Source organism: Pseudomonas sp. BJa3 (genome assembly GCF_026343815.1).
Taxonomy (GTDB): Bacteria; Pseudomonadota; Gammaproteobacteria; order Pseudomonadales; family Pseudomonadaceae; genus Aquipseudomonas; species Aquipseudomonas soli.
On sequence record NZ_JAOXMC010000014.1, the window covers coordinates 57,672 to 115,342 of the forward strand.

Sequence of the window (57,671 nt, forward strand, 5' to 3'; positions counted from 1 at the left end):
CTGCGCCTGACGCCACCGGCCAAGGCCAAGACTGCACAGGCCGAAGCCTCGCCGCGGGTGCCTGAAGCCTGAGTCATACCTCTTACAGCTTTTGTAATAGTTTTGCGCTATCGGAAAATTCTGCTTCGATTGTAGGATCGTCGTCCCTAATTGTTATCAAGGTCCCTATGAGCACCTTCGCGGAGCCCCCCAGTCCCTGGCCGTCCCGGCCATCCTTCCCCCGCCCTCGTGACGCATCCCCTGTGAGTACCTGCTAATGGAATGGCTAGCCGACCCCACGGCCTGGCTGGGCCTGTTGACGCTTATTGTCCTCGAGCTGGTGCTAGGTATCGACAACCTGGTGTTCATCGCCATCCTTGCCGACAAGCTGCCGCCACACCAGCGCGACCGTGCGCGGGTGATCGGCCTGTCGCTGGCGCTGATCATGCGCCTTGGCCTGCTGGCCAGCATCTCGTGGATGGTGACCCTTACCGCGCCGCTGATCGAGGTGTTTGGCAAGACCTTCTCCGGCCGTGACCTGATCATGCTGTTCGGTGGTGTGTTCCTGTTGTTCAAGGCCACCATGGAGCTGCACGAACGCCTCGAGGGCCATGTTGCCCAGAGCGGCGGCGTGACCCGCCATGCCGCGTTCTGGCCGATCGTGGCGCAGATCGTCGTGCTGGATGCGGTGTTCTCTCTGGATGCGGTGATCACGGCCGTGGGCATGGTCGAGCATCTGTCGGTGATGATGATCGCGGTGATCTTCTCCATCGGCATCATGATCGTTGCCAGCAAGCCGTTGACCCGTTTCGTCAACGCCCACCCGACAGTGATCATGCTGTGCCTGGGCTTCCTGATGATGATCGGCTTCAGCCTCACCGCCGAAGGCCTGGGCTTCCATATCCCCAAAGGCTACCTGTACGCGGCCATCGGCTTCTCGTTGCTGATCGAGCTGTTCAACCAGCTGGCCCGTGCCCGCCGCAAGCGCAGCGTGCAGCAGCACCGGCCGCTGCGTGAGCGTACCGCCCATGCCGTGCTGCGCCTGATGGGCGGGCGCCGGGTGGAGGCTGACGAGGTGGGCGAGGAAATCGCCGACCTGGTCGAGGGTGGCGAAGAACAGGTGGTGTTCGACCGTCGTGAGCGGGTGATGATCAGCGGTGTGCTGAACCTGGCCGAGCGGCCGATCCGCACGGTGATGACGGCACGCGCCAAGGTCGATGCCATCGACCTGTCACAGCCGGCCGAGGCGATTACCCAGGCACTGGTCAATTCGCCATACTCGCGCCTGCCACTGATCCGTGACGGCCATATCGAGGAACCGCTGGGCTTCGTGCACAAGAAAGAGCTCCTCAAGGAACTGCTGTCCGGTAGCCAGCCCGACCTGCAAGCCCTGGCTCGCGCGCCACTGAACCTGTTGGAAAGCTTCAGCATTCTCAACGCCCTGGAGCAGATGCGCGGGCAGTCGACGCACATTGCCTTCGTGGTCAACGAGTTCGGTGACTTCACCGGGGTGTTGACCATGACCGACATTCTCGAGTCGATTGCCGGCGAGCTGCCGGACGCGAGCGAGGTGGAAGGACCGGGGGTGATCGAGGAGGCAGGCAGCTTTGTTGTCAGCGGCGCCTTGAACCTGGCCCAGGTCCAGGCGCGCACCGGTTTTGCCGCCCGTGCCACCGAGGATTACCAGACCCTGGCGGGCCTGGTCATGAGCCTGCTGGACCGCTTGCCGGTGGTGGGTGATCACCTGGCCTGGAATGGCTGGACCATGACCGTGGTGGCGGTGGAGGAGCGCCGGGTCCGGCAGGTTCGCCTTACACCGAACGGCGACGCTGGCGCAGCAGGTGCTTGAAGCCTTCGAGCACCAGCACCAGCACGGCGGCCCAGATTGGCAGGTAGGTCAGCCACTGGTCGGGGCCGATGGTCTCGCCCAGTAACAAGGCCACGCCGACCAGCAACACCGGCTCGACGTAGCTGAGCAGGCCGAACAGGCTGAACGGCAGCAGGCGGCTAGCCAGTACGTAGGCGATCAGGGCGCAGGCGCTGATCGCCCCGAGCAACGGGATCAGGCCGTACAGCCCTGGATGTTCGGCCAGATCGGTTGTCGATAGCGGGCCCTGGACGACGAAATACAAGGCCCAGGGAAGTAGAAGGCACATGTCGCACCACAGGCCGCCCAGGTGGTCGGTGCGGCAACGCCGCCGCAGGACGAAATAGATCGGGTAGCCGATCATCACCAGCAGGGTTTCCCAGGCGAAGCTGCCGTGCTGGTAAAGTTCGTGGCCAACTCCCAGCGCGGCAAAGCTCACTGCGACCTTCTGCAGGCGCGACAGGCGTTCGCCATAGACCACCCGCCCGGTCAGCACCATGGCCAGCGGCAGCAGGAAGTAGCCCATCGATACCTCCAGGCTGCGCCCGTGCAGCGGGGCCCAGAGGAACAGCCACAACTGCACGCCCATCAACCACGATGTGCCGACCATGCCGAGCAACAGCAATGGTGTGCGGCGCACCCGCCCGAACAGCTCACCGACCCGCTGCCAGTCCCTGGATGCCAGCATGAACAGCGTCAGGCAGGGCAGAGTCAGTAGGGTCCGCCAGCCGAAGATTTCCTCGCCATCCAGGGGCTTCAGGAAGGAGGTATAGAAGTACATCACGGCGAACAGACAGGACGCCATGACCGACGAAACAATGCCTTTTGACACGAATGCCTCGAAAACGGGTAAGTGAGCGGGTAGATCAGCCGCGCATGATCTCAGGGGGACCGCGTTGCGGCAACAGGAGCGGCCAGGGCCAGCAGCAGCTCGCTGGCGGGCATGGGCCGGGCGAACAGGTAACCTTGCTGGAAGTCCACGCCATGGCGCGCCAGATAGTCGCGCTGCACCTCGGTTTCGACACCTTCGGCGACGATGCCCAGGGCCAGCTTGGCGGACAGCTCGATGATGGTGTCGAGAATGTGCTGCGACAGGGCGTCACCTCCGATCATGGCGACGAAGCTCTGGTCGATCTTCAGGTAGTCGACATTGAACTGGCGCAAGTAGTTGAGGCTTGACTGACCAGTACCGAAATCGTCCAGGGCGATCATCACCCCCATTGCGTGCAGTTTTTCGAACAGGTCGAGGGTGACCGGGGTGGGCTCGATCAGCTTGCGCTCGGTCAGTTCCAGGGTCAGTACCACCCGCCCGGGCGGGAAGTGCTGGAGGAAGGTCTGGCAGTCATCGAGCAGGCCCAGGTCGCGGCAGTGGTCGGCAGTGATGTTGATGCCAACGTGAAAACCGTCCTCGAGCAACGCCGCGTGCGGCGCCAGGACCTGGGCGGTGCGCAGCATCAAGCCGCGGGTCATGGCGACGATCTGGCCGCTGTGCTCGGCGTAGGGGATGAACAGGTCGGGGCGCACCAGGCCTTCGCGGGGGTGCTGCCAGCGCATCAGCACCTCGACCCCGGCCCAGCGGTAATCGCCCTTGCGCACCACCGGCTGGAAGTAGGGAAGGAACTCGTCGGCCTCCAAGGCCCGATCCAGTTCGCTGCGCGATGAGCTGGCGCGGCGTATCTGCCAACGACAGACCGCGCCTGCCGCCACGCCCAGTATCAGCAACAGGCTCAGCAGAGCGGGGTAGCGCGAGCGCATCAATGCGGCTCGCTTGCCCACGTCATATCCAGCGTGCACGTCGAATGGATAGCGAGTGGACGCATACTGGGTAGCGGCGATGGCCGCGACCGGCGGCTTGCCGTCGTGAACCTGGCCATCACTGCCAATCCAGTGATTGCCAACATGCACCTTGACCTGGTTGTCCGCGCCGATCAGGTGTAGCGCGGTCAGCAGGTGCCGGCCATCGACTGTGGTAATCGCTCCCCGATCGCCGTGTTCCTGCTGGCTGGTCCGATAGACCAGCAGTGCATGCCCCGGGGTGACCGAGTTGCCATTCATCAGCCATAGCTGCCCGTTGGTGTAGTCCCTGGCATTCACTGGTTCGTCGAAATCACCGTATAGCGAGGTGCAATACAACCGGTTGTGATCGAACAGGTTGGTCGAACGCACGAAAGCATTGCGGGTAAGCTCGATGCGCAGTTCCAGTTGCACCTCGTCGCAAGGTTGTCCGGCCTTGGGGAGCAACCGATGTGCGGTTGTGGCCAGGCTGTCAAGGATCTCTTCAATATGGCTGGCTACTTCCTTGGCCGTGGCCAGGCTATCGGCCTGCAGTTCCTGGTCGGTCTGCCAGCGCATCACGGCCAGCCCACAGAGGAGCGGCACCACACCCACCCCCCAGGGCAGCAGGGCGCGCCAGCTCCAGCGGGCAGGGCGTTTGGCGGTCAAGGGCATGGCGCGTGGGGACCTTCTATGCAACGGTATGGTGAGGCAAAGGATAGCCGTTTGTCGGAACAACCTGCGAACTAAAGCGCGACAAACAAATTTACGCACTGTAGAATTGAGTTACGAATACAACAATAAGGTTCTCCGCCTCCCGGGGAATCAAGCCCGCCGAGAATGGGTCCATATGACATACCATGGGTTCAAGCTGATCATTGGTGACTTCCTGGCCCGCAGCGTGCGCGGGATCCCATGCTCACCACCACGCCATCTCCACATCGCAAGCCTGTAATCAACCGTTTTTCGCTGCAGATGAGGACACCAAAATGGCAGATATCTTCGAAAACCCGATGGGCCTGGAAGGCTTTGAATTCATTGAGCTCGCCTCGCCGACCCCCGGCGTGCTGGAGCCAGTATTCCAGATCCTCGGTTTCACCAAGGTGGCTACCCACCGTTCAAAGGATGTGCACCTGTATCGTCAGGGCGGTATCAACCTGATACTGAACAACGAACCGAAGAGCGTAGCCTCGTATTTCGCCGCCGAGCATGGTCCCTCGGTGTGCGGCATGGCCTTCCGCGTTCGCAACGCCCATGAAGCCTATGCTCGCGCGCTGGAGCTGGGTGCCCAACCAGTGGAAATCGAGACCGGCCCGATGGAGCTGCGCCTGCCGGCGATCAAAGGTATCGGTGGCGCGCCGCTGTACCTGATCGACCGTTATGAAGAGGGCAGTTCGATTTATGACATCGACTTCAAGTTCATCGAAGGTGTAGACCGCAATCCGGTCGGCGCGGGCCTGAAGATCATCGATCACCTCACCCATAACGTCTATCGCGGGCGCATGGCTTACTGGGCTGGCTTCTACGAGAAGCTGTTCAACTTCCGCGAGATCCGTTACTTCGATATCAAGGGCGAGTACACCGGCCTGACCTCCAAGGCGATGACCGCCCCAGACGGCATGATCCGCATCCCGCTCAACGAGGAATCGTCCAAAGGGGCGGGGCAGATCGAAGAGTTCCTGATGCAATTCAACGGTGAGGGTATCCAGCACGTTGCCTTCCTCACCGACGACCTGCTCAAGACCTGGGACGCGCTAAAAGGTTTCGGCATGCGCTTCATGACGGCGCCGCCGCAGACCTACTACGAGATGCTCGAGGAGCGCCTGCCAGGGCATGGCGAGCCGGTCGATCAGTTGCAGGCCCGTGGCATCCTGCTGGACGGTGCTTCCGAGGCTGGCGACAAGCGGCTGTTGCTGCAGATCTTCTCCGAGACCCTGCTGGGCCCGGTGTTCTTTGAGTTCATCCAGCGCAAGGGTGACGACGGCTTCGGTGAAGGCAACTTCAAGGCGCTGTTCGAGTCGATCGAGCGTGACCAGGTGCGTCGCGGCGTGTTGAGCACCGAGTAATCGGCCGAGCACACCATCGCGGGGCAAGCCCGCTTCCACACCGGAAGGTGGCGGGAGCGGGCTTGCCCCGCGCTAAGTTGTGGCGAACGTTCATTGTTGCCTGTTCAGGTAGCGGATCACCGCTTCGGCTACCTTGGTGCTTGATGCCGGATTCTGCCCGGTGATCAAGCTACCGTCCTCCACCACATAGGGCGCCCACGGGTCATCCGCCTTGCTGTACTCGCCACCGCGAGCACCCAGTTCGTTCTCGGTGAGAAACGGCACCACCTTGTCCAGCTCAACCAGTTTTTCTTCGGTATTGGAAAAGCCGGTGACCCTGCGCCCTTTGAGCAGCAAGCTGTTGTCGCCGAGCTTGATGTTGAGCAGGCCCACCACCCCATGGCACACCGCGGCGACCGCGCCGCCGCGCTCATGGATCCGCCGTGCCAGCTCCTGCAATGGCTGGTTGTCGGGGAAGTCCCACATCACGCCGTGGCCACCGGTGTAGTAGATCGCGCTGTACTGGTCGGCCTTGACCTGGCCGGGGCTCAAGGTGGCGCCAAGGCGGTTCATGAACGCCTTGTCGTTGTACCATTGCCAGTCCAGGTCCGGCGCCATCTGCAGGCTGTGGGGGTCGATCGGTACATAGCCGCCCGCCGGGCTGACATAGTCGACGGTAAAACCCGCTTTTTGCACTGCGTCGACAAAGTGCACGGCCTCGCCCAGCCACAATCCTGTGGCGCGCTTGATATCGGGATACTTGGCGGTATTGGTCAGCACGACCAGGAGCTTCTTGTTCATGTGCGCATGCCCGTCGAATCCATGGGAAAACGTTTGGCCAGCAAGATCAAAAGCCATTTGAGCATAGCCCTCGCCACGCAATGCGCCATGGGCACGGGCGCTGTGCTAGGCTGCTGCAAAAGTCGACGTACTACCGGGAGACGCCATGGACCAGGACACTTCCATATTTATGCAGGCCGCCATCGACGAGGCCCGCAAGGGACTCGAGGAGGGCGGCATTCCGATCGGCTCGGTACTGGTGCACGAGGGCAGGATCATCGGCCGTGGCCACAATCGCCGCGTACAGCAGGGCAGTGCCATCCTGCATGGCGAGATGGATGCCCTGGAGAATGCCGGTCGGCAGCCAGCCCGGGTTTACCAGCAGGCCACCCTCTATACCACCTTGTCGCCCTGTGCCATGTGCAGTGGCGCAATCCTGCTGTATGGCATCAAGCATGTGATCATCGGCGAGAACGTCACCTTCATGGGCGAAGAGCAGTTGCTCGGCGACCGTGGCGTGCGCCTCGAGGTGCATGACGATGAAACCTGCAAGGCGCTGATGCGCCGGTTCATCGAAGCCAACCCAGAGCTGTGGAACGAAGATATTGGCCGCTGACCTGCACACCCAAGGCGCAGATATCCAGGTAATCCACCTGGCACCACCGTCGTCTTCTCTGGCCGAGGTGGGCAGGCCCATCGCCGGCTTCGATTGGAGCGCGACGCCGTTGGGGGCGTTGACCTCCTGGCCGCCTACCCTGCGCATCGCTGTAGACATGGTACTGATGTCTCCCTTTCCCTGTGCGCTGGCATGGGGCTCTGCCCTGACGGTCATCCACAATGACGCCTATCGGGTCTTGCTGGGCGGCGCAGCCGACCACCAGGGGCGTGCCTTCGACGCGCTCTGGGAGCAGTCATGGGAGAGTATGGGGGCAAGCGTATTCAAGGTGTTGCAGGGCCAGGGCAGCCTGATCGAGGATGCCCCGTTGGCAGTGTATCGAGAGGGTATCACTGGCAAGGCCTGGGTCTCTGGCTGCTTCTCGCCTATTCGTGACGACGGTGGTGCGGTTGCCGGGTTTCTCCACGCGCTGTTCGAGACCACTGCCAGTGTCGGGGCCTGCCACGAATGGCGCGAGCTGGCGCAATCCTTCGATGCGCGCCTGGCGCAGTACCTGGCCGATCCTGAACATACCTGGCAGCTGTCGCCCGATGTAATGCTGATGCTCGACGCCGACCTGCGCGTGCGCACGGCCAACCCTGCTTGGCATCGGCTGCTGGGTTGGGATGAGGCTGCGCCGATGCAAATGGCGCTCCCCGACCTGTTCCATCCCGCGGACCGTACCGAAGCGCAGTTGACGCTGATGGCGCTTGTGCAGGGACACGCCGCGCCGCCCTTCGAGGGTCGGGTTCGCCATAGCGACGGTCATTACTGCTGGTTCCGTTGGACTGGCAGTGCCCACCAGCTGTTGCCGACGCTGGTGGGGAGGAACATCACCGCTGACCGCCATGAGGTCCAGCGTCTGGCTGAGGCGGCGGTGCGTGATAGTCAGCGCATGGAAGGGGTTGTGAAGGTGGCGGGTGGGCTGGCACACGAAATGAATAACGTACTGTCGGGAGTCGGCAGTAGCCTGGAGCTGCTCGAACGACGCCTCGCCCAGGGACGAATGGAACGGGTGGATGAATATGTGCGAATGGCACGGGAGTGTGCCCAGCGCGCTATTGGCCTGACCCAGAACTTGCTGGCGTTTGCCCGGAGCCAGCCATTGGCCCCCAATCCGCTGAGCATCAACCGGCTGTTGGAGGAAGCGGAGCCCATACTACGCCAGACCTTGGGCGCCGAGATGACCTTGAATATGCAACTGGATGTGGCGCCTTGGCCCTTGCAGGTCGATCCGGATACCTTGCGTAACGCGCTTCTGCACTTGTGCAGTAATGCACGCGATGCCTGCCTGGGTGAAGGCAACCTGACGATCCATACCGCCAACGAGCGGCTGGAGATGCCCAGCGAAGGGCCGGAAGCCCTGCCGCCGGGGGACTACGTCACGCTGCAGGTCGAGGACGATGGGCATGGCATGAGTCGTCAGGACCTGGCAAGGGTGTTTGAGCCGTTCTACACCACCAAGCCCTTGGGGCAGGGAGCCGGCCTGGGGCTACCTATGGTGCATGGTTTCGTACAGCAGTCCGGCGGCCAGATGTGGATTGAGTCGGCGATCGACCAGGGTACCAGGGTCGTCATGATGTTCCCCCGCTATCAGGGGACGTTGCCGGACAGCATCGCTCATGATGCAACGCCGCGACAGATGCAGAGTGAACGATTGTTGCTGGTCGATGATGAAGGCAACCTGCGTGGCCTGATGAAGGAGGCGCTGGTTGATTACGGTTTCGAGGTGTGCGACGTGCCTGATGCCAACAGCGCGTTAGGGCAATTCAGGCATGGCGGCCCGTTCGACCTGGTGATAACCGATATCGGCCTGCCGGGTGGGTTCAGCGGTCGTCAGGTAGCCAGGGCACTGCGCATGATGAAGCCAGAACAGAAGATCCTGTTCATCACCGGGTATACCGCCGAGCCGGTGGAACAGTCCCTGCTTGACGAACCGGGCACGGCATTGATGTTCAAGCCGTTTTCGTTGCAGATGCTGGTAGAGCAGATACAGAGGATGTTGCAGGCCTGAAGCCGGCGATCACAGCCCCTGCTGCAAGTAGGGGTCGTCCGGGTTCTGCCGCTCAAGTTCGGCCAGCAGCACCTGGACATTCTGCAACTGTCCGGTTTCCTTCCAGTACTCGATCAGTAGTACCCGGGCCTGGCGGTTGGCGGGTTGACGATTGAGCACGGTCTCCAGCTGTTTCTGCGCGGCATCGAGCTGGTCCAACTGATGCAGAGTGATGGCCAGCGTATAACGATACTCGGTGTTTTCCGGTTCCAGTTCGACCGCCCGGGAAAGTGCCAGCAGGGCATATTCCTGTTGTTCGTGGCGGGTCAGCCACAGCCCCAGTTCATACTGCAAGAAGGCGGAGTCAGGGCGTAGCGCCAGCGCCTTGGCGAGTACCTCGCGGGAGGCGTCATGCTGGCCCTGCTGCTCCAGCAAGCGGACTTGCGTGGCCAGGGCGTCCAGGCCTTCTGGGGCCACAGCCAGGCTGCGCCGCAGGGCCTGTATGGCGGCGTCATAGGCTTGTTCGTGCATGTAGAGCCGGGCTAGGTGCAGCTGTGCGGCGGCGTCGTCAGGCTGTTGTTCCAGGGCCTGTTCGTACTGTTCCAGAGCCGTCTGCAAGGGCCCGAAGTACAGGCCGATGGCGTCCGGGTCCAGGCCCAGCAGCGCATCCACCGCGGCGAAGCGCACACTCTGCTCGTCATCCTCCAATAACGGCCCCAGAACCAGGCTGCGCTGGGCGGCCGGCAACAGGCGACGGATGCTGCCGATGGCAGCCCGGCGTACCAACGGATCGGCGTGCTCGAGGCCCATGCTGGCCAGCTTCAAGGCCTGTGGCGAAGGGTAGTTGGGCAATTCGGCATACAACGCGGCGCGGCGGATGGGGGGCAGGTCGTCGCGTTGCAACTGCTGGTACAACACCCGCGCGGCGCCCGGCAGGCCATCATGTGCCTGGCGCAGGGCCTTGGCGTAACTGTGGGGTGGCAGGCTGGGCGGTGCGGGTTGCCGGTCACGCCACAGATAGCCGATCGCAACGGGCAGTACAAGCAGAAGTAACAGGGCGATCAGGAGGAGGCGGTGTCTGGGCATCTCGCGGTCCGTGGTGGCGGTATCGCAGAGCTTGGGGCAGACAGGTAGCAAATGCAATGATCAGGGTACGATCCCGGGGCAGCGCCGAGTTGCAGGTTCAGCGGCACGTGGACAAGCTGTGTGCTGTCGGCGTGCTTTGCAAGCGTGCAGGGACTGCTTGCATATCGGTGATGTTCCTCGTGGCGCTCTGCGGGTATCCTCGCCTGAGCCTTTCCTGAACTGTCCTGATTTCCAAGGAGCTGCACGCTGTGTTCAAACATGTCGATGCCTATGCCGGCGACCCGATCCTCTCGTTGATGGAAACCTTCAAGGCCGACCCGCGGGCCGCCAAGGTCAACCTGAGTATCGGCCTGTACTACGACGAAGCCGGCGTGGTGCCGCAGCTGGCGGCGGTGGCCGAGGTGGAGAAACGCCTGGCCGGCCAGCCCCATGAAGCCTCGCTGTACCTGCCGATGGAAGGCCTGGCCGCCTACCGCCAGGCGATCCAGGCGCTGCTGTTCGGCGCCGAGCACCCGGCCGTCGTCGCTGGCCGCGTGGCCACCGTGCAGACCGTCGGCGGCTCGGGCGCGCTGAAAGTCGGTGCCGACTTCCTCAAGCGTTACTTCCCAGGCTCCGAGGTATGGGTGAGCAACCCGACCTGGGACAACCACCGGGCAATCTTCGAAGGCGCGGGTTTCAAGGTGCACACCTACCCGTACTTCGACCCTGACACCCGCGGCGTCGACTTCGCCGGCATGCTGGCCAGCCTGCAGGCCTTGCCGCAGAACAGCGTGGTCCTGCTGCACCCGTGCTGCCACAACCCCACCGGCGTCGACCTGGACCAGCAGCAGTGGCAACAGGTGGTAGAGGTGGTCAAGGCGCGCCAGTTGATCCCGTTCCTCGATATCGCCTACCAGGGCTTCGGCGAAGGCCTGGTCGAAGACGCCTATGCGATCCGCGAAATGGCCGGTGCCGGCGTGCCTTGCCTGGTCAGCAACTCGTTCTCGAAGATCTTCTCGCTGTACGGCGAGCGGGTAGGGGGCTTGTCGGTGGTCTGTGATGATGCTGCCACCGCTTCCAGCGTGCTGGGTCAGCTCAAGGCGACTGTGCGTCGCAACTACTCCAGCCCGCCTGCGTTCGGCGCCCAGCTGGTGGCCGGGGTGCTCGGCGACGCTGAGCTGAGTGCCAAGTGGGCCGCAGAAGTGGAAGTGATGCGCAAGCGCATCCTCGACATGCGCCAGGGGCTGGTCGACCTGCTCGGCGAGCTGCTGCCAGGCCAGGACTTCCAGTTCTTCCTGCGCCAGCGGGGCATGTTCAGCTATACCGGTTTCAGCGTGGAACAAGTGCGTCGGCTGCGTGATGAGTTTGGCGTGTACCTGATCGACAGCGGCCGGGTATGCATGTCCGGGCTGCGCCCGGCCAACCTGCGTCAAGTGGCCGAGGCATTTGCCGCCGTGCACAAGGGCTGACATCGGCGCTGGCCGAACTGGCTTTATCGCGGGGCAAGTCGCATCGGCGCACCGATGCGCCTTGCCCCGCAGTAGTTTTTGCAACCCGAAATCCTGCTTTCTTGTACAGACAAGTGCAACCGTCCCTCGGGCGGGGCTTCCCCAAGTGCAACCTTTGCATGCACAATCGCGCCCCTCTTCCCCGGTTGAGTTGGGCGAATCGTCTATTTCGCCATTCTCAGCCTGTTGCAGTCTTGCGAGTGGAGCTTCACCCGGAATGAATGAGCAGGCCCCAAGCGTTGAACAACGCTTTGCAGAATCGACCCCCGCCACCCTCGGCAGCTGGTCGCGTCAAGACACCACCTGGATGCTGGGCCTGTTCGGCACGGCCATCGGCGCCGGAACCCTGTTCCTGCCCATCAACGCCGGCCTTGGCGGTTTCTGGCCGCTGCTGGTCCTGGCTTTGCTGGCTTTCCCCATGACCTACTTCGCTCATCGCGGGCTGACCCGTTTCGTGCTGTCGGGCAGCAAGGGCGGTGATATCACCGACGTGGTCGAGGAACATTTCGGCATCACCGCCGGTGCGCTGATCACCGTCTTGTACTTCTTCGCCATCTTCCCGATCCTGCTGATCTACAGCGTGGCGCTGACCAACACCGTCAGCAGCTTCATGGAGCACCAGCTGCATATCGCGCCGCCGCCGCGGGCAATCCTGTCGTTCGTGCTGATCCTCGGCCTGCTGGCCATCGTGCGCTGCGGCGAACAGGCCACGGTCAAGGTCATGAGCCTGCTGGTGTATCCGTTCATCGTCGCCCTGGCTTTGCTGGCCCTCTACCTGGTGCCGCACTGGACCGGCGGCATCCTTGACACCGCTACCCAGGTGCCGTCCGGCTCGGCCTTCCTGCACACCGTGTGGCTGGCCATTCCGGTGATGGTGTTCTCGTTCAACCACTCGCCGATCATCTCGGCCTTTGCCGTTGATCAGAAGCGCCGCTACGCCGAGCACGCCGACGAGCGCAGCGGCCAGATCCTGCGCCGCGCCCACCTGCTGATGGTGCTGATGGTGCTGTTCTTCGTGTTCAGCTGCGTGCTGACCCTGAGCAGCGCCCAGCTGGCTGAAGCCAAGGCGCAGAACCTGTCGATCCTGTCCTACCTGGCCAACCACTTCGAGCAGCCGGCCATCGCTTTCGCCGCGCCACTGATCGCCTTCATCGCCATCGCCAAGTCGTTCCTGGGCCACTACATCGGTGCCAGCGAAGGCCTCAAGGGCATGATCGTCAAGACCGGCATGCGCCCGGGCGCCAAGGCCCTGGACCGCATCGTCGCCGCACTGATGTTGGTGGTGTGCTGGATCGTCGCCACCCTCAACCCGAGCATCCTGGGCATGATTGAATCGCTCGGCGGTCCGATCATCGCCGTGCTGCTGTTCCTGATGCCGATGTATGCCATCCGCCGCGTGCCGTCGATGCGCAAGTACAGCGGTGCGCTGTCCAACGTGTTCGTGGTGGTGGTCGGCCTGGTGGCCTTGACCTCGGTGGTTTACGGCCTGCTGGCTTGATGCATTTCTGAATGCGGTGTGCCCGGGTGGCTTGTTGCGATCCGGGCATTTTTTTGTCCACAAGAATTGTCTGGCAATGCAACAATTTCATGTTTGGTTATAGGCACTTGCGCGTCTTCATGCTTAACTCGAGGTCTTTTTCCAAACCCGCAAAGGATTTCCGTCATGGCTCAAGTGACTCTCAAAGGCAACCCGGTTCAAGTCAAAGGCGAGCTGCCGAAAGCTGGCGCCCAGGCACCTGCCTTCTCCCTGGTGGCTGGCAACCTGGCCGATACGTCGCTGAAAGACTTTGCCGGCAAGCGCAAGGTGCTGAACATCTTCCCAAGCGTCGATACCCCGACCTGCGCCACCTCGGTGCGCAAGTTCAACGCTCAGGCCAACGACGTGGCCAACACCGTGGTGCTGTGCATCTCCGCCGACCTGCCGTTCGCCCAGGCGCGCTTCTGCGGCGCTGAAGGCCTGGAGAACGTGAAGAACCTGTCGACCCTGCGTGGCCGCGAGTTCCTGGAAAACTACGGCGTGGCCATCGTCGATGGCCCGCTGGCCGGCCTGGCCGCTCGCGCCGTGGTGGTGCTGGACGAAAACGACAAGGTGCTGCACAGCGAGCTGGTGGGCGAAATCGCCGACGAGCCGAACTACGATGCGGCACTGGCTGTCTTGAAGTAACGCCACGCGCCCGTTTGGGCGGCGTGGGAGCGGGCTTGACCCGCGATTGCACGTTGAAGGCAGACGTCATAGCCTGATACGACGCCATTGCGATGCTAGCCCGCTCTCACTGGCGGGTTACACCCTGTTACGGCCTGGACCCTGTTCCAGGCCGTTTTCATTTAAAGTTCACCCCTTTGCCAACGTCAGCCGAAGGTAAAGCACTGGTAAAGCCCCTTTGCTAAAACGATGCCAGTGCTTATCGTTCACGCTCGCCACACCGTCATTCTCTGAACAAGGTTCGTTCAACCCATGCAAGCCTCCAATTCCCGTTCCCCTCGTCGCTGGCTGTTCGGCCTGCTGATCCTGCTGCTGGTGGCCCTGTTGGCCTGGTGGCTGTGGCCCGCAACGACTGCCCATCCAGAGGGTAGCGGACAACGCCCGGGCAAAGGCATGGGCGGCCGGCCGGGTTTTGGCGCCTCCACCGAAGCGGTGCCGGTGCGCGTCGAGCCTGCGCGGGTGGGTGACTTCCCGCTGTACTACAAGGCCCTTGGCACCGTGACCGCGACCAACACGGTCAACGTGCGCAGCCGGGTGGCCGGCGAGCTGGTCAAGATCCACTTCAAGGAAGGCCAGCAGGTCAAGGCCGGTGACCTGCTCGCCGAGATCGACCCGCGCAGCTACCGCATCGCCCTGCAGCAGGCCGAAGGCACCCTGGCGCAAAACCAGGCGCAACTGAAGAATGCCCAGGTCGACCTGGCCCGTTATAAGGGCCTGTATGCCGAAGACAGCATCGCCAAGCAGACCCTGGACACCGCCGAGGCACAGGTCGGGCAATTCCAGGGGCTGGTCAAGACCAACCAGGCGCAGGTCAACGATGCCCGCCTGAACCTGGCGTTCACCCAGATCCGTGCGCCGATCAGCGGTCGCCTTGGCCTGCGCCAGCTGGACCTGGGCAACCTGGTCGCCGCCAACGACACCACGGCGCTGGTGGTCATTACCCAGACCGAACCGATCAGCGTCGCCTTCACCTTGCCGGAAACCCAGCTCGACACCGTGCTCGCCCGCTACCGCAGCGGTGCCAGCCTGCCGGTCGAAGCCTGGGACCGTGGCGATCAGAAGCTGCAGTCCACCGGCGTGCTGGGCAGCCTCGACAACCAGATCGACACCGCCACCGGCACCCTGAAGTTCAAGGGCACCTTCCAGAACACCGACCACGCCCTGTTTCCCAACCAGTTCGTCAATGTGCGCCTGTTGGCCGACACCCTGAAACAGGTGGTACTGGCGCCGACCGCGGCCATCCAGTTCGGCAATGACGGCACCTTCGCCTACGTGGTCAACGCCGAGAACACCATCAACATCCGCCCCCTCAAGGTCGGTGCGAGCGATGGTGAGAACAGTGTGATCGTCGAGGGCCTGGCCGCCGGTGACCGCCTGGTCCTGGAAGGCACCGACCGCCTGCGCGAAGGCTCCAAGGTCGAGGTGGTCGAAGACAGCTCGCAAGTGCCGACCACCCCGGGCCAGCATCTGCAGGGGCAGGGCGCCAAGGGCTCGGCGCAGACTGGTGAACCAGGCTCCAAGGCGGGCGCATGAACCTCTCGCGCCTGTTCATCCTGCGGCCGGTGGCCACCACGCTGAGCATGCTGGCCATCGTCCTGGCCGGCCTGATCGCCTACAAGCTGCTACCGGTGGCGGCCTTGCCCCAGGTCGACTACCCGACCATCCGCGTCATGACCCTGTACCCCGGCGCCAGCCCCCAGGTGATGACCAGCGCCGTCACCGCGCCACTGGAGCGTCAGTTCGGCCAGATGCCGGGCCTCGAGCAGATGGCCTCGACCAGCTCCGGCGGCGCTTCGGTGCTGACCCTGCGTTTCAACCTCGACATGAACATGGATGTCGCCGAGCAGCAGGTACAGGCCGCGATCAACGCCGCCAGCAACCTGCTGCCCAGCGACCTGCCGGCACCGCCGGTGTACAACAAGGTCAACCCGGCCGACACGCCGGTGCTGACCTTGGCCATCTCGTCCAAGACCATGCCGCTGCCCAAGCTCAACGACCTGGTCGACACCCGCGTAGCGCAGAAAATCGCCCAGATCAGTGGCGTCGGCATGGTCAGCATCGCCGGCGGCCAGCGCCAGGCGGTGCGGATCAAGGTCAACGTCGACGCCCTGGCGGCCAACGGCCTGAACCTGGACGACGTGCGCACCCTGATCGGTGCCTCCAACGTCAACCAGCCCAAGGGCAACTTCGATGGCCCGACCCGGGTGTCGATGCTCGACGCCAATGACCAGCTGCGCTCGCCGGCCGAGTACGCCAATCTCATCCTCAAGTACAACAATGGCGCACCGCTGCGCCTGAAGGACGTCGCCGAGATCGTCGACGGCGCCGAGAACGAGCGCCTTGCCGCCTGGGCCAACCAGAACGAGGCGGTCCTGCTGAACATCCAGCGCCAACCCGGCGCCAACGTCATCGAGGTGGTCGACCGGATCAAGGAACTGCTGCCGTCGATCACCGATAACCTGCCGGCGGGTCTGGACGTGAGCGTGCTCACCGACCGTACCCAGACCATCCGTGCCGCCGTGCGCGACGTGCAGCACGAGTTGCTGTTCGCCATTGCCCTGGTGGTGATGGTGACCTTCCTGTTCCTGCGCCGGGCGTCGGCCACGATCATCCCGTCGATCGCCGTGCCGCTGTCGCTGATCGGCACCTTCGGGGTGATGTACCTGGCCGGTTTCTCGGTCAACAACCTCACGCTGATGGCCCTGACCATCGCCACCGGTTTCGTGGTGGACGATGCCATCGTCATGCTGGAGAACATCTCCCGGCATATAGAAGAGGGCGAGACACCGCTGCAGGCCGCGCTCAAGGGCGCTAAACAGATCGGTTTCACCCTGATCTCGCTGACCTTCTCGCTGATCGCGGTATTGATCCCGCTGCTGTTCATGGCCGACGTGGTCGGGCGGCTATTCCGCGAGTTCGCCATCACCCTGGCGGTGGCCATCCTGATTTCCCTGGTGGTGTCACTGACGCTGACGCCGATGATGTGCGCCCGGCTGCTCAAGCGCGAGCCCAAGGAAGAGGAGCAAGGCCGCTTCTACCGTGCTAGCGGCGCCTGGATCGACTGGCTGATCAAGCACTACGCCAGTGCCCTGACCTGGGTGCTCAAGCGCCAGCCATTGACCTTGCTGGTGGCCGTGGCCACCTTGGCGTTGACCGTGGTGCTTTACCTGATGGTGCCCAAGGGCTTCTTCCCGGCCCAGGACACCGGGGTGATCCAGGGTATTTCCGAGGCACCGCAGTCGACTTCGTTCGCCGCCATGAGTCAACGCCAGCAGGCACTGACCGAGGTGATCCTGCAGGACCCGGCGGTGCAGAGCCTGTCTTCCTACATCGGTGTGGACGGCGACAACGCCACCCTGAACAGCGGCCGCCTGCTGATCAACCTCAAGCCCCATGGCGAGCGCGACGTGACGGCAGCCGAGGTGATCAGCCGCTTGCAGCCGCAGCTCGACAAGCTGGTCGGCATCCGCCTGTTCATGCAGCCGGTGCAGGACCTGAGCATCGAGGACCGGGTCAGCCGCACCCAGTACCAGTTCAGCCTCAGCTCGCCGGATGCCGACATGCTTGCCGAGTGGAGCGGCAAGCTGGTGCAGGCACTGAAGGACCGCCCGGAACTCCAGGACGTGGCCAGCGATCTGCAGGACAAGGGCCTGCAGGTGTACCTGGTGATCGACCGCGACATGGCCAGCCGTCTCGGCATCACCGTGGCGCAGATCACCAACGCCCTGTACGACGCCTTCGGTCAGCGGCAGATCTCGACCATCTACACCCAGGCCAGCCAGTACCGCGTTGTACTGCAGTCGCAGACTGCGGCCAGCCTCGGTCCGCAGGCGCTTGAGGCGGTCCACGTCAAGGCCGCCGACGGCGGCCAGGTGCGCCTGTCGGCCCTGGCGCGCATCGAGCAGCGCCAGGCCCAGTTGGCCATCTCGCACATCGGCCAGTTCCCGGCGGTGATGATGTCGTTCAACCTGGCCCATGGCGCGTCCCTGGGCGAGGCGGTCAAGGTGATCGAGCAGGTGCAGCAGGACATCGGCATGCCGATCGGCGTGCAGACCCGCTTCCAGGGCGCTGCCGAGGCGTTCCAGGCCTCGCTGTCGAGTACCTTGCTACTGATCCTCGCCGCCGTGGTGACCATGTACATCGTGCTTGGCGTGCTCTACGAGAGCTACATCCACCCGGTGACCATCCTCTCGACGTTGCCTTCGGCGGCGGTGGGGGCCTTGCTGGCGCTGTTGCTGAGCGGCAACGACCTGGGCATGATCGCCATTATCGGCATCATCCTGCTGATCGGCATCGTCAAGAAGAACGCGATCATGATGATCGACTTCGCCCTGGAAGCCGAGCGCCATCAGGGCATGAGCCCGAGTGATGCGATCTATCAGGCTGCGCTGCTGCGCTTCCGGCCGATCCTGATGACCACCCTGGCCGCGCTGTTCGGTGCCGTGCCGCTGATGCTCGCCACCGGTTCCGGCGCCGAGCTGCGTCAGCCGCTGGGCCTGGTGATGGTTGGCGGCCTGCTGGTGAGTCAGGTGCTGACCCTGTTCACCACACCGGTCATCTACCTGTACTTCGATCGCCTGGCTCGTCGCTGGCGCCCGCTTGACGATGCGCGGCAGGCCGAAGCATGAACCTCTCCGCACCTTTCATCCGCCGGCCCGTGGCCACCATGCTGCTCAGCCTGGCGATCATGTTGCTGGGCGGGGTGAGTTTCGGCCTGCTGCCGGTGTCGCCGTTGCCGCAGATGGATTTCCCGGTGATCGTGGTACAGGCCAGCCTGCCTGGAGCCAGCCCCGAGGTCATGGCGTCCACCGTCGCCACGCCGCTGGAGCGCAAGCTTGGCGCCATTGCCGGCGTCACCACCCTGACCAGCAGTTCCAACCAGGGCTCGACCCGGGTGATCATCGGCTTTGAACTGGGCCGCGACATTGATGGTGCGGCACGCGAGGTGCAGGCCGCGATCAACGCTACCCGCAACCTGCTGCCCAGCGGCATGCGCAGCATGCCCACCTACAAGAAGATCAACCCTTCCCAGGCGCCGATCATGGTGCTGTCGCTGACCTCGCAGGTGCTGTCCAAGGGCAAGCTCTACGACCTGGCCGACACCATCCTGTCCCAGAGCCTGTCACAGGTCAGCGGGGTAGGGGAAGTACAGATCGGCGGCAGTTCGCTGCCGGCGGTGCGCATCGAGCTCGAGCCGCAACTGCTCAACCAGTACGGCCTGTCCCTGGACGATGTGCGCGCCGCGGTGGCCAACGCCAACCAGCGCCGGCCCATGGGCTTTGTCGAGGACAGCGAGCGCAACTGGCAAGTGCGCGCCAACGACCAGTTGGAGCAGGCCGAAGACTACAAGCCTATCATCATCCGCCAGCAGAATGGTTCGATCCTGCGGCTGTCGGATGTGGCCAAGGTCAGTGATGGCGTGGAAAACCGCTACAACAGTGGCTTCTTCAACGACGAGAGCGCTGTGCTGCTGGTGGTCAACCGCCAGGCCAACGCCAACATCATCCAGACCGTCGACCAGATCAAGGCCGAGCTGCCGGCACTGCAGTCGCTGTTGCCGGCCAGCGTCAAGCTCAACGTAGCCATGGACCGCTCGCCGGTGATCAAGGCCACCTTGAAGGAGGCCGAGCACACCTTGCTGATCGCGGTGGTGCTGGTGATCCTGGTGGTGTACCTGTTCCTCGGCAACTTCCGCGCCTCGCTGATCCCGAGCCTGGCGGTACCGGTGTCGCTGGTGGGGACCTTCGCCGTGATGTACCTGTGTGGGTTCTCGCTGAACAATCTGTCGCTGATGGCGCTGATCCTTGCCACCGGCCTGGTGGTGGACGATGCCATCGTGGTGCTGGAGAACATCTCCCGACACATCGAGAAGGGCGAGAGCCCGATGCGGGCGGCCTACAAAGGCGCGCAGGAGGTCGGTTTCACCCTGCTGTCGATGAACGTCTCGCTGGTGGCGGTGTTCGTCTCCATCCTGTTCATGGGGGGGATCGTTCGCGGGCTGTTCAAGGAATTCTCGATCACCCTGGCGGCGGCAATCATCGTCTCGCTGGTGGTGTCGCTGACCCTCACGCCGATGCTCTGCTCGCGCTGGCTCAAGATCCATGGCCCGCAGCAGCAGACCCGCCTGCAACGCTGGAGCGACCGTATTCACCAGCGCATGGTCGCCGGCTACGACAAGAGCCTGGGCTGGGCGCTGCGCCACAGGCGCCTGACCCTGCTCAGCCTGCTGGCCACCATCGTACTCAACATCGCGCTGTACGTGGTGGTGCCCAAGACCCTGATGCCGCAGCAGGACACCGGCCAATTGCAAGGTTTCATCCGCGGCGATGACGGGCTGTCGTTCACGGTCATGCAACCAAAGATGGAAATCTACCGCCGCGCCCTGCTCGCGGACCCGGCCGTGGAGAGTGTCGCCGGCTTCATTGGCGGCAACAGTGGTACCAATAATGCGTTCGTGCTAGTACGGCTGAAACCGATCGCCGAGCGCAAGGAGAATGCGCAGAAAGTCATCGACCGCTTGCGCAAGGACCTGCCGAAGATACCCGGCGGGCGCCTGTACCTGATGGCCGACCAGGACCTGCAACTCGGTGGCGGCGGGCGCGACCAGACCACCTCCCAGTACCTGTACACCTTGCAGAGCGGCGATCTGGCCGCTTTGCGCGAATGGTTCCCCAAGGTCGCCGCCGAGCTGCGCAAACTGCCCGAGCTGACCGCCATCGACGCCCGCGATGGCGCCGGTACCCAGCAGGTGACCCTGGTGGTCGACCGTGACCAGGCCAAGCGCCTGGGTATCGACATGGACATGGTCACCGCGGTGCTCAACAACGCCTACAGCCAGCGGCAGATATCGACCATCTACGACAGCCTCAACCAGTACCAGGTGGTACTGGAGATCAACCCGAAATACGCCTGGGACCCAAGTACCCTGGAACAAGTGCAGGTGATCACCGCCGACGGCGCCCGGGTGCCGCTGTCCACCTTCGCCCGCTATGAGAACAGCCTGGCCAACGACCGCGTCAGCCACGAAGGCCAGTTCGCCTCCGAAGACATCTCGTTCGATGTTGCCGAAGGCTACAGCCCCGACCAGGCCCTGGCCGCGCTGGAGCGGGCGGTGGCCAGGCTTGGCCTGCCCGAATCGGTGATCGCCAAGCTCGGTGGCGACGCGGACGCGTTCACCAAGACCGCCCAAGGCCAGCCGTTCATGATCCTCGGCGCCCTGGTGCTGGTGTACCTGGTGCTGGGCATTCTGTATGAAAGCTACATCCACCCATTGACGATCCTCTCCACGCTGCCTTCGGCAGGGGTCGGCGCCTTGCTGGCACTGTACCTGACCGGTGGCGAGTTCAGCCTGATCTCGCTGCTCGGGCTGTTCCTGCTGATCGGCGTGGTGAAGAAGAACGCCATTCTGATGATCGACTTGGCCCTGCAACTCGAGCGCCATGAAGGCTTGTCACCGGAGGCGTCGATCCGCCGTGCCTGCCTGCTGCGCCTGCGGCCGATCCTGATGACCACCCTGGCCGCGATCCTCGGCGCGCTGCCGCTGCTGCTCAGCCGCGCCGAGGGCGCCGAGATGCGCCAGCCGTTGGGCCTGACCATCATCGGCGGCCTGGTGTTCAGCCAGATCCTCACCCTCTACACCACCCCCGTGGTCTATCTGTACCTCGATCGCCTGCGCCACCGGTTCAACCGTTGGCGCGGCGTGCGCACCGATGCTGCCCTGGATACCCCGCTATGAACTTTGCCCACTCCCGAATCCATCGTGCCCTCAGGCTGCTCACCCATGGGCGCGGCTCGCGGCTGGTCAGCGCCGGGCTGTGCGTGGCCATGCTCAGCGCCTGTACCTTGAGCCCGGATTATCATCGCCCGGAACTCAGCACCCCGCTGCAGTTCAAGCAGGCCCAGGGCTGGACCCAGGCCAACCCATCCGATGCCATCGCCCGCGGGGCATGGTGGGAGCTGTATGGCGACAAGCAGCTCGACGCCCTGGTGGAAGAGCTCAACCGCAGCAACCAGACGGTGGCGCAGTACGAAGCGCAGTATCGTCAGGCCCAGGCGCTGGTGCGCAGCAGCCGCGCCGCGCTGTTCCCCTCATTGAACCTCTCCGTTGGGAAGAACCGTTCGGCCCAGGGCACCGGGAGCTCCAGCTCGAGCCTGTCGAACAACAGCAGTGGCATCCGCGATACCTACAACGCGCAACTCGGCGTGAGCTGGGAAATCGACCTGTGGGGCAAGCTGCGGGAGGCCATGAACGCCAACGAGGCCAGTGCCGAGGCCAGTTTGGCTGATATGGCGGCCATTCGCCTGAGCCAGCAGTCGGAACTGGTGCAGAACTACTTGCAACTGCGGGTCATCGACGCGCAGAAACGCTTGCTCGAGGCCACGGTAGCGGCCTATGAACGGTCGTTGAAGATGAACGAGAACCAGTATCGCGCCGGGGTTGCCGGGCCGGATGCCGTAGCCCAGGCACGTACCCAGCTCAAGAGCACCCAGGCCGACCTTATTGACCTGGCCTGGCAACGCGCGCAGTACGAAAACGCCATTGCCGTGCTGATGGGCAAGGCGCCGGCCGACTTCGCCCTGGCTGCGAGCCGCGACATTCCGGCGTTGCCGCCGGTGCCGGTGTCGCTCCCTTCGCAGTTGCTCGAGCGCAGGCCCGACATCGCTTCAGCCGAACGCAAGGTCATGGCGGCCAACGCCAACATCGGCGTCTCCCGGGCGGCGTACTTCCCCGACCTGTCCCTGAGCATGAATGGCGGGTACTCCAGCAGCAGTTTCAACAACTGGATCGAGCTTCCCAACCGTTACTGGTCCGTCGGCCCGCAGTTGGCGTTGACGTTGTTCGATGCCGGCAAGCGTAGCGCCGAGGTGGACCGCAGCGTGGCGGTGTACGACCAGACCGTGGCGCAGTACCGGCAGGCCGTGCTGGATGGGTTCAAGGAGGTCGAGAACTACCTGGTGCAGCTCAAGGTGTATGGGGACGAAGCCGTTGTCCGGCAGGAAGCGCTCGAGGCGGCGCGGGAGTCGTTACGCTTGACCGAGAACCAGTACAGGGCCGGGCTGATCGGTTACCTGGACGTGGTGAACGTGCAGACCACGGCGCTCAGTAGCGAGCGTAGTGTATTGACGCTGTTGCAGGGGCGGCTGGTGGCGAGCGTGCAGTTGATCGCGGCGCTTGGCGGTGGCTGGGATGCTCGAGCGCAGTTGGCCGAGCAGTGACCTGCTGTTTGCGCCTTACCCCGTGACGCTGTACCGCATCACAGATAGCCAGATGGCACGTGGCGTTTGGCCATTTCTCGTGCAAACTGGGTAAAGCCACCTCGTCGGTGGCACAATCCATTGCACGAGGAACGCCATGAGCGGACGTTGTCTGGGCTTGTCTGTGTGGTTGTCGTGCCTGCTGGCAGTTATTCCACTGCACGGCCTGGCCACAGACAGCTGCAAGCACCTCACCGCCACCGGCAACCCGGAGTACCCACCTTATCTCTGGCGCGACCCGCATAACCCCGAGCAACTTATCGGGGCCAATGCCGACCTGCTGAAGGAGGTGGCCAAGGACCTCGGCCTGGTGGTGGATGTGGTGTATGTCGGGCCGTGGTCCAGGGCGCAGGAGGAAGTGAGCAGCGGGCGCATCGACATGCTTGCCGGCTACTTTCGTACCCAGGCGCGTGAACTGTTGACCGACTTCATCAGCCCGCCATTTCTGTTCAATTCCAGCGTGGTCTGGGTGCGCAAGGGCGAGGGCTTCGCCTACAGCGACTGGTCCGACCTCAAGGGGCGACGCGGCGGAACGCTGGTCAACAATAGCCATGGCCAGGCGTTCGACGACTACGCCCGGGCGCAGCTCCACCTCGAAGCAGTGCCCAGCGCCACCCAGGCCTTCCAGAAGTTGCTGTTCAGGCGCAGCGACTACGTGATCTTCGAGCAGTATCCCGGCATGGCCTTGGCGCGCACGTTGGGCAAGGAAAAGGAGCTGGAGGTACTTGAGCCGCCGGTGTCCAGCGAAGGGCTGTACCTGGCGCTATCGCACAAGTCGGGTTGCAACCAGCCGGCACTGCGCGAACAGCTGGCGCGCAAGATGCGGGAGCTGGTGGCAGGGCCCTTGCCCGAACAACTGGTGGCCGAAAACCTGGAGCGCTGGCAGCGTCAACAGGCCGGAAAGTGAATCGGGCTGACGCGGCGCTGTCACGCTAGCTCAGCTCTTGCACTTGGCCACGACGACCTGGCAGGTCCGCGGCGTGCCCCCGGATCTGCCGGCGTAGCGCATGCAACTGTCCAGCGACTTCCTGCTCGCCATGGCCAGTGTCGGACCGAATGCCAGGCCACCCTCGCCGCTGCTGGGCAGCGCCTTGGCATAGCAGTTGGAGCCTTGGGCGGCGTAGCGGGTGCTGGCGTGCTTGTTCGAACAACCGGTCGAGATGAACAAGGTGATGGCGAGCAGGGCGAGGCGCACTGCATGCCGGGGCAGGGTGGCCATTGCAGGCTCCGGGAACGGCGTGGTGGTGTGTTGAGCTTAGCCGGAGTCGCTTCGCTTGGCTTGGTGTTTCTCGTGGTCAGGGATGCCAGATCGATGGGTTTGCCCGCGGTCGACGCCATGAGCACAAGCAAACGACAAGTGGCATTATGCCTCCAGTTACTCGCGAAAACGCTCTAACCCCTTCACTGCAGGGCTTGCGAGCGGATTTTGGATCCATCGAGAAGCACGAAAACCCCGTGCGTTTCAGCAAAGCTTGAGTACAATCATCGGCTTTTCCCGGGCCTGCCGGGTTCGTTCCTGGAAGTGCGAATGCTGATCGGTAGCTACTCCTCCTCGCTGGTGTTGATCTCGCTGTGCGTGGCCATCCTTGCCTCCTACACGGCCCTGGACCTGACCGGGCGCATCGCCACGGCCAAGGGCCGGGCGGTGTACCTGTGGATGGGCGGCGGAGCGCTGGCCATGGGAATCGGCATCTGGTCGATGCACTTCATCGGCATGCTGGCGTTCAGCCTGCCCATCGAGTTGGGTTACGACACCGCACTGACAGGGCTGTCACTGCTGATCGCGGTGGCTTCGTCGGGTTTCGCCCTGTGGCTGGTGAGCCAGCCGAAGCTACCTTTGCTGCAATTGGCCTTCGGTGCCTTGATCATGGGCACCGGCATCGCCTGCATGCACTACATGGGCATGGCCGCTCTGCGCATGCAACCGGGCATCGACTACGATCCGACGTTGTTCGGCGCCTCCCTGGCCATCGCGGTGGGGGCTTCGGCGGCGGCGCTTTGGATAGCCTTCCGCTTGCGCCAGCACACGCCCTACGTACGGCAGATCCGTGGCGTTGCGGCGGTGGTGATGGGGGGCGCCATCGTCGGCATGCACTACACCGGCATGGCGGCGGCCAACTTCCCTGCGGGCAGTTTCTGCGGGGCATTGACCACGGGATTGGCGGGGGACGGCCTGGATTACCTGGTGCTGATCACTACCTTGGCAGTGCTGGCGGTGGCCTTGCTGACTTCGGTGCTCGACGCCCGGCTGGAAGCGCGTACGGCGGAACTGGCACGCTCGCTGACCCTGGCCAACCAGGAACTGACCCAGTTGGCCTTGCACGACACCCTGACCGGGCTGCCCAACCGCACGCTGCTGGCCGACCGGATCGACCAAGCCATCGGCCGCGTTGCAGAGCAGGGGGGCTGTTTCGCGCTGATGTTCATCGACCTGGACGGGTTCAAACCCGTCAACGACGCCTTCGGCCACCATGTCGGCGACTTGCTGCTCAAGGCGGTGGCGGCGCGGTTGCGCGGCCACCTGCATAGCCAGGACACCCTGGCGCGCATCGGCGGTGACGAATTCGTGCTGCTGGTGGAGTTGGACGAGCCGGATGACGCCATGAATGTCGCGGCCAAGCAAGTCAACCTGATGTCCAAGCCGTTCCGTGTAGCCGAGCATGACCTGCAGTTGTCGGCGAGCCTGGGCATCGTGATGTATCCCGGCAACGGCCTGGACCAGCACGAACTGCTGCGCAACGCCGACGCCGCCATGTACCACGCCAAGAGCGCCGGCAAGAACGGTTACAGCTTTTTCGATGGTTCGATGAACAGCAATGCGCGCCAGCAACTGCAGCTGCTGCAGGATCTGCGCACGGCCCTGGACCATGGCCAGTTCCGCCTGCACTATCAGCCCAAGTTCGATGCCGCGCAGCGTCTGCCCATCGGTGCCGAGGCCCTGCTGCGCTGGGAACATCCGCAACATGGGCTGATGCTGCCGGACCGTTTCATCGGCCTGGCGGAAAAGACCGGGCTGATCATACCGATCGGCGAATGGGTGCTGGGTGAAGCCTGTCGGCAGATGCGCCAGTGGCTGGGCCAAGGCAATGAGCAATGGCGAATTGCGGTGAACCTGTCGGCCATCCAGTTCTGCCATGTCGGGTTGGTCGACAGCGTGGCGCGGGCGCTGGAGGAAAACGACCTGCCGGCCAATCGACTGACCCTGGAAATCACCGAAACCACTGCCATGCGCGATGCCGACGCCAGTCTCCAGGTGCTTCAGCGCCTCTCGGACATGGGCGTGGACCTGTCCATCGATGATTTCGGTACCGGCTATTCCAGCCTGATGTACCTCAAGCGCCTGCCGGCTAACGAACTCAAAATCGACCGCGGTTTCGTGCGCGACCTGGAGCAGGATAGCGATGACGCAGCGATCGTCTCGGCCATCGTCGCCCTGGGCCAGGCACTTGGCTTGCGCATTGTCGCCGAAGGCGTCGAAACCGACGGCCAGCAGGAATTCCTCACCCGCCTGGGTTGCGATTCGCTGCAAGGTTATCTGCTTGGCCAGCCGGTACCGCCCGACCAGTTCATGAAAGGATTGCAGGCGCTCAATGCGCGTCAGGCTCAGGTAGGCTAGACAGCGCTGCGCAGTGGGCTGGCGAGCAGGTCGAAGGTCTCCATCTCGGCCTCCACGGCCTCGATGATCCGCTCGACATCGGTGGCGTGCATGATGGTTGCGCAGGGAATGCCGGCAATGGCCAGCAGCGTCTCGCCGGTGGCACGGTCGAACAGCCGGGCGACCATGCTGCGCGGAGCGTCCATGCTGGCCTCGAAACCAAGCGGATGAAAATGCCAACGCATCACCTGGCAGGCGTTGGGGAACGTCATCTTGTTCATGCCAGCCTCCTTGTTCGTGAACGTGGTGATTGCAAAGCCGTATCAGGGTACACCGTCCTGGCCGTCAGGACTCTAACCTTAGCACCTGCCATGTCAGTATTCGCAGGAAAATATGGCAGATGTACTAATGCATGACGGCCTTCACAGTCCTGTCACGATGAACGGTGGTTTCGCAGGGGCCAGGCAAACGTTTTCCCCGTGGGTGGCGCCCGGCAGCCAGCAGCGCTCTGCTATGTTTACCCTCAGCGCTTTTCGGACCAGCGGTGCCGGCCGGCAGACAGGGAGACAGTCATGCGGTATTCCACGCTCACCCAACGCATCGCCGGTCACGCAGCTGCGGCTTGGGACATCCACTATCAGGCCCTTGAGCAGCGCCGTCAGGGGCGCGAGATCTTCCTGCTGTCGGTGGGCGATCCAGACTTCGACACGCCAGCCCCGGTGGTCGAGGCGGCTGTTGCCAGCCTGCGTCGAGGCGAAACCCATTACAGCGATGTGCGCGGCAGCCTCGCCCTGCGCCAGGCTGTGGCGCGCCACTGTCAGCTGGCCGACCCCGAGCGTGTGGTGGTGACCGCCGGGGCCCAGTGCGGGCTGTTCGCGACCTGCCAGTGCCTGTTCGAGGCGGATGACGAGGTGATCGTCGCCGAGCCCATGTACGTCACCTATCAGACGGTTTTCGGTGCCTGCGGCGCGCGCGCCGTGCAGGTGCCGGTGCGGCCGGAGCAGGGGTTCCGCCTGGACCCAGCGGAAGTGGCCCGGGCGATCACGCCGCGCACTCGCGGGCTTCTGCTCAACAGCCCGCACAACCCCACGGGGACGGTAATCGGCCTGGCTGATCTGAAGTGCCTGGCGCGGTTGTGCCAGGAATACGACTTGTGGCTGATCTGCGACGATGTCTACCAGTCACTGCTTTACGACGGCGAGGCAGCGAATCCGCTGGGCCTGCCGGGCATGACCGAGCGCTGTGTGTCGATCGGCAGCCTGTCCAAGTCCCACGCCATGAGTGGCTGGCGCGTCGGCTGGGTGATCGGGCCGCCGGAATTCGCCCGACACCTCGGCAACCTGGTGATGAGCATGCTGTTCGGCCTACCAGAGTTCGTCATGCAGGCGGCCTGTGTGGCCCTGGAGGAGGGGCGGGACGACCTGCTGCGGATGCGCGATGCATATCGTGAACGATGCGACCGAGTGTGCGCGGTGCTGGAAGAGTGCCCAGGCATTCATGTTCACCGGCCGGCCGGCGGCATGTTCGTGATGTTGGATATACGAGGTACTGGGCTCGACGCCCAAGCATTCGCCCAGCGTCTTTTGGACGAGGAGGGCATGGCAGTGTTGCCGGGTGACGGCTTCGGTCCCAGTGCGGCAGGACATGTGCGAATGGGGTTGGTGCTCGATGCGCAGCTACTCGAGCATCTATGTCGGCGAATCATCGCGTGTGTCCGGCGTTTGGCGGATGGATTCAATGTTGCCGGAGACCTGGAATACGGTCCCGGGTTGGACGGCACCATGAGGCAGGGCCTGATTGACTTGACTGCCAGGTGACGTAGGGGGCTGCAATGTGCTTGTAGGGCGTAGGTGGTCAAGTAGATCTGTGGGGAATACGAGGAAACGATCTTCCCCCTGCAGATAGAGTTTGATCGAGATCATTACAGCGGGAACGGATGCCACAACGAGAGCAGAACTGTGGAGCCCTATGCTGTCTAGCGAAACGGCTCCTTTTTGAAACATGAGGTTGGCATGCTGGGCCATCTTCAAAGCAAACTCGGCAGTGTGCAGCACCTCTCTCTGGTTCCCAGGATTAGCCTCATGCAAGAAACACATGAGGGAGATGTTTGACTGGTTGCTTGATGGTAATGGTTGCTGCGTTGTTGGCCTCCACTGGCGGCCATTTGTGTCCGATCTGTTTACCGGGTCGCCCTGACAATAGCCATAGCTATTGATCCCTCCTTTGTTGAAAGGCGACAACCCATCTGCTTGCACAAAGCGCATCAGCGAAGGAACGTACAAGCGATACCCATTGCCCAGCAGATAGCCATGTGCAGACCGTTCGAAAGGTTGCCCGGTATAGGCAAGCAATGTTCTTGTCTTGACAGTCTTGCAGTGCCCGTAAGGCGAGTAGGCCCGATTTGAGGGGATAGCGGTCGTGCCCATCACGCTACCTGCCCGATCGCACTGCATTGCAGCCATCCGCGTCATGATCCGAAACTCCGAACAAACAAGGCATGACGGAGATTGGCCTCGACAATGTCCGGCTGTCCACTGACAGTTCTGTCAGTTGCTTTATCCGAGCAGTCCGGCGGCGATATTGATGGTGAACCCCAGGATCGCCGTATTGAACACGAAGCCTACCAGTGAGTGGGCCAGCACCACCCGACGCATGGCCCGCCCGCCGACGCCGATGTCCGAGGTTTGCACGGCGACATTGATGGTGAACGAGAAGTAGTGAAAGTCCCAGTAGTCCGGGTTGCGCTCGCCATCGGCAAAGCGCAGCGGGGGCTCATGGCGGTCACCGGTGTAGAACAGTCGGGCGTAGTGCAGGCTGAAGATGCAGCCGATCAGCAACCAGGAACCCGCCACCGTCAGCCCGGTGTACAGGTAGTGCAAGGCCAGGGCACTGCCTTCCAGGCCGCGGCTGGACACCAGTTGCAGGGTGACCGCCGCTAGGCTGGCGATGGCCGAGACGCACACGGTGATCAGCACCAGGCCGGCGTTTTCATCTTCGATGCGGGCGACCTTGCGCACCCGCTCGGCATTGGCCCGCAGGCTCAGCCACAGGACCATGGCCAGGTAAAGCCAGACGCCGAGGTTCCAGCCGACGAGGATATGCTGCACGGTATCGCCGGCGGGGATCAGCCAGCCGCCGAGCAGGCCGGCCAGGGTGGCAATGCTCAGGCGCGGGTGGGTGCGAGTGAGGTGGTGGAAGGCCATGCGGTCCCTTGGCGGTTGAACGTGACTTCAACTGTAGACCAGATGCGGCCCTGTCGCGGGGCCAGCCCGCTAGCCCGGCATGCCGTCCACCCGCGCACGCAGCAGGATCGGCAGGTAGTGCCAGAGGAACAGCAGCAGCGCCGCGCTGGCGAACAATACCGACAACCCCAGCCCCAGCGGCGTGAACGGCGCTACGATCACGCGCGCCAGTGCCGCCAGCTGGATCAGTGCGAATGCCCAGCTCATGCTGCGGGGTACCTGAAGAGGGCGTCCGGTATGCCCCAGGCTGACCCGCGCCATCATCGCCACGATCAGCCCGGTCATGGCGCCGACCGTCAGCGCATGGGCGGCCAGGCTAGGGTTGATCGGCACCCCGGCATGCCACAGCGCCAACCCCAGGCAGGCGGGAATCAGCCAGGCGTAGGCCAGGTGCAGCGACCACAGCAGCGGCATATGCCACAGGCCACGGTCGTGCCACAGCACCAGGCGCACACCATGCAGCACGCCCAGGGCGGCAAACAGCACGGCCATCAGGGGGTGTGATGCGTCGTTGAGTCCAAGCACATAGGTCAGCGGCAGCGCCACGCTGCCCAGCAGGCAGGCGCGGTCCAGCCATGGCCGGGCCGGCGTCGGGCTCATGATGCCCAAGCCACGGCGGGTGAAGAACGGGATGACCCTGCCACCTATCACACTCATCATCGCCGCCACCAGCCACAGCCCGGCGAGTACGCCTCGCCGGTGCCACAGCGGGTCGTCGCGCAGCCAGCCTATGAGGGTCAGCCACTGGCAAGCCGCGATGAGCAATACCAGGCCGATGATGGGGTAGTTGTTGCGCAGCCGTCGCTGGATGATCGGTCGCGCCAGGGCCAGCGCCACCAGGGGCAGGAACGCGCCCTCTATCAGCACCAGGAGCCAGGCGGGCAAGGGCAGGAACCAACTTGCCCGGCCCAGCAGCCAGAGCAGGAACAGTCCCTGCAGCGGTCGGCCACTGAGACCCGGGATGCCACTCCAGTTCTGCACCGCCGTGAGCAGGAATCCGGCGACTATGGCCACAGCGAAGCCAAACAGCATTTCGTGACGGTGCCAGGCAAGCATTCCGCCGGCCGGTTCGAGCTCGTATACGCCGACGAGCACGCCGGTCCACAACATCAGGGCAACCAGGGCGAACAGGCTGCCGCCGAGGAAGAAGGGTCGAAAACCCAGGGCCCAGAGAGCCTGGCGGGGGCGGGCGGTGATCGGCTGGACGAGCATGGCGAGGACCTTGGTTCGATCGAAATGGTTGAATGGGGTACCATCACGAACCATGCCAGCGTTCAAAAGCCTTGAATATCAAGGTGATGGCACTATTTGTAGTTATTATGACTTCTTTATGATGTAGTCTTTTTGACCTTTGTCATGGTTTAAATGACTCGCTTTGCTTCACCTTGCCTCGATAACCAGGGCGGCTTTGCTACAGGATCCCCGTTGTGACCGACCTCCTGCGCAATCCACTGCTGCAGTACCTCGCCCGTCTGGCCCCGTCCAGCCAGCTGACCATGCGCTACATCCTTCAGGACGCCGCCGACCGCCTCGGGTTTGCCGACTGCGATATCGCCGAGGTGCCCTGGCACCGCCTCGAGCCTGGCCATGTGATCGCCCTGGTCGCTGCGCTGCGTGCCGATGGTTACGCGCCCAACACATCGTCGTTGTACGTCAATGCCATGCGTGGAGTGATGAACGAAGCCTGGCGCCAGGGTTTGATCGAGCACGAGCAGTTGTTGATGATCCGCGAGGTCAAGCCAGCAGCTGGTAGCCGCCTGCCACCGGGGCGCAACTTGCGGCGCAGCCTGATCCGCGAGCTGATGGACGTGTGCGCCGCCGACCCGCGCCCACAGGGTGTGCGAGACGCAGCCATCCTGGCGTTGCTCTACGGCACCGGGATGCGCAAATCGGAATCGGTCGATGTGAACCTTGACCAGGTGGATTTCCAGGAGCGCAGCGTGCAAGTGCTGGCCAAGGGCAACCGTCAGTTGGTCAAGTATGCCCCGGCCTGGGCCTTCGACAAGTTGCAGGCCTGGCTCGACCTGCGTCGCCAGCACCTGCCGGCCGGCGAGCGTGACGACAGCTTCCTGTTCAACCGCATCCGCCGTGGCAGCCACATCACCCGCGCGCGCATCACCAAGCACGCCATCTACTACATCGCCCGCCAGCGCGGGGCACAGGTGGGCGCCAAGATCATGCCCCATGATTTTCGCCGGGCATTTATCACCCGGGTGATCGAGGAACACGACCTGTCGATCGCGCAGAAGCTTGCGCACCACGCCAATATCCAGACCACCGCCGGGTATGACCGACGCGACGACAACGAGCGACGCAGGGCGGTGGAGCGCTTCGACTACTGATCACTGCATTTGCCTGCAAGCATTAGTGAATGCTTGATGCCAGTTCGAAGATCGGCATGTACATCAGGATCACGATCAGCCCGATCAGCAGGCCGATAAAGGTCATCAACAGCGGCTCGAACAATTTCACGAACCACTCTACCCAGCGGCCGATTTCCTGGTCGTGGAAGTCGGCGCAACGCTCGAGCATCTCACCCAGGTTGCCCGATTGTTCGCCGGCACGCAGCAGGCGCAACGAGACGGGGGTCACCAGTTGGCCGGCCTGCAGCGCATCGGACAACGGCAGGCCCTCGGCAACCCGTTGGCTGGCCTGCTCCAGACCCTCGGCCGCAGTGCTGCCCAGCAGGCCGCGGGCCATGCCCAGCGCGGTGAGGATGGGAATGCCCCCTTGCAGCAAGATCCCCAGCGACCGGTAGAAGCGCGCCAGCTCATACATCATCAGGCGCTGGTGCAGCGCGGGCAGTCGGAGCAGCAGGCGGCCGGCGCCACGGCGCACGGCCGGGTGGCGGCGCAGGGCGACGAGGGTGCCGACGCCGACAAGCGTACCCAGCCCCAGCGGCAACTGCTGGGCATGCAGGAACAGACCGATCTGCATCAGCACTCGCGACAGCCACGGCAGTTCGGTCCCCATGCCCTCGAACACCAGGCTGAAGCGGGGCACCACGTACCCCAGCAGGAACAGCACCACGCCGCCGCCCACCAGCAACAGCAGTAGCGGGTAGACCGAGGCACCGACCAGCTTCTGGCGGACCAGATCCAGCCGCTGGCGATAGCTGATGTAGCGGGTGAGGGCGTCGCCCAATGCGCCGGTGCGCTCGCTGGACTGCACCAGGGCCATGTACAGGGTGGGGAACACCCGCGGCTGCAGGGCCAGGGCCTGGGACAGCGAGCGCCCCTCATAGAGTTGGCGCACCAGTTGCTCCAGGGTCTTGCGCGTCGCGCCGCCCGGGGCTTTCTCGGCCAGGCTCTCGAGGGCGTCGATCAGCGGCAGGCCGGAGCCGAGCAAGGTTGTCAGCTCCTGGCTGAACAGCATCAGGTCGAACGCCGCCACGCGTCGTCGCAGGGCCAGCCCCTGGCTGCGCACGCTGAGCACGCGCAGCCCCTGGTCCTCGGCCTGGCGCCGGGCCTGGTCGCTGTCCTCGGCCTCCACCTGCAATTGCACCACGCCCTGGCTGCCCAGGGCCTTGAGCTGATAGCGCATGGCCGGGTTCCTCATTGCCAGCTGGTGATTTCGGCGTTTTCGCCGTCACCACCGGGTTGGCCGTCCTTGCCCATCGACAGCAGGTCGTACTCGCTGCCGTTCTCGCCGGGCTGCTTGTAGATGTAGGGGCGGCCCCAAGGGTCCTGTGGCACGGCCTTCTGCAGGTAGGGGCCCGACCAGCGCGCTTCGCCACCTGGCGCGACCACCAGGGCCTGCAGGCCCTGCTCGCTGCTGGGGTAGTGGCCGACCTCCAGGCGATAGAGGTCCAGGGCCTTGCCCAGCCCCTCGATCTGCGCCCGGGCCACCTTGGCCTCGGAGCGGCCCAGCTGGCTGAAGTACTTGGGCGCGACGATGCCGGCCAACAGGCCCAGCACCACCAGCACCACCAACAGTTCAAGCAGGGTGAAGCCGCGTTGGGTACGGATGCTGCGTTGCATGGTGAAACCCTCCGGTGCATTTACCCCAGCCATGCAACAGCCGTGCACGTCTGCCCCGGGCCCTTGCGCCATGGGCCGCAGAGGCGGCACGCGGCTTGCGTCGTAGTCGCAAAGCCCGGGTTAACGGGGCATCTCCCCCACTTCGGGGGTCACGCTTGGGTTATTTGCGGCGGGAGGCGAACGACATGCGAGGACTGATCCTGGGGCTGGTGGCGGGGCTGATGGCATTCGCCGCCCAGGCCGACATCTATGTCTCGAGCGATGGCAAGGGCGGCTTCGTGCTGTCCAACGTGCACCGGCCTGGCCGGCACTACGACCGGGTCATCAGCGAACGCCCGACAGCGGGCGGGCCGGTCAATGCGCAACTGATCACCGGGCGACCCTACGCCGACCTGGTGGCGGCCGCCGCGCTGGCCCACGGTGTACCCCAGGCGTTGCTGCATGCGCTGATCAAGGCCGAGTCCGGCTATAACCCCAAGGCTCGCTCGGCCAAAGGTGCGGCGGGGCTGATGCAACTGATGCCGGACACGGCGAAGGAGATGGGTGTCAAGGATGTACTCGATCCACAGGCCAACGTGCAGGGTGGGGCGCGCTACCTCAAGCGCATGCTCACGTTGTTCGACAACGACATCACCTTGGCCGTGGCGGCCTATAACGCGGGGCCTGAGGCGGTTCTCAGCCGTGGGCGGGTGGTACCGCCGTTCGCCGAGACCCAGCGCTACGTGCCGAATGTGTTGCGTGACTATCGCCTGCTGCGCGGGCTGGCTGGGGATGCGCCGCTTTGAGGGGGGGCTCCGTGATCCTTGCAACGTCTGCAAGGGACGCGGTGAGCACCTGCCGGCCCTCACGCGCTCAATAGCCTCACCTGAGCCATGCTTTCCCCAACTTTGGGCTATAACCTGTAAAGGTGCCCAGTCGTGGAGCCCGCCATGGACCTCGCCCCCCGTCACGACACGCTGCAGCCGAGTGAAGCCGGCCCGGCGCGCAAGCCATTCCACATGCTGCGTTGGTACGCCTGGGTCAGCCTGGCGATCATCCTGTCGGTGGGGGGCGGCCTGGGCGTGATCTCCAGCCGCTTCATCATTGACGAGAGCGTGGAGCGCGATGCCTTGCTCACCGCCCAGTTCATTACCTCCATCGCTGACGCCGAAGTGCGCCATGTCGCGATCCCCAATGTGCGCACCATGGGCGAATTGCTCGACCCACGTACCGACCATGCCTTGCCCGATGTCGATCCCGAGGCCCGGCGCCGAGCCCGTGGCGAGTTCCTCGACCATATTGCGCACTTGCCGGACATGCTCCTGGCCAATATCTACGCACCCGACCGCACGGTGATCTGGTCGAGCAACCCGGCGCTGATCGGCAAGCTGATCGCATCGGATGACGACCTCGACCGGGCCTTCGAGTACAAGATGCGCGTGTCGGCCAGCTACCATGACTTCGAGCAGGCGCGCAGCGAGCAGAAGTTCGTCACCCCGCCCGAGCAACTGTTCATCGAGAACTACATCCCCTTGTTCGACGCCGACGGCGAAAACGTCATGGCGATGGTCGAAATCTACAAGGAACCCCACGACCTGATCGTGCGCATCGAGCACGGCCTGCTGCTGATCTGGCTGGCCATCGCCGTGGGTGCGGGTCTGGTGTATGTCGGCCTGTACGGCATCATGCGCCGCGCCGCGCGGCTGATGGCGGTGCAGCAGCAGCGGCTGATCGGCAACGAAACCTTCGTGGCCCTGGGCGAGGTGTCGTCGGCGGTTGCCCACAGCCTGCGCAACCCGCTGGCCAGCATTCGCTCCAGCGCCGAACTGGCCCAGGCTTTCGACGATGGCCCGGCGCAGAAGAACATCAGCGACATCATCAGCCAGGTCGACCGAATGTCGCAGTGGGTGCGTGAGCTGTTGCAGTCGTTGCGACCGCTCGGTGACGAGGCCGTGCCGGTGGATGTGGCGCAGAGCCTGCGCGACAGCCTGCAGGCGTTCACCCAGGCGCTTGAGCGCGGCGGCGTGCGCTTGCTTGTGCCTGAGCTGCCGAGCGTCAAGGTGCTGGGCCAACCGGTGCTGCTTGGGCAGATCTTCAGTTGCCTGATCGTCAACGCTCTGGAGTCCATGGAGGCCGGTGGCGAGCTACGGGTCGAAGTGGTACGCCACGACCGCCGCAGCCTGAGCCTGCGGCTTTCGGACACTGGCAAGGGCATGAATGAACAACAGCAGCGCCTGGCGTTCCGGCCATTTTTCACCACCAAGCAAGGCGGCGTTGGGGTGGGGCTGATGCTGGTCAAGAGGATCATGGAGCGCTTCGGCGGCTCGGTTCGGTTGAGCAGTCGTGAGGGGGCGGGGACCCGGGTAATATTGAATTTCAAGGTGACAGGTATTTAATCTCTAACATTAAATTCTTTTCATAAGATGTTGATTTATAGGTAATTGTTATCAATTGGGTAACCTATACCCAACAGTGGGGGTTTACCCAAAGAGTGAAATCAAGAAAACGTTACAAGCCAATGATCTAAAAAGAAAAAACCAGTACACCGTTATTGGCCAGGTTTTTGCTGTCACTCTTTCAGCCCGCGCTGAAACTTTCGGCAGGGGCTCGGTGGATTCACTTTGCTACTGCCAGTAGCAGAGCAGCATGCCGGTGAGCCTCATCGGCCTCCAGGTGGGACGACGCGATGCAGACGCTCGAAAACAGTGCCCCCGACAAGGCCGCGCCGCCCGCTAGCGGGTTGGCCACACCGTTGCAGGAGTTCAACCTGCTACGCTGGTTCTCGCTGGTCAGTCTGCTGATCATCGCCTCGGTGGCCGGTGGCCTGGGCTACGTTTCGACCCGTTTCGTGGTGCGCGACAGCGTGGAGCGCGATGCCATGCTCACCGCCCAGTTCATCCAGGCCATGGCGCAGGCCGAGGTGCGGCACTCGCAGCTGCCGCCGGGTATCACCATGGGTGAATTGCTCGATCCGCGCCTCGACCAGCAGCACCTGCAGTTCACCCCTCAACAGGCCGAGTCGACAAGGGTAGAGTTCCTTGACCACGTCGCGCACCTCCCCGACACCTTGCTAGCCAATGTTTATGCCCGCGACCGTACGGTGGCGTGGTCGACCAACCCGCAGCTGATCGGCCAGCGCATCGATGAAGATGACGACCTGGAGCACGCTTTCCGCTCGCGAAAGTCGGTGTCGGCCAGCTATCACAAGGCCGACGAGGAGCGCGAAGAACAGAAGTTCCAGCGCGAGCCCCGGCACCTGTTCATCGAGAACTACATCCCCTTGTTCGACAGCCAGGGCGAGCAGGTGCTGGCGATGGTCGAGATCTACAAGGAGCCGCATGACCTGGTGCGGCGCATCCATCGCGGTTATGTGCTGATCTGGGCCTCCACACTGGTCGGAGGGGCGCTGATCTACTTCGGGCTGTTCTGGATCGTGCGCCGCGCCGCCAGCCTGCTGCATCACCAGCAAGACCGCCTGGTGGCCAGCGAAACCTATGTGGCCCTGGGCGAGATGTCCTCCGCGCTGGCCCACAGCCTGCGCAACCCGCTGGCCAATATCCGCTCCAGCGCAGAACTGGCCCAGGACATCGCCAGCCCGGCGGCGCAGAAGAACATCGGCGACATCATCACCCAGGTCGACCGCATGTCGCGCTGGGTCCGCGACCTGCTGGTGTCGCTGCGCCCGACCAGCGACGAAGCCGAGTCGGTCGACCTGGTGGCGGCTGTCGAGGATGCGCGGCAGGCCTTCGCCCCGCAGATCGAGCGCAACAACGTGCGCTTCGCCTTCCACGGGCCAGCGACGCAATGGGTGGCCAGCCAGCCGTTGCAACTGACGCAGATCCTCAACAGCCTGTTTGCCAACGCCCTGGAGGCCATGCCCCAGGGTGGCGAGCTGCGCGCCGAGGTGCGCCAGCTGGAGGGGCAGCAGGCGCAACTGCAGCTCAGCGATACCGGCAAGGGCATGAGCGAGCAGCAGCGGCGCATGGTCTTCAAGCCGTTCTTCACCACCAAGCAAGGCGGCCTGGGTGTTGGCCTGGCCCTGGTCAAAAGGATCATGGAACGCTTTGGCGGCGCGGTTGAACTGACCAGCCGCGAAGAGGAAGGAACCCGCGTCAGCCTGACTTTCAATATTGCAGCGGGAGGGGACCATGGAACACAGCATCCTGGTGGTCGAGGATGATGAAATCCTTGCCGACAACATTCGCACCTACCTGAACCTCAAAGGCTTCGAGGTCACGGTGTGCCACAGCGCGGAACTGGCGCTGGAGCAGATCAAGCGCGCCCGGCCCGACGCCGTGCTGACCGACAATTCGCTGCCTGGCATAAGCGGCCACGAGCTGTTGCGCACGCTGGTGGCGCAGGCACCGGAGCTCAAGGTGATCATGATGACCGGCTACGGCAACGTCGAGGACGCCGTGCTGGCCATGAAGGAGGGTGCGTTCCACTACCTCACCAAGCCGGTGGTGCTGGCCGAGCTCAAGCTGATGCTGGACAAGGCCCTGGCCGCCGAGCGCATGGAGCGCACGCTGTCGTTCTACCAGGAGCGCGAGGCGCAGAAATCCGGGTTGCAGGCCTTGATCGGCGAGTCGCCGGCCATGCTCGAACTCAAGCACACCTTGCAGCAGCTGCTCGATGCCGAGCGGCGCATGGTCAGCGGCGACCTGCCGCCGGTGCTGGTCGAAGGCGAGACCGGCACCGGCAAGGAGCTGGTGGCGCGCGCCCTGCATTTCGACGGCAGCCGGGCCAAGGGGCCGTTCATCGAGTTCAACTGCGCCTCGATTCCCGCCAACCTGCTGGAGGCCGAGCTGTTCGGCCACGAGAAAGGCGCCTTCACCGATGCCAAGGAGCGTCGCGTGGGCCTGGTCGAGGCGGCCGACGGCGGCACCTTGTTCCTCGACGAGATCGGCGAGATGGACCTGGTGCTGCAGGCCAAGCTGCTCAAGCTGCTGGAGGACCGCACCATTCGCCGTATCGGCGCGGTCAAGGAGCGTAAGGTCGACCTGCGGGTGATCAGCGCCACCAACTGCAACCTGGAGCAGATGGTCCAGCAGGGCAAGTTCCGCCGCGACCTGTTCTTCCGCCTGCGCATCATTGCCCTCAAGGTGCCGCGCCTGTTTGCCCGTGGCCAGGACATCTTGCGCCTGGCCCGGCACTTCCTGGCCCACCACGGGCGGCGCTACGGTAAGCCCAACCTGCGCTTCTCGGCCGAGGCCGAGGCGCTGATGCTGGGTTACAGCTGGCCTGGCAACGTCCGCGAATTGCGCAACATGCTCGAGCAGACGGTGTTGCTGGCGCCCAGCGAGGTGATCAGCGCCCACCAGTTGAACCTGTGCATGACCTTGGTCGACGAACCGCTGGCGCAGCCGGCGCAGGTGCTGGCATTCGAGGCGCCACGCCATGAGCCAGCGGCAGCGGCCAGCCTGCCGGACATGGAGCGCGACATGGTCTGCCGCACCCTCGACCGCACCGACTGGAACGTCACCAAGTCGGCACGGCTGTTGGGGCTGTCGAGGGACATGTTGCGCTACAAGATCGAGAAGCTTGGGTTGACCCGGCCGGACAAACGGCAGTGGTGAGCGGGCGGGCTGATTGCCTGTCAGTTTCGCGTTTGTGGGGCTGCCATGCAGCCCATCGCCGGCAAGCCGGCTCCCACAGGTACAGCGCAGAATTCAGCAATTGCGCGGTCCCTGTGGGAGCCGGCTGGATCGTACTGTGCTGAGTAACGCCTGGTTTCACAAAGCTTAGGGCTTACCGCCGTTGCCCGACCCTCCGCCTTCACGCCCCATCCCCTCCGAGCCGCTGTCCCCCATCCCCGGCAGGTCGCGATCATTGTTCTGCTCGGCCGGCGGGCTGTCCGGGTCATTGCCCTTGATCCGCGGGTCGGTATCCCGTGGCATGGGCTTTTCAATCGGGTTGAGGGTGCTATCCACGCCGGGCTTGGGCGCCGGGTTGTGCGGGTCGTCAGGGTAGGTGGCGCCGGTACCGGCGGCGAAGGCCAGGGGCGAGGCGAGCAGGGCGGCAAGCAGGAAGGAATGTTTCATGCGGGCAAGCTCCTTTGCGATGACAAGAAGTCGGCCCTGCCTGCGCAGGGCCTTGTTCTCATTTGGGCCATGACCCCATCAGCAAGGTGCCATCACGGCGACCAACGGTCACACCACCATCGACAGCAACATGATGAAGATGATGCCGACCACCGAGAGGATGGTTTCCATCATGCTCCAGGTCTTGAAGGTCTCGGCCACGGTCATGTTGAAGTACTGCTTGACCAGCCAGAAACCGGCGTCGTTGACGTGGGACAGGATCAACGAGCCGGCGCCGGTGGCCAGCACCAGCAGTTCGCGGTTGACCCCCGGCACCAGGTCGATCACCGGGGCGACGATGCCGGCACCGGTGATGGTGGCCACCGTGGCCGAGCCAGTGGCGATGCGGATCACCGCCGCCACCAGCCAGGCCAGCATGATCGGCGAGATCTCGGCCTGCACCGCCATCTGTCCGATCACGTTGCCCACGCCGGTGTCCACCAGCATCTGCTTGAAGCCGCCGCCGGCGCCGACGATCAGCACGATGGCGGCGGTGGGGGCCAGGCTCTGGTCGAGCATCTTCATGATCTGCTGGCGGTTGAAGCCACGGGCCGAACCGAAGGTGTAGAAGGCCAGCAGCAGGGCAGCGAGCAGGGCGGTGATAGGGTGGCCGATCAGGTCCATCCACTGGCGCACGATGTGCTCGGCTGGCAGTACCACGTCGGCGAAGGTCTTGAGCAGCATCAGCACCACCGGCAGCAGCACGGTGATCAGGGTCACGCTGAAGCTGGGCAGGTTCTGCTGGTTCGACTCGCGAGCGATCTGGTCCATCAGCTCCTGGGACGGGTTGCCAGGGATATAGCGCGAGATGAAATTACCGAACAGCGGGCCGGCAATCACCGCAGTGGGCAGGGCCACCAGCAGGCCATAGAAGATGGTCTTGCCGATGTCGGCATGGAAGATGCCGATCGCCAGCAACGGCCCCGGGTGCGGTGGCACCAGGCCGTGCACCACCGACAGGCCCGCCAGCAGCGGGATGCCGATCTTCACCAGCGACACGCCGGAGCGGCGGGCGACGATGAACACCAGCGGGATCAGCAGTACGAAGCCGATCTCGAAGAACAGCGGGATGCCCACCAGGAAGGCGGCGAACATCATTGCCCAATGCACCTTCTGCTTGCCGAAGGCGCGGATCAGGGTCTGGGCGATCTGGTCGGCGCCGCCGGAGTCGGCCATCAGCTTGCCGAGCATGGTGCCCAGGGCCAGGACAATGCCGACGAAGCCGAGCACGCCGCCGAAGCCGTCCTGGAACGACTTCATCACCTTGGCCACCGGCATGCCGGAGGTCAGGCCGAGGAAGCCCGCGGCTATGGTGAGGGCGACGAAGGGGTGGACCTTGAAATGGGTGATCAGCAGGATGAGCCCGACGATGGTGACCAGCGCGTCAAGCAGCAGGAAGGTATCGGTAGCCAGTCCGAACATGGTTCGTGAACCTCGGTCTTTTCGTTGTTGTTTTGGTATCGCGTGTCTTGCGTCATTGCGCCTGCGAAGGCATGGAGACAGCGCTGTCTTTGGTGAGCCGGAAAAACCGCCGGATCAGGCAGTCCGCGCCAGCGCCTGCTCACCGCAAGGCTTTAGCCACTGGTGCACGTCCTCGGCCAGCGTAGGCAGCGGGCGGGTGGCGTCCAGGGCCAGGGTCAGGGGCTCTGCGTGCGGCGGCTCCAGCGCTGCGAACTGGCTGTCGATCAGGCTGGCCGGCATGAAGTGACCGGGGCGCGCCAGGACGCGTTTCTCGGCTTCTTGCGGGGTCAGCTCGAGAAACACGAAGCACAGCTCGGGCACGGCCAGGCGCAGGGTGTCCCGATAGCGGCGCTTGAGGGCCGAGCAGGTGAGGATCGGGCGTTCGCCGGCGGCGAGGCTGGCCTGCAGCTCTTCACCCAGGCGCACCAGCCAACCGGCACGGTCGTCGTCGTTCAGGGGAATGCCGGCGCTCATCTTGGCGATGTTGGCGGCGGGGTGGAAGGCATCGCCTTCGATCAGGCGGCCGCCGCTGCGGGTGGCAATGGCGGCGCCGACGCTGCTTTTACCGCAGCCGGCCACGCCCATGACCACGATCGCGGACAGGGAAGGGTTCATCTGTACCTCCTGCTGGGTGAGATAGCGCTGTCTCGGTCGGGACGAGCCGAAAATCCTGCGCCACCCTCCCGGGTGTTATTGATCTTGTCTTTGGCAGTATGGACGCTGAACGCATGCCTGCTACCAAGATTGCATTGCCTGCATCCAGAGACAGCGCTACCTTAGTGACCGTTCCCCATTCCTGCAAGCAGTAAAATTACAATACTCATGTCCCGTACTGGCTCGCGTACTACCGGTCGTCCCACCCTGGCTGAAGTCGCCAGGCTTTCCGGGGTTTCCCCCATCACCGCCTCCCGCGCCCTGCGTGGCGTCAGTACGGTCGCACCGGAGCTGGCGCAGAAGGTCATGGCCGCGGCGGCGAGCCTTGGCTATGTCGCCAACCCGGCGGCCCGCGCCCTGGCGTCGGCGCGCAGCCAGTCGGTGGTGGTGTTGATCCCCTCGTTGTCCAACCAGCTGTTCATCGACACCCTCGAGGCCATTCACGAGGTGATGCGCCCCCGCGGCCTGGAAGTGCTCATTGGCAACTATCACTACGATATCGCCGAGGAAGAGAACCTGATCCGCAACTACCTGGCCTACCAGCCCTGCGGCGTGCTGCTCACCGGCTTCGAGCGCAGCGAGGCCTCGCGGCAGATGCTGGCCGCGAGCCAGGTACCGTGCGTGCACATGATGGAGCTGGGCGGCGAGGGCGATGCCTTGTCGGTAGGATTCTCCCAGCATGCGGCCGGACGCGCCGCGGCGCGGCACCTGATCGAGCGTGGCCGCCGACGCCTGGGGTTCATCGCCGCGCAACTCGACCCTCGGGTAATGCAGCGCGCCGAAGGCTTCCGTCAGGCCCTCGCCGAGGCCGGTCTGCAAGCCCCCGAGCTCGAAGTGCTCGACCCGCAACCCTCGTCCATCGGTCTGGGCGGCACGCTGTTCAGCCGCCTGCTGGCGAAGGCGCCGGATGTCGACGGCATCTTCTTCTGCAACGACGACCTGGCCCAGGGCGCGGTGCTGCAGGCGTTGCGCGAAGGCATCGAAGTGCCGCGCCGGGTGGCTATGGTCGGTTTCAACGACCTGCCGGCCTCGGCGCACATGGTCCCACGCCTGACCTCGATCCGCACCCCGCGCGCGGCGGTCGGGCGTGGTGCTGCTCAGGCGCTGCTGGCGTTGCTCGATGGCAAGCGGGTGGCTACCGGTCAGCAGGACCTGGGGTTCGAGCTGATGGTGCGCGAGAGTTCCTAAGGCCGGCGCAGCGTTGGCTGTCACCTAGCGTGCGGCGCCCACCTGGCAAAAATGTCAGTTGTGGTCGGTCGCCAGAAGCAGGACGCTGTGGCTTTCCGGCAGAGGACAGGCCGTGCCCCACTCTCGATTGCTGTACACGGATGCCCATGGCTCGGTGCTGCGCGCCCAAGGTGAAACAGGTCAGTCGGTGCTGGCCTATACCGTGCACGGCCATGATGCCAGGACTCGGCCGGTCAGTCCGTTCCTGCGCTTCAATGGCCAGGCCCCAGAGAAGTTGTCCGGCAACTATCTGCTGGGTAATGGCTATCGGACATACAGTCCGACACTGCTGCGCTTCACCTCGCCAGACGGCTTGAGCCCGTTTGGTGAGGGTGGTTTGAACGCCTATGCTTACTGTGCGGGTGACCCGATCAACAGCGTCGACCCTTCGGGGCATGCGCCTGGGAAAAAGCGTAACCCGACTGGCGGATGGCTGTTAGTGAAGAAATTCGTACGCAAAAAACTGGCGCTGGTCGAGGATGCCACCACCTTTGCAAAACTGTTTGTAGAGGTGCTCAAAAAACCGACCTGGTCGAACCGGTGGGCTGTAGTCAAGCAAACCGGCAAGATGGCAATCAAGTACGGGCCTGTTGCTCCCGTCTATTGGGTATATGACTGGCTGCGCCCAACACCGTCCGTGCCAGACCAAGTGACGGCCCCTTCCGTGCCTGCCGCCCCCCACGCTGGTGCACCTAACGGCCCAGCTGACGGCCAGTCGCCGTCAGACACACGCAACAAGCTACGGGGCGACAGTACATAAAACGGAGAGCACTCCGACCTGGAGAACAAACCTTCGACCTCCAGTTGCAGAAGGCGCAGGGCAGCGCTCGACTCACGATGGCTGCTCTGCCACGTTCTCCAGTGCTTGCCCGCGGCTGACCCACCAGCCGAACCCCGCCGCGGTGAAGAACATGATCAGGCTGTAGATCGCCGCCGGCACCGCCATGGTCGCGTTGTTCAGCAGCGACGGGCTCAGGGCCAGCGCGATGGCCAGGGTGCCGTTGTGGATGCCGATCTCCATGCCGATGGCGATCGCCTGGCGTTTCGGGATGTTCAACAGGCGTGGCACCCAGTAACCCACGCCAAGGCTGAGCAGGTTGAACAGCAACGCGGCGCCACCGACGATCGGCGCGTACTCGACTACGGTCTGCCAGTCCTTGGCCAGGGCCAGGACGATGGTGAAAGCCAGGAACAGCGCCGCGACGATCTTCATCGGCTTCTGCATTCGCGCGGAGAAGCGCGGCGCCCAGTAACGGATCAGCATGCCCAGGGCCACCGGCAGCAGGACGATGGCGAACACCTGCATGACCTTGGCGAATTGCAGGGGAATGGCCTGGTCCGATGCCATGAACCACATCAGCGACAGGTTCACCAGCAGCGGCATGGTGAGGATGGCGATCAGCGAGTTGACCGCGGTGAGGGTGATGTTCAGCGCCACGTCGCCGTGGGCCAGGTGGCTGAACAGGTTGGCCGTGGTGCCGCCGGGCGAGGCGGCCAGCAGCATCAGGCCCACCGCCAATGCCGACTCAAGGCCAAAGCCGTTGGCTATCAGGAAGCACACCAGTGGCAGCAGCAGGATCTGGCAGGCCAGGCCGATCACCACCGGCTTGGGGTACTTCACCACCCGGGCGAAGTCGGCGAGGGTCAGCGAAAGCCCCAGGCCGAGCATGATGATGCCCAGGGCCAGCGGCAGGAGGGCGGTGAGCAAGGGGGAGGCGGTCATGGGCGGTCTCTTGGGCGAAGGATCCCGAGGAGTGTAGGTGGGTGCGCAATGATAGCTAATCGTGTCTGGACGATCTTGGTAACCGTTTGTTACTGGCCTGATGACGCCATGTCGTGTTGCGATGCCGGGCCTGTGGCAGTAGCATTCGCGCTTTTGCCGAGGATTAGCCCGTCATGCCGTTCCAGCAAGGTCTGCTTGCCACCCCGGTGCCGGCCCACGCCCGTCACCTGTTCTTTGCCCTCGATTCCCTGGAAGCGCTGCCCGCCGTTCTTGACCAACTGTTGCCGCAAGTCGATGGCCACAGCCTGATCCTGGCCGTCGGCGCGCCGCTGGCCAAGGCCCTGGGTCGTGAGGTGCCGGGCCTGCGCAGTTTCCCGCAACTGGACGCGGTGGTGGAGAACCCGGCGACCCAGCACGCCCTGTGGCTGTGGCTGCGCGGTGCCGAGCGCGGCGAGCTGTTCCTGCGCGCCCAGGCACTGCAGCAGACGCTGGCGCCGGCCCTGCGCCTGGTCGACAGCGTCGACGGCTTCCTGCACCGCGGCGGCCATGACCTGACCGGCTACGAAGACGGCACCGAGAACCCGGTGGACGCAGACGCCGTCGCCGCCGCCATTGTGCCGGGCGACATCCCCGGCCTGTCGGGTTCGAGCTTCGCCGCCTTCCAGCTGTGGAAGCACGACCTGGGCTACTTCAAGTCGCTGCCCCAGGCCGAGCAGGACAACATCATCGGTCGCCGCCTGAGCGACAACGAAGAGCTCGACGACGCGCCCGAATCCGCCCACGTCAAGCGCACCGCCCAGGAGAGCTTCGCGCCCGAAGCGTTCGTGGTGCGGCGCTCGGTGGCCTGGACCGATGAGCGCGGCGCGGGCCTGGCGTTCGTCGCCCTGGGCTTCTCGCTGGACGCCTTCGAGGTGCAGCTGCGGCGCATGAGCGGGCTGGAGGATGGCGTGGTCGATGGCCTGTACCGCTTCAGCCGGCCGTTGAGTGGCGGGTATTACTGGTGCCCGCCGCTGGGTGAGCAGGGCGCAGACCTGCGTCTGTTGCTGGGCTGACAGGTCCTCATCGCGGGGCAAGCCTGCTTCCACGTCTCGGGCCTGATGCCCATCAGCGTGGGCTTGCCCCGCGATGACTCAGAACGGCACCGCCACCGTCAGTTGGCTGTAGACGTTGGTCCCGCTGCCCACCTGGTTGCCGCCATTGCTTTCATCCTTGCGCGGTTTGAACAGCCCCAGCAGCGGGGTGACGATCAGGTGCTCGTTGACCGCCCATTCCACATACAGGTCCAGCTCCTGCGCATCGAGGTTCAAGGTGTCGCGGCTACGCACTGTGTCGAAGTCGAAGAACAGCGCGCCGAGGGTCAGATTGTCCCGTGGCGTGGCCTTCAGACCGACATGGTGGATGCCGCTGTTGGTGTTGAACGGCCCGGCGTAGTTGCCGGCGACCTCGCCCTGGATCCAGGTGCCATAGCCGCTGGAAAGCCCTGTGAACAGCAGGTCCCAGCCTGCGGAGTAGCGGGTGTAGCGGTAGGTCAGCTGCGGCGCCCAAGGGGTGTCGGCGAAGGTGTAGGCCGCTTCGCCGTACCAGGCCGTCTCATGCCCGCCGCGCTTGTCCTGCCAGGCATATTCGAAGGCCAGCCGGGTGTTCGCCAGGCCCGCACTGCCTTCACCCCGCAGGCTGTATACATCCATGCCTTCGCGGGCCTTCTGGAACTCGCTGGCCCACTGGTCGGTCACGTCGATGCCGTGGATATAGGTCAGGCCCAGGGTACCCAGGTCATGGGTGTAGTCCAGGGTGCCGGCCGCCAGCTCGGTTTCGGCCTGTGCGCGGTTGTCGGACTTGAGCCACAGCACACTGCCATGCAGCCCCTCCTGGCCGCCCAGGCGCAGCACCGCGGTGCGGTCGAAGGCGTGGCGCGCGCCCAGATAGAAGCCGCCGCCACGGTTGAGCTGGCCGTCGGCCGGGCCCTTGCCCAGGTTGGGGCCGTCGTCGTTGATCAGGAAGCCGCTGCCCAGGCGGATCACCTGGCGGCCGCCGGACAGGTCCACGCCATCCTTGCCCAGCAACGGGAACAGGTCGCCCGAGCGCCAGCCCAGGTAGGCGTCCTCGATCTTGGTGGTGCGTTCGGAGCCGTCCTGGTTGCCGCCGGCGTCGCCGTCGCCCCAGGCGCCTGAGCTGACCCAGTTGAGGGCGCCATACAGGCTGCCGTTGCCGGCCAGGCCCTGGTCGCCGCTGAGGCCGTACTTGATGAAACCTTCGCGCCATGTCGAGCCACCGGGGGTGCCATCGTAGTTGTGGCGGCTGTTGAACATGCCCCAGACCGCGAGCAGATCGGCGTTCAGGTGGCTGTCGTCGTCGGTATACAGTTCGTAGGCCGGGCTGGCCTGGCCATGGACCAGCAGGGTCAGTGCCGTGGCCATTGCGGTGCGACGTGGAGTGAGACGCATGGATCGATCCTCGTTTTTTGTGTGCGGTCTTGAGTGCCGCGTTGTTGTGGAGGCAGTGTCGAAAGGTGACGGGCTATTAGCGCGTGGAACGCTGGCGGTGGTCTTGCCCGTGGCTGCCAGCGCTCTTGCATGTCGCCGCCATCACAGGCGCGCGGCGGTCTCCGGCAGGGTGGCGCCACCGTCGACCACAAGGGTCTGGCCGGTGATGTAGCGGGCGGCGTCGGAGGCCAGGAACAGCATCGCGGCAGCGATATCGGCGGGTTCCCCCAGTCGCCCCAAGGGCACGCCCGCGGCGATCCGGGCGTTTAACTGGGTATCGCCGAGGTTGCCCATGGCCGGGGTGCGCACCATCCCCGGTTCCACGCCGTTGACCCGTACATTGAACTGCGCCAGTTCCAGTGCGGCGTTGCGGATGAAGCCGTTGACCCCGGCCTTGGACGCGGCGTAATGGCTCAGGCCCGGATAGGCCACCCGCGGGCCGGTCACCGAGGAGGTAGCCAGCACGCAGCCGCCACCTTGGCGGCGGAATAGCGGCAAGGCGCCTTGAGTGAGCCAGAACAACGCCCCCAGGTTCACCGCCAGGGTCCGTTGCAGCAGCGCCGGGTCGATCTCGGCGAACGTGGTAAGCGGGAAGTACGCGGCGTTGTGCACCAGCACATCCAGGCGTTCCAGCTTGGCTAGCAAGGTGTCGATCGCAACGGGGTCGGCCAGGTCCAGCGTTTCCCCCCGCACGTCGTGACCCAGGGCCCGTTGTGCGTCCACCAGGCGCCTGAGTGCTGGCGAATCGAGGTCCACGGCCATCACCTGGGCACCGCCTCGGGCGAAACCCTCGACGATGGCCTGACCGATCCCGCCCGCCGCGCCGGTGACCAGCACGGTGCGTCCCTCGAAGTCGTAGCGCGCGTTCATGCCGACGGCTCCAGGTGGGTGAAGGCCAGGGTCGGCACGTCGACCACGGTCGAGCCGCCGTCGGCGGCGATCACCGCGCCGGTGACGATGCTGGCCTCGGCGCCGACCAGGAACTGGCACACGGCGGCTATTTCATCACTGCTGGCCGGGCGGCGCAGCGGTACGTCGGCGGTGACCCGGCGGTAGGCGCCATCAAGGTCCTCCTGGTGGTGGTCCATCAACGCCTGCATCTCCTTATCCGCCATGGGCGTGCGCACCCAGCCCGGACAGACGCAGTTGACTCGCACGCCGAACGGTCCGTAGTCGCGGGCCAGTGAGCGGGTTAGTCCGACCAGGGCATGCTTGGCGGTGGTGTAGCCGCACACCTCGGGCCCGGCGCCCAGCGCGGCGATGGAGCCCAGCAGCACCAGGCTGCCACGCCGCTCGCGCAGCAACGGCAGGCATGCCCGGGCAGTGTGGAAGGCGCTGTCGAGGTTGCTACGCATAGCCTCGCGCCAGGCGCTGTCGCTGGTCTGCTCGGCCGCGCCCAGGCCGTGGCCGCCGGCGCAGGCAATCACCGCATCGAGGCCGCCGAAGCGCGTGCGTACCTGCTCGATGAAACCTACCCAGCTGGCACTGTCCGCGGCATCGCCGGCCAGCACCAGGCCATCGCACTGCCGCGCGACGCGCTCGAGTGCCTCACGGCGGCGGCCCACCAGTGCCACCTGCCAGCCCTGGCGGGCCAGGCGCAGGGCGCAGGCTTCTCCGATGCCGCTGCCGGCCCCGGTGACCAGCACGCTGCGGCTCACTGCGCATGCTCCGTGCGGTTGAGCACCCGGCAGTGGGACGACACCGGGAAGTTGGCCAGCGCATCGAAGCCGCCGCCCTGGTAGCCGAAGATCTTGCCGTCGCTGCGGTGCCGCGCCAGGTCGATCATCACCAGGCCCAGGGTGGGCACGATCTTCTCGCACCAGACGAACAGGTACAGCTGCTCGGCGATCTTGTAGTAGTACGCCCGGTCGGTGTCGCACAGGCCCTGTTCGACACCCTTGAGGCACTGCCAGCTGTAGTAGTCGGCATTGAGGTAGATGTGCTCGTACTCCTCGGTGGGGCTGTAGCGGTAGTGGTTACGCAGGCCAACCAGCTCGGTGGTCGGCGCGTGGGGGCAGGCGCCGGCCTGCCAGGGGCGGTCGATGCTGCCGTGCAGGAAGCTGGCTTCGACGCCGGTCAGTGCTTCGCCGGCCAAGGCCAGGGCGTACAAGCCGCGCTGGGTGCGGGCCTGGTCGGGCAGGCGGCCGAGCACGGCGGTGAAGGCCTGCTCGAGAGTGTCGAGCACCAGCGACACCGACCAGGCCTGGCCGGCCTCGTGCTTGATGAAGTCGACCAGGTAGATACCGGGGCGCACCGAAGTGGCTCGGTAGTCGGCGCTGCCGCTGCTGTGGCCGTCCGCCGCGTGCCAGTGCAGGCGCTCGCTGTCGAAGCGGTGCTCGATGATCCAGCCATTGGCGAAGTGCAGGGTGAGCGAGCGCCCGGACAGGTCGGCCAGTTGCGGCAGGATGAAGGCCTCGGGTGCGAAGCCTTCGGCGAGGGCGCCCACGGTGATCCAGTCGGTTTGCTTCGGCATGTCGTTGACTCCTGTGTTGGGATGCTGCCCGGCATTTACGCGGTAGAACGCCGCCAGCTACGCCGGGCACCTGCAGGCAGTAGCGGCCTAGGTCGTGGTTGGCGCTGGTGATGGTCAGTAGCGGATCATCACCGACTTCAGCTCGGTGAAGTCGTCGATGAAGGCCGAGCCGAACTCGCGGCCGATGCCGGACGCCTTGATGCCGCCGAACGGCACCGCCGGGTCGAGCAGGGTGTGCATGTTGACCCACAGGGTACCGGCCTGGATTTCCGGGATCAGGCGCATGGCCTTGCCCAGGTCGTTGGTCCACAGGCTTGCGCTCAGGCCGTAGGGCGAGGCGTTCATCAGGTGGATCAGTTCGTCCTCATGGTCATAGGGCAGGAAGGTCGCCACCGGGCCGAAGGTTTCCTGGTTGAGCAGGGTGTCGCTCGCGCTGTTGGCGAGAATGACAGTGGGCTCGACGAAGCAGCCCGGGCCTTCGCCAAGGCGGCCGCCATGGACGATGCGGTTACCTTCGGCGCGGGCGGTGGCGAACAGCTCGCCAAGCTTCTGCTGGTGCGGTTTGTTGGCTACAGGGCCGAACTGGGTGGTTTCGTCCAGGGGCGAACCTATCTTCAGTTGGCCCAGGCGTTGGGACAGGGCCTCGAGCAACGGGTCAAGGCGTGAGCGGTGCACGTAGAAACGCTCACCTGCGGCGCAGATCTGCCCGGAATGCAGGAAGCCGGCCTCGATGATGCCGTCCACCGCCTTGTCGACGACGACATCGGGCAGGAACGCCACGGCGTTCTTGCCGCCCAGTTCCAGGGTAGCCCGGGTCAGCCGGGCGCCCATGGCCGCCTGGCCGACGGCGATGCCGGTGGGCACTGAGCCGGTGAACGACACCTTGTCGGTGCCGGGGTGCTCGACCAGCGCCTTGCCCACCTGGCCACCGCCGGTCAGTACGTTGAGGGCGCCCGGAGGCAGGCCGGCCTCGCTGGCCAGTTCGGCGATGCGCAGCAGGGTCAGCGGGGTGAACTCGCTGGGCTTGAGCACGATGCTGCAGCCGGTGGTCAATGCCGAGGCCAGCTTCCACAGGGCGATCATGGTGGCGAAGTTCCACGGCACGATGCCCACCACCACCCCCACCGGCTCGCGCAGGGTAAAGGCGCTGTAGCGCTCGCCGGCGAAGGAGGGCAGCGATGGGGTGATGGTCTGGCCGGTGATCTTGGTGGCCCAGCCGGCGTAATAGCGCAGGAAGTGCGCGGCCTGCTCCACCTCGAAGGCGCGGGCGATGCCGATCAGCTTGCCCGATTGCAGGGTTTCCAGCTGGGCCAGCTCCTCGCGGTTGGCCTCCAGCAGGTCGGCCAGGCGCAACAGCACTGTGGCGCGGGCGGCGGGACTGGTGCGCGACCAGCTGGCAAACCCCTGACGTGACGATGCGATGGCGCGCTCGACATCGGCCAGGTTGGCGTCGGCGACCTGGGCGATGGCTTCGCCGTTGGCCGGGTTGTGCACGGTGATGCGGGCACCGGATTGGCTGGTCACCGTTGCGCCGTGGATGTACAGGCCGTGGTCACGGGCGAGGAAGGCGCTGACGCTGGGGAGGAGGGGGATATCGCTCATGACAGGGCTCCGGATGGGCCGCAGCGGCCCGATTTGCGCAGGTTAGAGCGTGGCAAACCGGCGTTCTTGTCTGCCCATGCCAGCCACCATGACGCAGCCTGCCAGGCCCATGAAAAGTGCAATCCGAGGTGCGGAAGTTGCATTTTCCGCCTCGTCCACCGCTCCCATACTGACCCGGCATTCATCAGCGAACTCCCGCTTCCAGGCACCGTTCGCCAGGGTCCAATAACAATGAGCCAGACCATGAAAAAGCCAAACTCCCTGCTCGAAGACCTCAAACCCCTGTTGCCGGCCATCGCCGCCCGCGCCGACCAGGCCGAGCGCGAGCGCAGCGTGCCCGCCGAAAACATCGCCGCGCTCAAGGCCATCGGCCTGCACAAGGCATTCCTGCCCAGACATTACGGCGGCCTGGAAATCAGCCTGCCGCAGTTCGCCGAATGCATCGCCGCGCTGGCCGGCGCCTGTGCCAGCACCGCCTGGGCGATGAGCCTGCTGTGCACCCACAGCCACCAGCTGGCGATGTTCCCGGCACGCCTGCAGGACGAGATCTGGGGCCACGATCCGGACGCCACCGCCAGTAGCAGCATCGCCCCGTTCGGGCGTACCGAGGAAGTCGAGGGCGGCGTGCTGTTCAGTGGCGAGATGGGCTGGAGCAGCGGCTGCGACCACGCCGAGTGGGCGATCATGGGCTTTCGCCGGAGCAACCCTGAAGGCGGCCAGGACTACTGCTTCGCCGTGCTGCCGCGCAGCGACTACCAGATCCGCGACGACTGGTTTGCCGCCGGCATGCGCGCCAGTGGTAGCCGCACGCTGATCGTCGAGCGCGCCTTCGTGCCCGAACACCGCATCCAGAAGGCCCGGGACATGATGGAGGGCCAGTCGGCGGGCTTCGGGCTGTACCCGGACAGTGCGATCTACTTCAACCCGTACCGACCGTACTTCGCCAGCGGCTTCTCCACGGTCAGCCTGGGCATCGCCGAGCGCATGCTCGAGGTCTTCAGGGACAAGACCCGCAACCGCGTACGCGCCTATACCGGCGCCGCCGTCGGCGCGGCCACCCCGGCGCTGATGCGCCTGGCCGAGTCCACCCACCAGGTGGCCGCGGCGCGGGCGCTGCTGGAAAAAAGCTGGGAGCAGATCGCCGAGTACAGCACCCGCCGTCAGTACCCGACGCGCACGGAGCTGGCCTACTGGCGCACCAACCAGGGCTACGCGGTCAAGCTGTGCATCCAGGCCGTGGATCGGCTGATGGAGGCGGCCGGTGGTGGCGCCTGGTTTGAGGGTAACGAGCTGCAGCGGCTGTTCCGCGATGCGCACATGACCGGGGCGCATGCCTACACCGACTATGACGTCTGCGCGCATATCCTTGGCCGTGAGCTGATGGGGCTGGAGCCGGATCCGGCGATGACCTGAGCTTCAACCGATGAACATCGCTGGAGCACTGTGGGTGCGACCCAGCCCAACAACCATGATGGAGCCTTGCATGTCCATTCCCTTCGATAGCCGCGCCTTTCGCCGCGCCCTGGGCAACTTCGCCACCGGCGTAACCGTGATCACCGCCAGCGACCCCTCGGGGCGCAAGGTCGGGGTCACCGCCAACAGCTTCAATTCGGTTTCCCTCGAACCACCGCTGGTGCTCTGGAGCATCGACAAGCGCTCCAGCAGCCATGCGGTGTTCGAGGCTGCCGGGCACTTTGCCGTGAATGTGCTGGCAGCCGACCAGGTCGACCTGTCCAACACCTTCGCCCGCCCCAGCGAAGACCGCTTTGCCGGAATAGAGCACGAGACCGGCGAGGGCGGCGCGCCATTGTTGCGAGGTTGCTCGGCGCGTTTTCGCTGTGAAAAGTTCCAGCAGATCGATGGCGGTGACCACTGGATTCTCATTGGCCGGGTGCTAGCCTTCGACGACCTCGGGGGGCCGCCGCTGCTCTATCACCAAGGCGCCTATTCCAGGGTCCTGCCGCATGAGCTGATGGATCGCTGCGTGCAGGGGTAACTGCGTCGAGGTGTTCGACGCCAGTGTTGCAGTGCCTGTGAAATCGAGCGCTGCAAGGCTATCGCCTGGCACCTGGCAACACGGATCAAGGTTAGCGGCAGGCAGTGGCAAGACCTGCCTGGGTGGAGGCCGCAAAGTGACGGGGCAGACCCGGCGCACGACAGCACTTGCGGCGCGCCGGGTAAGCGGTCATCTTTCTCTCGTCCACCCAGGGCCCACCCATGACAACCAATAATAAGCTCACCGAGCACCTGAACCGCGGCAGCGTCGGCTTCCCCACCGCGCTGGCCAGCACCGTCGGCCTGATCATGGCCAGCCCGGTGATCCTCACCGCGACCATGGGCTTCGGCATCGGCGGCAGCGCCTTCGCCGTGGCCATGCTGATCGCCGCAGTGATGATGCTGGCGCAATCGATCACCTTCGCCGAGGCGGCGGCGATCCTGCCCACCACCGGCTCCGTCTACGACTACATCAACTGCGGCCTGGGCCGCTTCTTCGCCATCACCGGCACCCTGTCGGCGTACCTGATCGTGCATGTATTCGCCGGCACCGCCGAGACCATCCTTTCCGGGGTCATGGCCCTGGTGAACTTCGAACATCTCAACACCCTGGCCGAGTCGGCCGGCGGCTCCTGGCTGCTGGGGGTGGGTTTCGTGCTGGTGTTCGGCGTGCTCAACGCCTTTGGCGTGAGCGCCTTCGGTCGCGCCGAGGTGGTGCTGACCTTCGGCATGTGGACCACGCTGATGGTGTTCGGCGTGCTCGGCCTGATCGCCGCGCCCGCCGTCGAGCTGGAAGGGCCGTTCGGCGTGTCGCTGGTCGGCACCGACCTGATGACCATCCTGTCGCTGGTGGGCATGGCCATGTTCATGTTCGTCGGTTGCGAGTTCGTCACCCCCTTGGCCCCGGAATTGCGCCGTTCGGCCTGGGTGATGCCCAAGGCCATGGCGCTGGGGTTGTTCGGCGTGGCCAGTTGCATGTTCATCTATGGCGCGGCGATGAAGCGGCAGGTGGAAAACGTGGTGCTCGATGCCGCCAGCGGCGTGCACCTGCTGGACACCCCCATGGCCATCCCGCGTTTCGCCGAGCAGGTGATGGGCGATATCGGCCCGGTGTGGCTGGGCATCGGCTTCCTCTTCGCCGGCGCTGCCACCATCAACACGCTGATGGCCGGGGTGCCGCGGATTCTCTACGGCATGGCGGTGGATGGGGCATTGCCCAAGGTGTTCACCTACCTGCACCCGCGCTTCAAGACCCCGCTGCTGTGCATCCTGGTAGTGGCGCTGATCCCCTGCCTGCATGCCTGGTACCTGGGGGGCAACACCGACAACATTCTGCACCTGGTGTTGGCGGCGGTATGCGCCTGGAGCACCGCGTACCTGCTGGTGACCCTGTCGGTGGTGATCCTGCGCATCCGTCGCCCGGACCTGCCGCGGGCCTATCGCTCGCCGCTGTTCCCGCTGCCGCAGATCGTCTCCAGCATCGGCATCCTGCTGGGCATGTGGTTCATCACCCCGCCGGGCATGAACCCGGCCGATGTGTATGTGCCGTTCGCCGTGATGCTTGGCGCCACCGCCGTCTACGCGCTGTTCTGGACGTTGTGCGTGCAGAAGGTCAACCCGTTCCGGCCTGCCAGGGTCGAGGATGTGCTGGAGAAGGAATTCGCCGCTGAGCCCGGTCAACCTCATAGCGAGCAGGTGCGCCATGTCGGCAAGCTGGCTTGAGCGCCTGAGCGGGCCACGCGCTCCGGCAGGGTATCGGCCTGGGGCGACCCTGGCGCGTCTGGGGCGCAACCTCGGATTGGCGGATTTGCAATCCGCAGCATCCTTTACCTACCGCGAGGATGGTCCGCGTATCGAGGTGCGTGAGCGCACCGAAAGCCACCTGCTGATGCACCTGGTGATGTGCGAATTCATCCTGCGCGTGCCAGCCAGTGGCCAGGGCACGCTGCGCGCCGAACTGCACCACACCGGCATGCTGCGGCGCAGCGGGCTGGGCTGTCGCCTGCGCGGCGGTGATCCGCTATTGTTCAAAGCGCTCGAGGCGCGCCTGGTAGAGGTGCAGACCGTCCTGATGCCCTTGGACTTCAAGCGATTGGCCATCGACTGCAATGACGGCCAGTGGCGGGTGACCCTGGAGCACATGGGCGCCAGCGAGGTGGTCAACCGGATGCCGGCGCTGCGCCGTTACATTCCCCTCACAACCGAACAGCGCCACCATCTCTGGCTGGCGTTCGACGGGTTGGCGTACACCCTGCGCGACCTCTGAATCCTGTAGGAGCGGCTTTAGCCGCGATCACCCGCAAAGCGGGTGCCAGGCACCGCGACACCTGCATCGCGGCTGAAGCCGCTCCTGCAAGTGATGACAGTTGTATGCTCATAGATAACATGTTAACAATTACCCCATAACAACAACCGTTGCTGTGGAGGTCGCCATGCCCCAGCCCGCTTCAGTGCACAGCGCAAGCCCGGCCCAGGACAGCCTGGAGCGCTGGACGACGGCCATGCAGAAGGTCTGCGGCCAGTTCCGGACCGAGCTTGCCTTCAACCGCTCGCTGTTCATTGGCGAGATCACCACCTTCAACCGCGCCGGTCTGGCCCTGGCCAACCTGCGCACCAACGCTGGCAATATCCGCCGCCTGGGCGACAACCCCGACCGTGACGACGACCAGCATTGCTTCCTGGTCAGCCAGCGCATGGGCTACTCGCAAATCACCCAGGGCGGCGCGAGCATCCAGCTTTCGCCAGGCGAGCTGCTGTTGATGGATTCGGTGGGCCCGTGCGAGATCACTCCATTCGGCCTGATCGAGCATATTTCGCTGTCACTGTCCCGCGAGCAGGTGCGCAAGCATCTTGCGAAGCAGGGCGCGACCTTCGGCAAGATCTCTTCGACCAACGCCTGCGGGCGCATGCTGCACCTGCTGATGGACCAGCTGTGCCGTGAAGGCGACGAGGCCGGGGCAACCCAGGGCGAGGCGCTGCAGGCCGCGTTCATCGCCCTGCTGGAGCCGGGCTTCGAGCACGCTGATGACAACCCCGGCTCGCTGGCCGGGCTCGGCGGTGTCAGCCTGCGCGGCTATGTGCAGAAGGTCATCGACGAGTCGCTGGGCCAGCCTGGGTTGACCCCGGCGAACCTGGCGGAGCGCCTGAGCATTTCGGTGCGCCACCTGTACCGGTTGTTCGAAGAGGAGGGCGATAGCGTGTGTCGGTATATCCAGCGCTCGCGGCTCAAGCGCAGCGCCGATGATCTGTCCAACCCGTTCCTCAAGCGCGAGTCGATCACCTCGATCGCCTACAAGTGGGGCTTCACCGACTCGGCGCATTTCAGCCGGGCGTTCAAGAAGCAGTTCGAGCAGTCGCCTAAGGATTTCAGGGCCATGGCGTTGACGGCAGGGCGCTAAAAGTTTCGCCGGCAAGCCGGCTCCCACAGGTTATGCGTTCCCTGTGGAAGCCAGCTTGCCGGCGAAGCGGTCGTGAGGATGTAATCAGGCTAGCGCAAGGTAATGCTTCACAAAGGTCTCGCTCAGCACCTCCCACAGCACCGGCGTGCCCTTGGTCACGAACCAGGCATCACCCGCTTTGTAGCGCGTCACCTGCCCGGTGGATTCATCGGTCAGCTGAATCTCGCCGGTCACGATCACCGCCTGCTCGCTGAACGGATAGACCATGCGGAACTTGCCCTGGGTGGTGCCGAAATAGGCGCTGCTGACCGGGTCGGTCGGGGCGCCGTGTGTCATCTTGCCGTAGCACTTGACCTCGCCTTCGAGGATGGTCGAGCCAAGGTCGGCAACGGTGCCCCAGGCGTCGAGTTCGGACAGTTGCACACCCTGGCGGACGGCGGTGAGGGTCATGGTGGTTCTCCTGGTCTTGTTCAAAAGGAATCAACGGCGACCGTTGAAGAAGCCCGACAGCTGATGCACGGTCTTGCCTGCGGTCAGCAGCAGAGGGCGGATATGGTCCTTGCCGAGGATGCGCGCGTGCTTGACCGAACTGATCAGGTCGTAGCGGGCCGAGCCTTCGCTCATGCCCTCGGCGAGGATCTTGCAGATGATGTGGC

47 protein-coding genes and 3 pseudogenes (2 of these 50 cut by a window edge) are annotated in these 57,671 nt (G+C 64.5%); 28 read left to right on the forward strand and 22 right to left on the reverse strand.

Annotated features, from left to right (window positions below; genetic code table 11):
* Positions 1–72, forward strand: partial view of a hypothetical protein gene (locus OH705_RS18205; protein WP_023630974.1) — the end only. 837 nt of this gene lie to the left of the window's left edge; the window shows 72 of its 909 coding nt (coding positions 838–909); the start codon falls outside the window, past its left edge; the stop codon is at positions 70–72.
* 184 nt (positions 73–256) lie between these two features.
* Positions 257–1,828, forward strand: a complete 1,572-nt coding sequence (locus OH705_RS18210; RefSeq protein ID WP_038706062.1) for a TerC family protein — start codon at positions 257–259, stop codon at positions 1,826–1,828.
* On the opposite strand, the gene rarD is transcribed toward OH705_RS18210, so the two are convergent.
* Together rarD and OH705_RS18220 are read right to left on the reverse strand one after the other, a co-directional pair.
* Positions 1,791–2,678, reverse strand: coding sequence for an EamA family transporter RarD (gene rarD / locus OH705_RS18215; RefSeq protein WP_094012122.1), 888 nt, complete (start codon positions 2,676–2,678; stop codon positions 1,791–1,793). The genes OH705_RS18210 and rarD overlap by 38 nt on opposite strands.
* 34 nt (positions 2,679–2,712) lie before the next feature.
* Positions 2,713–4,294: pseudogene (locus OH705_RS18220) on the reverse strand (EAL domain-containing protein).
* Between the two features lie 314 nt (positions 4,295–4,608).
* Here OH705_RS18220 and hppD point away from each other — a divergent pair.
* Positions 4,609–5,685 carry a 4-hydroxyphenylpyruvate dioxygenase gene (gene hppD, locus OH705_RS18225; protein ID WP_094012124.1) on the forward strand — a complete coding sequence of 359 codons (1,077 nt, stop codon included), beginning with the start codon at positions 4,609–4,611 and terminating at the stop codon, positions 5,683–5,685.
* 90 nt (positions 5,686–5,775) lie between these two features.
* On the opposite strand, the gene OH705_RS18230 is transcribed toward hppD, so the two are convergent.
* Positions 5,776–6,465, reverse strand: coding sequence for a type 1 glutamine amidotransferase domain-containing protein (locus tag OH705_RS18230; RefSeq protein ID WP_267302695.1), 690 nt, complete (start codon positions 6,463–6,465; stop codon positions 5,776–5,778).
* Between the two features lie 145 nt (positions 6,466–6,610).
* On the opposite strand from OH705_RS18230, the gene OH705_RS18235 reads away from it, so the two are divergent.
* Positions 6,611–7,060 carry a nucleoside deaminase gene (locus tag OH705_RS18235; protein WP_094012126.1) on the forward strand — a complete coding sequence of 150 codons (450 nt, stop codon included), beginning with the start codon at positions 6,611–6,613 and terminating at the stop codon, positions 7,058–7,060.
* Positions 7,050–9,113 (forward strand): ATP-binding protein, encoded by a 2,064-nt coding sequence (locus OH705_RS18240; RefSeq protein WP_267302696.1) that lies wholly within the window; start codon positions 7,050–7,052, stop codon positions 9,111–9,113. The genes OH705_RS18235 and OH705_RS18240 overlap by 11 nt, the downstream gene beginning before the upstream one ends.
* Before the next feature lie 9 nt (positions 9,114–9,122).
* Here the strand turns inward: OH705_RS18240 and OH705_RS18245 are convergent, their stop codons facing one another.
* A complete protein-coding gene (locus tag OH705_RS18245) occupies positions 9,123–10,178 on the reverse strand; it encodes a tetratricopeptide repeat protein (protein WP_267302697.1) in 1,056 nt (351 codons plus the stop codon).
* Between the two features lie 248 nt (positions 10,179–10,426).
* Here OH705_RS18245 and OH705_RS18250 point away from each other — a divergent pair, with 248 nt between their 5' ends.
* From OH705_RS18250 to OH705_RS18285, 8 genes are all read left to right on the forward strand, one after another.
* Positions 10,427–11,626 (forward strand): amino acid aminotransferase, encoded by a 1,200-nt coding sequence (locus OH705_RS18250; protein ID WP_267302698.1) that lies wholly within the window; start codon positions 10,427–10,429, stop codon positions 11,624–11,626.
* 256 nt (positions 11,627–11,882) lie between these two features.
* Positions 11,883–13,163 carry a serine/threonine transporter gene (locus OH705_RS18255; protein ID WP_094012129.1) on the forward strand — a complete coding sequence of 427 codons (1,281 nt, stop codon included), beginning with the start codon at positions 11,883–11,885 and terminating at the stop codon, positions 13,161–13,163.
* Positions 13,164–13,328: 165 nt separating this feature from the next.
* Positions 13,329–13,829: a thiol peroxidase gene (gene tpx, locus OH705_RS18260; RefSeq protein ID WP_094012130.1), complete on the forward strand. Its 501-nt coding sequence runs from the start codon at positions 13,329–13,331 to the stop codon at positions 13,827–13,829.
* Between the two features lie 291 nt (positions 13,830–14,120).
* Positions 14,121–15,401 (forward strand): MdtA/MuxA family multidrug efflux RND transporter periplasmic adaptor subunit, encoded by a 1,281-nt coding sequence (locus tag OH705_RS18265; RefSeq protein WP_110605743.1) that lies wholly within the window; start codon positions 14,121–14,123, stop codon positions 15,399–15,401.
* Entirely contained in the window at positions 15,398–18,496 is a 3,099-nt protein-coding gene (locus tag OH705_RS18270) for an MdtB/MuxB family multidrug efflux RND transporter permease subunit (protein ID WP_267302699.1), read from the forward strand. The genes OH705_RS18265 and OH705_RS18270 overlap by 4 nt, the downstream gene beginning before the upstream one ends.
* A complete protein-coding gene (locus tag OH705_RS18275) occupies positions 18,493–21,603 on the forward strand; it encodes a multidrug efflux RND transporter permease subunit (protein ID WP_110605745.1) in 3,111 nt (1,036 codons plus the stop codon). Before OH705_RS18270 ends, OH705_RS18275 begins: the two co-directional genes overlap by 4 nt.
* Positions 21,600–23,084 (forward strand): efflux transporter outer membrane subunit, encoded by a 1,485-nt coding sequence (locus OH705_RS18280; protein WP_267302700.1) that lies wholly within the window; start codon positions 21,600–21,602, stop codon positions 23,082–23,084. Before OH705_RS18275 ends, OH705_RS18280 begins: the two co-directional genes overlap by 4 nt.
* A gap of 136 nt (positions 23,085–23,220) precedes the next feature.
* Entirely contained in the window at positions 23,221–24,030 is an 810-nt protein-coding gene (locus OH705_RS18285; RefSeq protein WP_094012135.1) for a substrate-binding periplasmic protein, read from the forward strand.
* 30 nt (positions 24,031–24,060) lie between these two features.
* On the opposite strand, the gene OH705_RS18290 is transcribed toward OH705_RS18285, so the two are convergent.
* Complete coding sequence (locus OH705_RS18290; protein WP_267302701.1) at positions 24,061–24,342, reverse strand: hypothetical protein; 282 nt, start codon at positions 24,340–24,342, stop codon at positions 24,061–24,063.
* Positions 24,343–24,651: 309 nt separating this feature from the next.
* Between OH705_RS18290 and OH705_RS18295 the strand changes: the two genes are divergently transcribed.
* Positions 24,652–26,739: a putative bifunctional diguanylate cyclase/phosphodiesterase gene (locus tag OH705_RS18295; RefSeq protein ID WP_267302702.1), complete on the forward strand. Its 2,088-nt coding sequence runs from the start codon at positions 24,652–24,654 to the stop codon at positions 26,737–26,739.
* On the opposite strand, the gene OH705_RS18300 is transcribed toward OH705_RS18295, so the two are convergent.
* Complete coding sequence (locus OH705_RS18300) at positions 26,736–26,999, reverse strand: DUF1652 domain-containing protein (RefSeq protein WP_094012138.1); 264 nt, start codon at positions 26,997–26,999, stop codon at positions 26,736–26,738. The genes OH705_RS18295 and OH705_RS18300 overlap by 4 nt on opposite strands.
* Positions 27,000–27,290: 291 nt before the next feature.
* Here OH705_RS18300 and OH705_RS18305 point away from each other — a divergent pair, with 291 nt between their 5' ends.
* Positions 27,291–28,535: a pyridoxal phosphate-dependent aminotransferase gene (locus tag OH705_RS18305; protein WP_267302703.1), complete on the forward strand. Its 1,245-nt coding sequence runs from the start codon at positions 27,291–27,293 to the stop codon at positions 28,533–28,535.
* Between the two features lie 354 nt (positions 28,536–28,889).
* Here the strand turns inward: OH705_RS18305 and OH705_RS18310 are convergent.
* The 3 genes and pseudogenes from OH705_RS18310 to OH705_RS18320 form a co-directional block, all read right to left on the reverse strand.
* Positions 28,890–29,189: pseudogene (locus tag OH705_RS18310) on the reverse strand (RHS repeat-associated core domain-containing protein); the annotation flags it as partial.
* A gap of 84 nt (positions 29,190–29,273) precedes the next feature.
* Positions 29,274–29,921, reverse strand: coding sequence for a DUF1345 domain-containing protein (locus OH705_RS18315; RefSeq protein WP_160290695.1), 648 nt, complete (start codon positions 29,919–29,921; stop codon positions 29,274–29,276).
* Between the two features lie 69 nt (positions 29,922–29,990).
* Positions 29,991–31,172: an NnrS family protein gene (locus OH705_RS18320; protein WP_267302704.1), complete on the reverse strand. Its 1,182-nt coding sequence runs from the start codon at positions 31,170–31,172 to the stop codon at positions 29,991–29,993.
* Positions 31,173–31,387: 215 nt separating this feature from the next.
* Between OH705_RS18320 and OH705_RS18325 the strand changes: the two genes are divergently transcribed.
* Complete coding sequence (locus OH705_RS18325) at positions 31,388–32,302, forward strand: site-specific integrase (protein WP_267302705.1); 915 nt, start codon at positions 31,388–31,390, stop codon at positions 32,300–32,302.
* 22 nt (positions 32,303–32,324) lie between these two features.
* On the opposite strand, the gene OH705_RS18330 is transcribed toward OH705_RS18325, so the two are convergent.
* The gene (locus OH705_RS18330) at positions 32,325–33,503 is read right to left on the reverse strand and encodes a type II secretion system F family protein (protein ID WP_267302706.1); all 1,179 of its coding nucleotides are present in this window, start codon (positions 33,501–33,503) and stop codon (positions 32,325–32,327) included.
* 11 nt (positions 33,504–33,514) lie between these two features.
* Positions 33,515–33,940, reverse strand: coding sequence for a type II secretion system major pseudopilin GspG (gspG, locus tag OH705_RS18335; protein WP_094012141.1), 426 nt, complete (start codon positions 33,938–33,940; stop codon positions 33,515–33,517).
* A gap of 185 nt (positions 33,941–34,125) precedes the next feature.
* Between gspG and OH705_RS18340 the strand changes: the two genes are divergently transcribed.
* The 4 genes from OH705_RS18340 to OH705_RS18355 all read left to right on the forward strand — a co-directional run bounded on the left by OH705_RS18340 (position 34,126) and on the right by OH705_RS18355 (position 39,495).
* Entirely contained in the window at positions 34,126–34,725 is a 600-nt protein-coding gene (locus OH705_RS18340) for a lytic transglycosylase domain-containing protein (protein ID WP_094012142.1), read from the forward strand.
* Between the two features lie 144 nt (positions 34,726–34,869).
* On the forward strand, positions 34,870–36,315 hold the full coding sequence (locus tag OH705_RS18345; RefSeq protein ID WP_267302707.1) for an ATP-binding protein: 1,446 nt from the start codon (positions 34,870–34,872) through the stop codon (positions 36,313–36,315).
* A gap of 290 nt (positions 36,316–36,605) precedes the next feature.
* Positions 36,606–38,099 carry a sensor histidine kinase gene (locus OH705_RS18350; RefSeq protein WP_267302708.1) on the forward strand — a complete coding sequence of 498 codons (1,494 nt, stop codon included), beginning with the start codon at positions 36,606–36,608 and terminating at the stop codon, positions 38,097–38,099.
* A complete protein-coding gene (locus OH705_RS18355) occupies positions 38,068–39,495 on the forward strand; it encodes a sigma-54-dependent transcriptional regulator (protein ID WP_267302709.1) in 1,428 nt (475 codons plus the stop codon). Before OH705_RS18350 ends, OH705_RS18355 begins: the two co-directional genes overlap by 32 nt.
* Positions 39,496–39,660: 165 nt before the next feature.
* Here OH705_RS18355 and OH705_RS18360 read toward each other — a convergent pair whose 3' ends face one another.
* From OH705_RS18360 to OH705_RS18370, 3 genes are all read right to left on the reverse strand, one after another.
* Positions 39,661–39,960 carry a hypothetical protein gene (locus OH705_RS18360; RefSeq protein WP_023632980.1) on the reverse strand — a complete coding sequence of 100 codons (300 nt, stop codon included), beginning with the start codon at positions 39,958–39,960 and terminating at the stop codon, positions 39,661–39,663.
* Positions 39,961–40,068: 108 nt separating this feature from the next.
* Positions 40,069–41,421: a GntP family permease gene (locus OH705_RS18365; RefSeq protein ID WP_038706074.1), complete on the reverse strand. Its 1,353-nt coding sequence runs from the start codon at positions 41,419–41,421 to the stop codon at positions 40,069–40,071.
* Positions 41,422–41,535: 114 nt separating this feature from the next.
* Positions 41,536–42,075 (reverse strand): gluconokinase, encoded by a 540-nt coding sequence (locus OH705_RS18370; RefSeq protein WP_267302710.1) that lies wholly within the window; start codon positions 42,073–42,075, stop codon positions 41,536–41,538.
* A gap of 207 nt (positions 42,076–42,282) precedes the next feature.
* Between OH705_RS18370 and OH705_RS18375 the strand changes: the two genes are divergently transcribed.
* Positions 42,283–43,302 carry a LacI family DNA-binding transcriptional regulator gene (locus OH705_RS18375; RefSeq protein WP_267302711.1) on the forward strand — a complete coding sequence of 340 codons (1,020 nt, stop codon included), beginning with the start codon at positions 42,283–42,285 and terminating at the stop codon, positions 43,300–43,302.
* Between the two features lie 112 nt (positions 43,303–43,414).
* Positions 43,415–44,101: an RHS repeat-associated core domain-containing protein gene (locus tag OH705_RS18380; protein ID WP_232888226.1), complete on the forward strand. Its 687-nt coding sequence runs from the start codon at positions 43,415–43,417 to the stop codon at positions 44,099–44,101.
* 72 nt (positions 44,102–44,173) lie between these two features.
* Here OH705_RS18380 and OH705_RS18385 read toward each other — a convergent pair whose 3' ends face one another.
* Positions 44,174–45,064 (reverse strand): bile acid:sodium symporter family protein, encoded by an 891-nt coding sequence (locus OH705_RS18385; protein WP_031315900.1) that lies wholly within the window; start codon positions 45,062–45,064, stop codon positions 44,174–44,176.
* Positions 45,065–45,237: 173 nt separating this feature from the next.
* Here OH705_RS18385 and OH705_RS18390 point away from each other — a divergent pair, with 173 nt between their 5' ends.
* Positions 45,238–46,116, forward strand: coding sequence for a Dyp-type peroxidase (locus OH705_RS18390; protein ID WP_094012150.1), 879 nt, complete (start codon positions 45,238–45,240; stop codon positions 46,114–46,116).
* Between the two features lie 78 nt (positions 46,117–46,194).
* Here the strand turns inward: OH705_RS18390 and OH705_RS18395 are convergent, their stop codons facing one another.
* The 5 genes from OH705_RS18395 to OH705_RS18415 form a co-directional block, all read right to left on the reverse strand.
* Positions 46,195–47,481, reverse strand: coding sequence for a hypothetical protein (locus OH705_RS18395; protein WP_267302736.1), 1,287 nt, complete (start codon positions 47,479–47,481; stop codon positions 46,195–46,197).
* 168 nt (positions 47,482–47,649) lie between these two features.
* Positions 47,650–48,417, reverse strand: coding sequence for an SDR family oxidoreductase (locus tag OH705_RS18400; RefSeq protein WP_038706078.1), 768 nt, complete (start codon positions 48,415–48,417; stop codon positions 47,650–47,652).
* A complete protein-coding gene (locus OH705_RS18405) occupies positions 48,414–49,205 on the reverse strand; it encodes an SDR family NAD(P)-dependent oxidoreductase (RefSeq protein ID WP_267302712.1) in 792 nt (263 codons plus the stop codon). The genes OH705_RS18400 and OH705_RS18405 overlap by 4 nt, the downstream gene beginning before the upstream one ends.
* Positions 49,202–50,020, reverse strand: a complete 819-nt coding sequence (locus OH705_RS18410) for a molybdenum cofactor biosynthesis F family protein (RefSeq protein WP_038706079.1) — start codon at positions 50,018–50,020, stop codon at positions 49,202–49,204. Before OH705_RS18410 ends, OH705_RS18405 begins: the two co-directional genes overlap by 4 nt.
* 114 nt (positions 50,021–50,134) lie before the next feature.
* Positions 50,135–51,622 carry an aldehyde dehydrogenase family protein gene (locus OH705_RS18415; protein ID WP_263160227.1) on the reverse strand — a complete coding sequence of 496 codons (1,488 nt, stop codon included), beginning with the start codon at positions 51,620–51,622 and terminating at the stop codon, positions 50,135–50,137.
* A 243-nt stretch (positions 51,623–51,865) separates the two neighbouring features.
* Between OH705_RS18415 and OH705_RS18420 the strand changes: the two genes are divergently transcribed.
* From OH705_RS18420 to feaR, 5 genes and pseudogenes are all read left to right on the forward strand, one after another.
* Complete coding sequence (locus tag OH705_RS18420; protein WP_267302713.1) at positions 51,866–53,035, forward strand: p-hydroxyphenylacetate 3-hydroxylase oxygenase component; 1,170 nt, start codon at positions 51,866–51,868, stop codon at positions 53,033–53,035.
* A 70-nt stretch (positions 53,036–53,105) separates the two neighbouring features.
* Positions 53,106–53,615, forward strand: a pseudogene (locus OH705_RS18425) (flavin reductase family protein); the annotation flags it as partial.
* Between the two features lie 224 nt (positions 53,616–53,839).
* Positions 53,840–55,339, forward strand: a complete 1,500-nt coding sequence (locus OH705_RS18430) for an APC family permease (protein WP_267302714.1) — start codon at positions 53,840–53,842, stop codon at positions 55,337–55,339.
* Positions 55,320–55,883 carry a DUF3156 family protein gene (locus OH705_RS18435; RefSeq protein ID WP_094012154.1) on the forward strand — a complete coding sequence of 188 codons (564 nt, stop codon included), beginning with the start codon at positions 55,320–55,322 and terminating at the stop codon, positions 55,881–55,883. Before OH705_RS18430 ends, OH705_RS18435 begins: the two co-directional genes overlap by 20 nt.
* A 166-nt stretch (positions 55,884–56,049) precedes the next feature.
* Positions 56,050–57,015 carry a transcriptional regulator FeaR gene (feaR, locus tag OH705_RS18440; protein WP_267302715.1) on the forward strand — a complete coding sequence of 322 codons (966 nt, stop codon included), beginning with the start codon at positions 56,050–56,052 and terminating at the stop codon, positions 57,013–57,015.
* A gap of 84 nt (positions 57,016–57,099) precedes the next feature.
* Here the strand turns inward: feaR and OH705_RS18445 are convergent, their stop codons facing one another.
* Both OH705_RS18445 and OH705_RS18450 read right to left on the reverse strand, forming a co-directional pair.
* On the reverse strand, positions 57,100–57,465 hold the full coding sequence (locus OH705_RS18445; protein ID WP_023631207.1) for a cupin domain-containing protein: 366 nt from the start codon (positions 57,463–57,465) through the stop codon (positions 57,100–57,102).
* Between the two features lie 30 nt (positions 57,466–57,495).
* Positions 57,496–57,671 carry the 3' end of an NAD(P)/FAD-dependent oxidoreductase gene (locus OH705_RS18450; RefSeq protein WP_046855715.1) on the reverse strand. It continues 1,123 nt past the right edge of the window, so the window shows 176 of its 1,299 coding nt (coding positions 1,124–1,299); the start codon falls outside the window, past its right edge; the stop codon is at positions 57,496–57,498.

Bases quoted from the DNA above. Each gene is read 5' to 3' on its own strand.
- OH705_RS18330 (WP_267302706.1), bottom strand. From the start codon at position 33,503: ATGCGCTATCAGCTCAAGGCCCTGGGCAGCCAGGGCGTGGTGCAATTG.
- OH705_RS18290 (WP_267302701.1), bottom strand. From the start codon at position 24,342: ATGGCCACCCTGCCCCGGCATGCAGTGCGCCTCGCCCTGCTCGCCATC.
- OH705_RS18210 (WP_038706062.1), top strand. From the start codon at position 257: ATGGAATGGCTAGCCGACCCCACGGCCTGGCTGGGCCTGTTGACGCTT.
- OH705_RS18295 (WP_267302702.1), top strand. From the start codon at position 24,652: ATGCTGATCGGTAGCTACTCCTCCTCGCTGGTGTTGATCTCGCTGTGC.
- OH705_RS18385 (WP_031315900.1), bottom strand. From the start codon at position 45,064: ATGACCGCCTCCCCCTTGCTCACCGCCCTCCTGCCGCTGGCCCTGGGC.
- OH705_RS18255 (WP_094012129.1), top strand. From the start codon at position 11,883: ATGAATGAGCAGGCCCCAAGCGTTGAACAACGCTTTGCAGAATCGACC.
- OH705_RS18435 (WP_094012154.1), top strand. From the start codon at position 55,320: ATGTCGGCAAGCTGGCTTGAGCGCCTGAGCGGGCCACGCGCTCCGGCA.
- OH705_RS18400 (WP_038706078.1), bottom strand. From the start codon at position 48,417: ATGAACGCGCGCTACGACTTCGAGGGACGCACCGTGCTGGTCACCGGC.
- hppD (WP_094012124.1), top strand. From the start codon at position 4,609: ATGGCAGATATCTTCGAAAACCCGATGGGCCTGGAAGGCTTTGAATTC.
- OH705_RS18375 (WP_267302711.1), top strand. From the start codon at position 42,283: ATGTCCCGTACTGGCTCGCGTACTACCGGTCGTCCCACCCTGGCTGAA.
- OH705_RS18430 (WP_267302714.1), top strand. From the start codon at position 53,840: ATGACAACCAATAATAAGCTCACCGAGCACCTGAACCGCGGCAGCGTC.
- OH705_RS18355 (WP_267302709.1), top strand. From the start codon at position 38,068: ATGGAACACAGCATCCTGGTGGTCGAGGATGATGAAATCCTTGCCGAC.
- OH705_RS18320 (WP_267302704.1), bottom strand. From the start codon at position 31,172: ATGCTCGTCCAGCCGATCACCGCCCGCCCCCGCCAGGCTCTCTGGGCC.
- OH705_RS18345 (WP_267302707.1), top strand. From the start codon at position 34,870: ATGGACCTCGCCCCCCGTCACGACACGCTGCAGCCGAGTGAAGCCGGC.
- OH705_RS18300 (WP_094012138.1), bottom strand. From the start codon at position 26,999: ATGAACAAGATGACGTTCCCCAACGCCTGCCAGGTGATGCGTTGGCAT.
- OH705_RS18395 (WP_267302736.1), bottom strand. From the start codon at position 47,481: ATGGCCACGGCACTGACCCTGCTGGTCCATGGCCAGGCCAGCCCGGCC.
- OH705_RS18265 (WP_110605743.1), top strand. From the start codon at position 14,121: ATGCAAGCCTCCAATTCCCGTTCCCCTCGTCGCTGGCTGTTCGGCCTG.
- OH705_RS18340 (WP_094012142.1), top strand. From the start codon at position 34,126: ATGCGAGGACTGATCCTGGGGCTGGTGGCGGGGCTGATGGCATTCGCC.
- OH705_RS18285 (WP_094012135.1), top strand. From the start codon at position 23,221: ATGAGCGGACGTTGTCTGGGCTTGTCTGTGTGGTTGTCGTGCCTGCTG.
- OH705_RS18245 (WP_267302697.1), bottom strand. From the start codon at position 10,178: ATGCCCAGACACCGCCTCCTCCTGATCGCCCTGTTACTTCTGCTTGTA.
- OH705_RS18350 (WP_267302708.1), top strand. From the start codon at position 36,606: ATGCAGACGCTCGAAAACAGTGCCCCCGACAAGGCCGCGCCGCCCGCT.
- OH705_RS18235 (WP_094012126.1), top strand. From the start codon at position 6,611: ATGGACCAGGACACTTCCATATTTATGCAGGCCGCCATCGACGAGGCC.
- OH705_RS18370 (WP_267302710.1), bottom strand. From the start codon at position 42,075: ATGAACCCTTCCCTGTCCGCGATCGTGGTCATGGGCGTGGCCGGCTGC.
- gspG (WP_094012141.1), bottom strand. From the start codon at position 33,940: ATGCAACGCAGCATCCGTACCCAACGCGGCTTCACCCTGCTTGAACTG.
- feaR (WP_267302715.1), top strand. From the start codon at position 56,050: ATGCCCCAGCCCGCTTCAGTGCACAGCGCAAGCCCGGCCCAGGACAGC.
- OH705_RS18390 (WP_094012150.1), top strand. From the start codon at position 45,238: ATGCCGTTCCAGCAAGGTCTGCTTGCCACCCCGGTGCCGGCCCACGCC.
- OH705_RS18230 (WP_267302695.1), bottom strand. From the start codon at position 6,465: ATGAACAAGAAGCTCCTGGTCGTGCTGACCAATACCGCCAAGTATCCC.
- OH705_RS18365 (WP_038706074.1), bottom strand. From the start codon at position 41,421: ATGTTCGGACTGGCTACCGATACCTTCCTGCTGCTTGACGCGCTGGTC.
- OH705_RS18415 (WP_263160227.1), bottom strand. From the start codon at position 51,622: ATGAGCGATATCCCCCTCCTCCCCAGCGTCAGCGCCTTCCTCGCCCGT.
- OH705_RS18360 (WP_023632980.1), bottom strand. From the start codon at position 39,960: ATGAAACATTCCTTCCTGCTTGCCGCCCTGCTCGCCTCGCCCCTGGCC.
- OH705_RS18445 (WP_023631207.1), bottom strand. From the start codon at position 57,465: ATGACCCTCACCGCCGTCCGCCAGGGTGTGCAACTGTCCGAACTCGAC.
- OH705_RS18315 (WP_160290695.1), bottom strand. From the start codon at position 29,921: ATGGCCTTCCACCACCTCACTCGCACCCACCCGCGCCTGAGCATTGCC.
- OH705_RS18275 (WP_110605745.1), top strand. From the start codon at position 18,493: ATGAACCTCTCCGCACCTTTCATCCGCCGGCCCGTGGCCACCATGCTG.
- OH705_RS18305 (WP_267302703.1), top strand. From the start codon at position 27,291: ATGCGGTATTCCACGCTCACCCAACGCATCGCCGGTCACGCAGCTGCG.
- tpx (WP_094012130.1), top strand. From the start codon at position 13,329: ATGGCTCAAGTGACTCTCAAAGGCAACCCGGTTCAAGTCAAAGGCGAG.
- OH705_RS18420 (WP_267302713.1), top strand. From the start codon at position 51,866: ATGAAAAAGCCAAACTCCCTGCTCGAAGACCTCAAACCCCTGTTGCCG.
- OH705_RS18280 (WP_267302700.1), top strand. From the start codon at position 21,600: ATGAACTTTGCCCACTCCCGAATCCATCGTGCCCTCAGGCTGCTCACC.
- OH705_RS18410 (WP_038706079.1), bottom strand. From the start codon at position 50,020: ATGCCGAAGCAAACCGACTGGATCACCGTGGGCGCCCTCGCCGAAGGC.
- OH705_RS18270 (WP_267302699.1), top strand. From the start codon at position 15,398: ATGAACCTCTCGCGCCTGTTCATCCTGCGGCCGGTGGCCACCACGCTG.